Source organism: Streptomyces sp. NPDC046870 (genome assembly GCF_040704595.1).
Classification (GTDB): domain Bacteria; phylum Actinomycetota; class Actinomycetes; order Streptomycetales; family Streptomycetaceae; genus Streptomyces; species Streptomyces argyrophylli.
Genome location: NZ_JBEYXM010000005.1, coordinates 1 through 57,671, shown reverse-complemented (window position 1 = coordinate 57,671; position 57,671 = coordinate 1). Strand labels below are relative to the sequence as shown.

The window sequence follows — 57,671 nt, the reverse complement described above, 5'->3', positions numbered from 1 at the left end:
CACCGTGTGCACTCTGACCTCGGCGAACTGGGCCCCGTAGGCGTTGCGGCTGACGTCCTTCATCGCGCTCACCTCCTCGGTCGTGTCGACCTCCACCGTGACCCCGAGCTGCGCCCCTGCCTGCAGCCGCTGCCTCAGGGCGCGGCCGGCCTTGTCGACTGCCCACCCCCAGGAGGCGGTGCCCAACGACGCACCGGCGAAAGCGGCCGCACTGTAGGAGGCGCGGCCGAGTTCCAGGCGCACACGCTCGATCGGGACGTCCAGGGCGTCTGCGGCGATCTGCGTGAGAACCGTCCTCGATCCGGTGCCGATGTCGACGGCGCCGATGGCGACGGTGAAAGTCCCGTCCGTCTCCGCTGTGGCCACGGCGCGACTGGGCACGGTGAAGACGGGATAGCGCGATGCCGCCACGCCGGTGCCCACGAGCCATCGGTCTTCCCGGCGGATGCCCGGTCGCCTGTCCCGGCTCGCCCAGCCGAAGCGGTCCGCGCCCGTGGTGAGGCAGGCGACGAGGTTGCGGCTGCTGAACGGCTTGCCGTCTGAGGGATCGACCGCAGGCTCGTTGCGGATGCGCAGCTGGATGGGATCCACGTCGAGCTGATAGGCGAGCTCATCCATGGCGCACTCGAGGGCGAACATGCCCGGCGTTTCTCCGGGCCCGCGCATCCAGCCGGGCGAAGGCACGTCCAGGCGCACGGCCGTGGCGGTGGTGCGTGCGTGTTCGGCCGCGTACATCATCCGCGCCGAGCTGGCTGTCTGGTCGACGTAGTCGGACAGCGCGGACGTCATGTGCTCGGCTTCGTGCACAATGGCGTGGAGTGTGCCGTCGTGGTCGGCACCGAGCCGCACTCGCTGGATAGTAGGTGACCGGTAGGTCGCGTGCATGCTCATCAGTGCCCGGTTCCAGGCGACCTTCACGGGCCGGTCGACCAGCTTTGCCGCCAGCGCTGCCAGTACCGCAGGCGGACGCGGTGACGCCTTGGCGCCGAACCCGCCGCCGACGTAGTCGCTGACCACCTCGACGTCATCCGGGCTCATCCCGAACAAGGCCGCAAAGGCCTGGCTGGTGTTGGAGGGGCCCTGCTCGGAGCTGTAGAGCGTCAGTCGCCCCTCTGCCCAGCCGGCGATGGTGGCGTGGGGCTCAAGGGGATGCGGATGCTGCGCGGGCGTGGTGTAGGCGATGTCCAGTACGATCTCGGCCGTGTGGAGCGCACTGTCCGCGTCACCTCGGACCACGTTGCCGGGGCCGAGGTCGCCGACCATGTCGGGCACGTAGGCGCGGGGGTCGCGTGGGCGCAGCTCCACATCGTGCGGCTGCTCGTCGTAGTGCACCACGACGCTCTCCGCGCCTTGGCGGGCGGCCTCCAGCGAGGTGGCGATGACTGCGGCCACGATCTGCCCCCGATAGGCGACCTTGTCCGACTGCAGGACGTACAACTCGCCCACGGCCGCCTGCTGCACGGGCCCCAGATCGATGGGGGAGTTCAGCCGGGCGGCGTTGCCCGCGTGCAGGACTGCCACCACGCCGGGGACGCTCGTGGTCACACGTGTGTCCAGGCCGGTGACCCGGCCCTTGATGATGGTCGAGATGACCGGCCAGGCATACAGAACGCCGTCGATGTGGTGCTCGTAGGCGTAGGTGGCTGCTCCGGTGACCTTGGCCCGGGCATCCTGACGTTCGTAGGGGGAGCCGACCGCGCTCATCGCGTCTTCCTCTCCTGCGCGCTGCGGATGAGGTCTTCCAGCAAGGCGGCCGTCACATCGGCGACGAGGTCGACCTTGAAGGCGTTGTGCGGCAGCGGGGTGGCGTGCTGCAGTTCGGCCCGCATGGCCCGCTCGAACAGCTGCGGGGACGGCTTGTGGCCGAGCAGCTCGGCCTCGGCGATGGAGGCGCGCCACGGACGGGGCGCGACGCCGCCCCACGCGATGCGGGCCTGGGCGATGCGTCCGTCGTCCCGCAGGACGACCGCTGCGGCGGCGCTGACCACGGCGAAGGCGTACGACCAGCGGTCGCGGACCTTGTGGTAGCGGGAAACCGCGCCGACGGGCAGAGCGGGCAGTTCGATGTCGGTGATGAGGTCGCCGTGCCGCAAGACGTTGTCTTGGTCGGGGGTCTTGCCCGGCGGGACGTAGAAGTCCTGCAAACCCACGGTTCGCTTTCCGGCGACACCCCGGATGTGCACGATGGCGTCACAGATGGACAGGGCGACAGCCATGTCGGATGGCTGGGTGGCGATGCAGGAGGAGGACACGCCGAGGATGCCGAGGTCGCGGTGGGCGCCGGTCCTGGCTGGGCAGCCGGACCCGGGTGCCCGCTTGTTGCAGGGCTTGGTGATGTCCTGGAAGTAGGCGCAGCGGGTCTTCTGGAGAAGGTTGCCTGCCATGGTGGCGCTGTTGCGCAGCTGCCCGGAAGCGCCGGCGAGGATGGCCTCCGACAGCACAGGGAAGTTCTTGCGGATGTCCGGATCGCCGGCGACGACGGCGTTGGTCGCGGTGGCGCCGATGACGGCACCTCCGTCCGCCCGGTGGGTGAGATGGTCCAGCGGCAGGTGGGTGATGTCGACCAACGCGCGGGGCCGGCGAACTTGCAGCTTCATCAGGTCGACGAGGTTGGTGCCGCCGGCGAGGTAGAGCGTGTCCGGGTCGGCGCTGACTGCCTGGACGGCGTCATCGAGGCTCGTAGCCCGCTGGTAGGCGAAGGTCTTCATCGGGTCTTCCTTGCTGCTGCTACCTGGGAGATGGCGGCGACGATCCCGTGGTGGGCGCCGCAGCGGCACAGATTCCCGCTCATGCGTTCACGGATCTCCTCCGGCGTGAGCGCAGACGCCGACTCGACTCCTGCCGCCACGTCGGCGGTGGCGTGGCTGGGCCAACCGGCATCGGCCTCGGCGAGCAGTCCGAGCGCGGAACAGATCTGCCCCGGCGTGCAGTAGCCGCACTGCATGGCGTCGTTGACCACGAAGGCTTCCTGCAGTGGATGCAGGTCCTCACCTTCCGTCAGGTCGGCGACTCCTTCGATGGTCGTGACACGTGCCCCGGCCGCGGCGACGGCGAGCTTCAGACAGCTGTTGATGCGCTGGCCGTCCATCAGCACCGTGCACGCGCCGCACTGTCCGTGATCGCAGCCCTTCTTGGTACCGGTGAGGCCGAGGTGCTCGCGCAGCAGGTCGAGCAGAGTCACACGGTGGTCGACCGTGACCGATTTCTCGGCACCGTTGATGATCAGAGTGACTTCGCTTTGGAGTGGTTTGCTCACTGGATTCTCATTCTCTGCCGGATTCTGTTGCTGCTGGCTGTACGTCTGGACCAGGGATGCTGAGGAGACTGCGCAGCCGGGTGGCGGTGAGGAGGACGGCGACGACCGCAGGAAGCGCGAAGATGGTGTAGTCGGCGGGCAGGCCGAGGCTGTCGACGACCAGACCTCCGACGAACGAGCCCGTCGCCAGCGACAGCTGGCTGGTGGTCACGAACAACGCCAGTCCGCCCTCGGCCGTGTTGCCGCGCATCATGTACGTCTGCAGGGAGATAGGGATGGCTCCGTAGGCCACACCCCACAGGCACAGGGCGACGACGGCTGCGGTCTGGGAATGCCACTGCCCGAGGGTGATCACTGAGAGAGCGAGGAGGGCCGCTGCTGTGCCCAGGGTGACAGGGATGCCGCGGTCCAAGATCGCCCCGGCTACGAAATTGCCGACGAAGCCTGCGATGCCGTAAAGCAGAAGGAGCACACCGACCGTCGAGGCGGAGAAGTCAGCCTGGTCCGTCAGGAACGACGAGACGAAGGTGTAAGCGCCGAAGTGCCCGAAGAACAGCAGTGCGGACAGAACGAGACCCATCCGCACGCGAGGACGGTGCAGGAGCCCGAAGACATCCCCGGCGCGCAGCGCGCTGGCTGCGGGCATGGTCGGCAGGGTGCGCAGTTGCACCAACAGGACGGCGACACTCAACACGCCCGCAGTAGCCATCGCTGATCGCCAGCCCCAGTACTGAGCCATGATGTTGCCGACAGGGAGACTCACCACGGTGCCGGCCGATATACCGGCCATCACCAGGGAGGTGGCCCGGGTGACCTTCTGCGGCGGCACCAGGCGAGGTCCCACGCCCACACCCATGGTCCAGAACGCGCCGATCGCGCCCCCCAGCACCAGTCGTGCCGCGGTCAGGATGGCGAAATTCGGGGCGACGGCGGCGAGGGCATCGGACAGTGCGACGACTCCCGTAAGGCCCCACAGGACCATGCGACGGTCCAGCTGCCCGAACAGCAAGGTGAGGGCCGGCGCCGCGACGGCGGCGAGGAGTCCGGGCAGCACGACCGTCAGGCCCGCACGTCCGGCCGACACGCCGAACTGGTCGACGACATCCGGTAGCACGGCGATCATGACGAACTGCGACATGATCAGGGCGAATGACGCAGCAGCGACCGCGGCGACCGCCGCCCAGCCGCCGCGCCCGCGGTCCGCCGATGCGGACCCGGCCGCATCAGGCACTCCATGGCATGCCGGCAGCGTGCCTCGGGCGTGCCGCACGCCGACTCCGGCCGCACCCCTTGCGGGCGGGCCGGCAGCGTCCTGCGTGGGTTTGTGTGGGGACACTGTTGAGCCTCTCCATCAACCGGCTGCGCCGGGCGATCTCAACGGATGTTGGCGGGCTGCGGCGTGGGCCGTTTCATCCCGACGCCAGCCCTCCAAGGGCGCGTAGCGACCCTGGCTGCGGCCACTAGATCGTTCCTGAATGGCGAGTGATCGCCCATCGATACCGGTGGGCCGGCCGGCGAAGCCGGTGGTCACCGCGTCTGTCGGTGTACTTCTCGCTCCGATCAGTACTCGGATTCCGGGACGATGTGAACGGCGGCTTCCTCGGCGGAAGCGCCGGCACCGTCCAAGCCCTCGTCGAAAGCCAGCAGATCCGAGTCTGTGACCTCGTGCGTCCCCTCGTCGGGTGCGAGCAGGCGCCCGGCCCGCTCGTCGCCAGCCTCGTCGTCTATCGGTTCTCCGTCGGTGTCCCAGGCATCGCCGATGCCATCGCCCCTCTCGGCCTCGACGTCGGGCACCTCCTCCGCCAAGCGCTCGTCCAGGGTTTCCCCTCGATGCTGCTCCGATGCGGTGACACCGCTGTGTTCGACGCCCCAGGGCCGCTCCGGGGGTGAATACCCCTCGTCCAATGCCTGTTCACCGCCCCGGTAGTCCAGGGTGTCCAGGGCGTCCAGGACGCCGATGTCGTCCTGCACATCCGACCCGTCCGGCTGGTAGACGTCATCGCCCATGGATTCGTCGATCACGGTGGCTCCTAGGTTTGGAGGAGCGCCGACCCGCGGAAGTCACGGACCTGCGCGGAGGAGGCGTGCTCCTCGCGTGACGCGCCATGCGCTTCACACGAGGAGCACCGCCAGGCCGGCCAGCTTGCGCGCGGCCATGTCCTCGTGCGCCCGGGCGGCGTCGGTGAACGCGTAACGCGAGACGTCGAGGTCGCTGAAGACGCCGTCCCGGATCGCCTGGAACAGCTGGGCCGACGCCTTGCCGGCAGTCGAGGCGTTGACGTACTGAGGAACGCCGCCGCTGACGACCTTCACGCCCCGGCGAGACAGGTCGACGGCATCGAAGTTCGCCTGGCCCGAAGCTGCGCCGATGGCAGCGATCGTCCCTCCGGCGCGGACGGCTGCCGCGGAAAGCTCCGCGGTCGCGCGTCCTACGAAGTCGAACACCACATCGACGCCCTCCGGCGCTACGGCCCGGATGTCGTCGAGCGCGTCCGGGGCTTGCGCGAAGACGGCATGGTCGGCGCCCGCCCGCACCTTCTCGAGTTTGTCCTTCGACCCGGCGACGCCGATGACCGTCGCACCCGAAGCCCGCGCCCAGCGCGAAAGGATGGAGCCGACGTTCCCGGACGCCCCCTGCACGAGTATCACGTCGCCAGGGGTGAGTTTGTGGAGGGCGCGTATGCCCATCCAGGCGGTCAGGCCTTTGGCAAGGAAGCCGGCAGCCTGCTCACTGCTGATGTCCTGCGGCAGGGGGATCAGGAAAGCCGCATCGATCAGCCTCTCGGTGGCATAGGCGCCGGCGGAAGCGAAGTAACCCACCCGGTCGCCGACGTCGAATCCCGTCGTGCCCGAGCCGACTGCTTCCACTACACCTGCTGCCTCGGATCCCGGCACCAGGGGCAGCTGACTGTCAACGCTGCCGTCGCGCAGCATGCTGTCGAAGAAGTTGACCCCGATGGCCTCTTGCCTGATCTTCACCTGCCCGTGCTCAGGTTCACCGATCTCAGCGGCTTCGAGCCGCAGCACGTCGGGTCCCCCGTGCTCGTGTATGCGGATGACCGATGCCACAGTTGACACTCTCCCTGGACAGCAACGGTCGGCGTGAGACCGACCGCCGCGGATGTGAACTGGCTTTGGGACGGGCGGGACAGAGCGGCATCACCTGCCATGGCACGCTGGCGCCGCCCCGCCCTCGAAAAGATCAGCCGCGCAGGCGCTCGGCGATGTCGGCGAGGTGGCGGCCCTGGTACCGGGCCGCTTCCAGCGTCGCCTGGTCCGGTCCCTCACCGCCGCTGCTGGGCCAGCTGGTGCCGTAGGGGTTGCCGCCCGCGGCGAACAGCAGCGGGTCGGTGTAGCCCGGCGGCACGATAATCGAGCCCCAGTGGTAGAAGACGTTGTTCAGGGCGAGCAGGGTTGATTCCTGGCCGCCGTGGCGGTTCATGGCCGAAGTGAAGCTCGTGGCCGGCTTGTTGTGGAACACACCGGCCTGCCACAGGCCGCCGGTCGAGTCGATGAACTGCTTCAACTGCGACGCGACGAGCCCGAACCGCGTGGGCGTACCGAAGGCATAGGCCGTCGCCCATTCGAGGTCCTCCAGCGTCGCCTCGGGCACTTGGTGCTTGGTCGCGTCCGCGTGCGCCCGCCAGGCAGGGTTGGCGTCGATCGCGCTGTCGGGCGCCAACTCCGGTACACGGCGCAGGCGCACGTCCGCATTGCGGCCGGCTGCCCCCTCTGCGACCGCCTGGGCCAGTTGATGCACGTTACCGGTCGCGCTGTAGTAGATCACGGCAACACGGACACCCATTGCGGACTCCCAGTGTGAGTAGATGAGGCTGCGCAACCGTCCGTCTCCCGAGGTCGTCGCCGTCTCGGCGTCGACCCAGTGCGGTCGCCAGCGGCGGTGACCTCAAGACTGCCGCGACGATGTGCCCGATGCCCCTCAGTAATGGGCACGAAGCCCACGGATCAGGACCACCTCTGTGCGGCCCGCGGCCGACGTGCGACAGTGGGGCACCATCGCGTTCCTGGTCCGCTCCTGCCGCCCTCCAGGAGCCGCCGAGTGACGGGAGCTTCCGCGCCCGGCCAGGACAAAGACCCGTACCACTGACGGATGTTGGGCCTGTGCATCGCCGGCCTTGTGGCGGCGCAAGCGCGCGCGATCACCTGCCTTCGGAGGCCGGGGCCCTAGAAGGCTTTGTTCACGCCTCGATGCGACGGGTCGGCAAAGTGAGCAGCGAGCAGCGCTCCAGGCCAGCTTGCAGCCGGAGCCTTGCGCGGGCGTCTGACGGCTTGCGCCACGACGGCATCACCGAGCACGATCTCGATGTCGGCGCGTGGGAATTGCTCAAGCGCGGCTCGTAGATCTTCTGGAACCACGCCCGTACTGCTGCCGAAGTCGGCCATCACTCCGAGGCGGACGAAACGCGTCAGTGGTCCCATCCTCTCCGCGATACCCGGAGACGTATGAAGAGCGATGGCTTCCCAAACCTGCCGTCGCAGATCGGGGTCGACGTCGCGCTTGGCGAGGAAGCCTGCAGCCGCATCAGCGCCTTCGACTTCAAAGCGCTGAGGGCCGTCATACACGCTGGAGGTGCCGGCGTCGTGAAAGAGGCAAGCGACGGCAAGGGCCTCCCGCTCCTGCGCGGCGAGCGCAGACTGACGGCCGACTGCGCTGTCCGCGATCAGCCATACCCGGATGCTGTGTGCGAGGATCGCCGGGTGCAACAGTTCCCGCACATGCTCGTACGCGGCCATGCCGAGAGAGCCGCCGAAAGATACGTCCATACAGTGCCAACCTCGATAGTGCAGCTGCTGCCCGAGGTGTGCAACGGCTGCGCGGTCTGCTTGCCCGCGACGCCCACCACAGCGCAGACACCTGAGACGAGCGTGCCCTGTCGATCGGTGTGTGGGCGTCGGTGCGCCTGTGCCGAAACCGGCATGTTCACCCTGGTCCTCGACACCGGCACACACGTGCCGAGCCGGCGCGCCGGTCTGCCGCATACGACCTCGTCGCCGGCAGCGGCACGCTGCCGGTCCACTCAGTGGCTGATGGCCGCAGTAGCGTAGTCCCACAGCCGGTCCGCGGCTGCCGGATCGATGGCATGCGCGGCGACACCGCTGGATTCGCCCTGATCACCGGCGACGACCTCGGCCTCCTGATTGTTCTCGAAGTAGCGGCCGGTCACGCCGGCCACGAGCGGAGAGGCAGCCAACAGCACCGATCCCGCGGCTCCCTGCGGGGGAGTCTTGTAGTACGGCAGTGGCTTGACGTTGCCGTCATCGTCCATCACGCCGAATGAGCGCATGGTGTCGTCGTCGAGGTGCCGCTGCAGATTGGTCAGCACATAGCCGGGACTGACCGCGTTGGCCGTGATGCCGTCGGCCAACCATCGGCGCGCGCCCACCGTGAGCAGGACGTCGGCAGTCTTGGACTGCCCGTAGGCGGCCCAGGGGTCGTACGGGCGGTGCTCGAACTGCGGGTCGTCGAAGTCGAAGGGGAAGGCGCGGTGCGCTCCCGAGCTCACCATCACGATCCGTGCTGCGCCGGACGCCCGCATCGACGGCAGGAGAGTGGTGGCGAGCGCAAAGTGCCCCAGGTAATTGGTGGCCAGCTGCATCTCCCATCCTTCAGCGCTGGTGACCCGTTGCGGCAGTGCCATGATCCCCGCGTTGCCGATGAGAATGTCCAGGGGGCCTTGCCATTCCTTGGCGAAGTCGCGAACCGAGGACAGGTCGGACAGCTCCAGTGCCTGGGCGTGGACCCGTCCGGCACCGGGAATGCCGGCCAGCTCACGGATGAGAGATCCGGCCGTCTCGGGGCGGCGGGTGGCCACGGTGACCTCCGCGCCGGCGAGGGCGAGGGCACGGACGGTCTCGGCACCGATACCGGAGGCGCCTCCGGTGACTACCGCACGTCGGCCCGCCAGATCGATGCCGTCCAGCACCTCGAGAGCGGTGGCGCTGGGCGCAAGGGGAGTCGTCATCCGGGGTATCGCGTTCAAAGGGGACTCCTGGAAGAGCATGGGTCGGCCTGCTACACACACGAAGCTACGACCCGATCCTTTGGACGATCCATCGCTTCCGTCCACCAGAGATAAACGATCGTCCAAACTCGGCTGAGTTGAAGGCGACACTGTCGGCCGTGCCGCAGTCTCACGTACACAGGCAGCAGCAGATCCCACAAGCGAAGGCCGAAAGGGGCTGCTGCTCCTCCGCGGCCTGCTCAAGCCGCAGAGGACCGAGGCACTGTCGCACGCACACCGAGTCCCGGCGGACATCTCACCGTCCGCTCCGCGCCACCGAGGGCCGGGGACATGCGCGGGCGGCCGCTGGCCATGACAGTCAGCGGCGGCGTGCGCAGGGAGCGGGCTTGCGGCGCCAAGGACCGCCGCGTGAGCACACCTGTGCCCGCACCATCTCCCGGAGCGAGTCCGCCTGTCCGGTTGCAGCTGCAGCTGCCTGTAGGGCGCGAGCCCGGGGACGCCCTACCGGCATCGGCTCAGTGGTTGTCCTGGCGGCCGCCGGGGTGGGGCGGCCGCCGTGGGGGTGTCAGGCGGTGGTGCCGAGGGCTTCCTTGAGGCTGGCGACGGCCAGGAGGACGGCGTGCTTGGCGGCTTCGGTGTCGTGGAGGGCGTTGACCATCACGAAGTCGTGGACGATGCCGCCGAAGCGGGCGTTGGTCGCGGCGACGCCGGCCTGGCGCAGCCGGGCGGCGTAGGCTTCACCCTCGTCACGCAGGACGTCGGCCTCGGCCGTGATGATCAGCGCCGGCGGGAGGCCGGCGAGGTCCTCGAGGCTGGCGCGCAGCGGGGAGACGATGATCTGGCCGCGCTCCTCCTCGCTGAGGGTGTACTGGTCCCAGAACCACTTCATGCCCTCGCGGGAGAGAAAGTAGCCCTCGGCGAACTCCTCGTAGGAGGCGGTGTCGAAGGCGGCGTTGGTCACCGGGTAGAACAGCACCTGCTTGACGAAGCGCACGTCGCCGCGCTCCTTGGCCAGCAGGGTCAGCGCGGTGGCCATGTTGCCGCCGACGGAGTCACCGGAGACGGCGATCCTCGTGGCGTCGAGGTTCTTGTCCGCGCCGTTGCTGACCACCCACTGGGCCGCGGCGTAGCTCTGCTCGAGCGCGACGGGGTAGCCCACCTCGGGCGAGCGGTCGTACTCGGGGAAGACCACCGCGGCGTTCGCCCCGACGGCCAGGTCACGCACGAGGCGGTCGTGGGTGTGCGCGTTGCCGAAGACCCAGCCGGCGCCGTGGACGTAGAGGATGACGGGCAGGGTGGTGTCGGCCGAGCCCGCCGGACGCACGATGCGCACCTTGACGCTGCCGGTCGGGCCGCCCAGCACCTCCAGCCACTCCTCGTCGATCTCCGGCTTGAAGATCGGCGTGTCCTGCACCGTGTCGACCGTCTTGCGGCCGTCCTGCGGAGTCATCTGGTAGAGGAACGGCGGCTCCGAGGTCGCGTCCACGAACGCCTGGGCCGCAGGCTCCAGAGCGATGTGGCGAGGATTACCAGCCATGGATGGGCTCCCTGGTCGATGGAGGCTGTGAATGCACACCAGCTTGGTCTGCCATCCCAGCGCAAGCCCCTCGGATCAAGGCGGGAACTCCTCAGATCCGGACGGGATCCTCTTAGCCCTGCGTGGAGCGATGTGTCGCGGAAACCTCCGGCAGAAGTGGATGTTCTTCTGCCTCATTGATCGTTGCAGAATGGGACGAGCAAGCCGGGCGGCTGTCAGTCGTCGAGGCGTTGAAGGATCTGTGTGGACTCGCCGGTCTCGATCGGACCGGTGAGGACCTTGGTCATGTTGCTGCGCGATGCGGGGCGACGCCGTCCCGCCGGTCGCCGGCCATCCCACCCGCCGCCCCGCTCGCGGACCGGCCGGCCCACCCGCCCCCCGGCCTGCTGCCGGCCCCGCGCTGTCCGGGTGCGCGCGGCCGGCCGGCCCGCTCCGACGGCGTCGCCGCTGGGCGTCGGCTCGTGTGCTCCGTCGCCGTGTGCCTGCCTGCCCGCGCGGCGGCTGCTCGGTCCGTCGCCCCACCCGTGCACCACCCCCGCGTGTGAACCGCCGTCCCGTCCGGCCCCGTACCGGCAGGCCCCGTACCGGCGGGCCGCGGCCCCGCTGTCGTCGGCATTCAGCCCGTGCCGTGCAGGACGGCCTCCGCGAACAGCTTCTGCGGGTCCTCTTCGGGACGCTGCGCCTCGTCCGCCTCCCCACTGGCCGCGGGCGTGCCGCATCCGTTCGCCGGCGCCCGCAAGGCGGCCCGAGTGCTGCTGGGCGCGCGCCTCGCCCGCGGGTGTGCTGCCCGTGGCCGGCGATCAGCGGCATTTCGCTCACGTGGCCGGGAGAGGGGCGTGCGCAGGCCGGCAACGGTACCTAGGCTGGGGAGCGCAGGTCTGTGAACACGGCCTGGGACGAGTGACGAAGCAGGAAGACGCGCGACGCAGGGCCCGGTCCGCCGCAGCCAGGCCGCGACGGGCGGCGAGCGGCGCGGGTAGCCGCGCCGTCGAGGGTCGGGGATGGGCCAAGGGTGGTTCTGAACCATGAGCGATGTACATCAGCTCGAACGCAGCTCGGTGAACCTGGACGGCGACACCGTGCTCGCGGCGTGGGAACGGTTCGTGCAGGGCGAGGATCAGTGCCCGGATGTCCGGCCTCTGGTGGCGATCTCCTGGCATCGCTGCCGAGAGCAATACCGGGTCGATCCTCACCTCACGAAGGCTCCGGTGGCCGTCGCGGAGCCCGACCATACGCCGGAGCGCGATGTCGTACTCGCCGAGCTGGGATTCCGTGCTGCCTCCCTGGCACATGAGGTGGGCAGCCTCGGTGGCGTCGTCACTGTCACCGACGCCACCGGCCGGATCCTGGCCGAGTGGGGTGACCAAGCCACGCTCGCCAGAGCCGGCGGCCTCGATCTGGCGCCCTGGTTCTGCTGGTCCGAGTGCGCGGTCGGCACGAACGGCATGGGCACGGCGCTCGAGGCGCACGGTCCGGTGACGATCAGGGGTCCGGAGCACTGGTGCCAGGCGCTCCACGACTGGGTCGGCGCGGGCATCGCGGTGCGCGACGTGGTGACCAGAGAACCGATCGCGGTCCTGAACGTCTGCTGCTGGCGCAGCCCGCTTCCCGCTTCGGCGGAAAGCTGGCTGGCGAACGCGGCCACCATGACTCAGTGCCCCCTGAAGAGGCGCGCCCGGGACAGCGGTGCCGAGTTGGTCGCGGCCTACGCCCGGGCCAGAGCGCAGTCCAGTGCGGCACTCGTCGCGGTCGACACCGCGGGCAAGGTGGTGATCGCCGACGACATGGCAAGCGCGGTCCTGGGCGTTCCGGCATGCACCCCGGCGGTCGACCCCACGCTGCGATGGAACCCCGGGATGCCCGACTTGATCACTGCCGCTCGGTATGCCACCGGGCAGGCGATCAACAATCCTGACTGGGTCGGCTCGACACAGGTCTTCGCCCACCTCGCCGACGAACCGACGTCGATCAGCATCCGACCCGTCTTCTCATCCGGACGTCTGATCGGGAACCTGGTCTCCTTCGGTGTCACCGACGGGGCGCAGTTGCCCCAGGCGGAGCGGGTCGTGCACCTTCGGGCGCGGCCGCGCCGACTGGTCGCGATGCGGGACAACAGGATGGTGCTGCTACGGCTGCCGGAAGTCTCCTTCGCCGAATCGCACGGCAACGACGTGTGGCTCTCCACCGACCTGGGGCGACTGCGAGCCACCTCACTGAGTCTGGACAGACTCGAAGGTGATCTGGCGGGTGTCGGCTTCTTGCGGGTCCACCGCCGGTATGTGGTCAATCTCAGCCGCATCAGGGAGATGGAGCGCGGGCCCAAGGGCGAGCTGTCTTTGGTCATGGATGACCGGACGAACGCCATGGTGCCGGTTTCCCGGCGGCACGCGCCGGCCGTGCGTCGTGCGCTGGGCATCTGAGTGTTCCGGCCCGGCCTCTGTTCGGAAGGAAGAGTCCCGTGTCTGACAGTCCGGACGTCGTTGACGGCGAGACGAATGCTGGGGGCGCGGGCGGGCTCGGCCTCTCTGCCCCTGCCGGGCACCGCAGTCACGCGATGTGGGGCGCGAGCAACCGCGACTGGTGGCCGGACCGGCTCGACCTGGGGATTCTCCGGCGACAGCCCGCAACGGCCGACCCCATGGGCGAGGACTTCGACTATGCCGCGGAGTTCCGCACGCTCGACCTCGACGCCCTGGCGCGGGACCTCGACGAGGTGCTCACGACGTCGCAGGACTGGTGGCCGGCCGACTTCGGCCACTACGGACCGCTCGTGATCCGGATGGTGTGGCACAGCGCAGGTACGTACCGCATCCGCGACGGTCGTGGTGGCGCCGGCGCCGGCATGCAGCGATTCGCGCCGCTGAACAGCTGGCCGGACAATCGCAATCTCGACAAGGCGCGCCGGCTGCTCTGGCCGGTGAAGAAGAAGTACGGCCGCAAGATCTCCTGGGCCGACCTGATGATCTTCGCGGGCAACCGCGCCCTGGAGACGATGGGCCTCACGACCTTCGGCTTCGCCGGCGGCCGGGCGGACGTCTGGGCGCCCGACGAGGACGTCTACTGGGGTCCCGAGCACGCCTGGCTCGGCGACGAACGTCACGGCGGCGTCCGGGAGCTGGAGAGTCCTCTGGCCGCCGACCAGATGGGCCTCATCTACGTCAACCCGGAGGGCCCGAACACCGTCCCGGACCCGCTCACCGCGGCCCGGGACATCCGCGAGACGTTCCGGCGCATGGGGATGAACGACGAGGAGACCGTCGCGCTGATCGCGGGCGGTCACACGTTCGGCAAGACCCACGGCGCGGCCGACCCGGTCGCCTGCCTCGGCCCCGAACCCGAAGGCGCGCCCCTGGAGGAGCAGGGACTGGGCTGGAAGAGCAGCTATGGCACCGGCAAGGGCAGGGACGCCATCTCCAGCGGGCTCGAGGGTACGTGGACACCTACCCCGACGAGATGGGACAACAGCTTCTTCGAGACCCTGTTCGGCTACGAGTGGGACCTGGAGCTGAGCCCCGCCGGTCTGTGGCAGTGGATCCCGAGAGATGGCGGCGGGGCCGGCACCGTGCCGGACGCCCACGATCCGTCGACGACACACGCCCCGACGATCCTGACGACGGACCTCGCGCTCCGGTCGGACCCCGTCTACGAGTCGATCTCGCGACGATTCCTGGAGAACCCCGGCCGGCTCGCGGATGCGTTCGCCCGGGTCTGGTTCAAGCTGACGCACCTCGACATGGGCCCGATCCAGCGCTACCTCGGACCACTGGTTCCCCGGGAGACGCTGCTCTGGCAGGACCCGGTCCCGGCCGTGGACCACGTGCTCGTCGGGGATGCGGACATCGCCGCGCTCAAGGGCCGGGTCCTCGCCTCCGGGCTGTCCGTCTCCCAGCTGGTCTCGACCGCGTGGGCGTCGGCCTCGACGTTCCGCGTCAGCGACAAGCGGGGCGGGGCGAACGGCGCGCGCATCCGCCTCGAGCCGCAACGGGGCTGGGAGGTCAACGACCCCGAAACACTGGCACGAGTGCTGCGCACACTGGAGGAGATCCAGGAATCGTTCAACAGTTCCCGGACGGGGAACAAGAAGATCTCGCTGGCCGACCTCATCGTGCTCGGCGGAGCCGCCGCAGTCGAGCAGGCTGCCAGGACCGCCGGCCACGACGTCCAGGTCCCCTTCAGTCCGGGACGCACGGACGCGACGCGGGAGTGGACCGATGTGGAGTCCTTCGCCGCGCTCGAACCGACCGCGGACGGGTTCCGCAACTACCGTGGCAAGGACAACCGGCTGCCGTCGGAGCGCCTGCTGGTCGACCGTGCGAACCTGCTGGACCTGAGTGTGCCCGAGATGACCGTCCTCGTGGGTGGCCTGCGGGTGCTGGGCGCCAACCACCGGCAGTCGCCGCTGGGTGTCTTCACCTCGGCGCCCGGGTCGCTGACCAACGACTTCTTCGTGAATCTGCTCGACACGGGCACGGAATGGAGGCCGACGTCCGCGCATGCGGAAACCTTCGAGGGGCGCGACCGCGCCACCGGCGAGGTCAAGTGGACCGGTAGCCGTGTCGACCTCGTCTTCGGCTCGAACTCCGAGCTGCGTGCCGTCGCGGAGGTCTACGCGAGCGACGACGCGGGGGAGAAGTTCGTGAAGGACTTCGTCGCCGCATGGGCCAAGGTCATGAACCTCGATCGGTACGACCTCGTGTGACCGACGGGCCGCGGTGCGGCTCGGCTGGTCTCAACGGTGGCACATCGGTTACGAACGGCAGAAGGCCGCGGACGAACGGAGTGATTCGGCCTGAATCAGGACGTGCCTTGTCGGTGTGATCCGTCCGGCGTAGCGTGTTTCCTGAGTACAGGTTTCACATCCTTTCCGCTGTTATTCATTCAGCGTGGCGCGCTCTTCGAGTACCGATTACAGCCAGGCAGCACGCGACGCGAAGAAGGAAATACAGGGAATCGGATGAGGGGAGAGAAGCCCCGATGACGACGACCGCGCACGAGCGGGCCGACCTGCTGGACAAGCTCGGGTTGGCCACACAGAACAAAGCAGCGCTGGGCCAAGTGCTGGGAACCGGGAGCATCGGGCAGGCAACCGAGGAACCGGACGGCCGCATGAAGGCCACCATTCGCATCCACCCGGACGAGCTGACCTGGGATCCTTCTATTCTGGTCGTGCCCCACGGAGGCGATATCGAGTTGGAGCTCGTCAACGACGACAAGAACACGCACTGCGCACTTCTGCCGAGCAACGGCGACAGGAAGTTCATCTGGCTGGTGAACCATTCGCACGGGCATGCTCACCTCAACCTCGACGGTCCGGGCTACTACTGGTTCGGATCGCCCACGGGCAATGACGAAGGCCGGGGGCTGACCGGGTCCATAGTGGTCCTGGGAGACGCTCCGCCGGAGGCCCGCCTCGACCGTCCCGAACAGCCGCGGCCGTAGGCAGAAACAGGAGGCGGAGGAAATGACCGTCGACTACACCGACTACGTCGACGCGGGTGAGGCCGTCGACCAGGGAACCCTGAATTACAAGACCCCGGGCGGAGACGTCGCGCCGCCGGTGGTGGCCGGTGTCGACTACGAGCGCATACTCAACGCCCGCCAGGAACCCCAGAACTGGCTCACCTACTACGGCGCTTACAACGGGCAACGCTACAGCCCGCTGGACCAGATCAACACGGACACCGTCAAGCGCATGGTCCCCGCCTGGGTCTTCCAAGCCGGCACGACCGGACTGATCGCGGGCGCGTCGACCTACTCGTTCGAGGCCGCCCCCATCGTCGTCGACGGGGTCATGTTCCTCTCCGGCTGGGACGGCTGGGTCTGGGCCCTCGACGCCAAGACGGGTGTGGAGATCTGGCGGTACAAGCACGCGGTCCCCTTCGACGTGTCCCTGTGCTGCGGGAACGTCAACCGCGGGGTCGCCGTGGCCCAGGGGAAGGTCTTCTTCGTCACGGCGAACGCTCGTGTGCTCGCGCTCGACGCCACGACCGGCAAGCGGGTCTGGGACAAGACCTACGGGGACGTCCGGGCCGGGGAGAGTGCCACGCTCGCCCCTCTCGTCGTGAAGAACATGGTCATCGTCGGAAGTTCCGGTGGCGAGTTCGGCGTACGCGGCCACCTGGACGCGTTCGATCTCGAGACCGGCGAGCACCAGTGGCGCTGCTACACAGTGCCCAAGCCCGGGGAGCCCGGCTCGGAGACCTGGCCCGCCGACGGCGAGGCCTGGGCACGGGGCGGGGCGAACTGCTGGATCACCGGCACCTTCGACCCGGAGACGAACCTGCTGTACGTGGGCACCGGCAACCCGGCGCCCGACTTCGACGGGGAGGTCCGCGAGGGCGACAACCTCTTCACCGACAGCATCATCGCCGTGGACGTGGACAGCGGTCAGATCCGCTGGCACTACCAGTGCACCCCGCACGACGTGTGGGACTACGACAGCATCGGCGAGTGCATCCTGTTCGAGCAGGACGGACGCAAACTGCTCGGGCACTTCGACAAGAACGGCTACTTCTTCGTCCTGGACCGCACGGACGGCGCGAGGGTCGGGATCACTCCCTTCGTCGACCGCATCACATGGGGAGCGATCACGAGGGACGGCCAGGTGACGGCCAAGGTGTACCCGGACAAGGAGGGAGAACCGGTTCACTTCTACCCGGGCCCGGCCGGCGCCAAGGAATGGACCCATGCGTCCTACAGTCCGAAGACCGGACTCTTCTACGTCCCGGTCCAGGACACCGGTGCCACGGCCACTCGGCGGCGGCGGGAGTTCAAGGAGAGCATTCCGTACTGGGGTGCGGGCGTTCAGGTGGACATCGGGGACATGGCGGGGTCCATCAGCGCGTTCGACACCGCCGGCGAGGAGAAGTGGCGCTGGCGCAACGACCTCCCGATGTGCGCCTCGACGCTGGCCACCGGCGGTGACCTGGTGTTCGCCGGTGAGCCCTCCGGGGAGTTCAACGCACTCGACGCCCGCACCGGGGAGCTGCTGTGGCAGTTCCAGTGCGGAAGCGGCCACCACAGCAGCCCGACCACCTACATGGTCGACGGCAGGCAGTACGTGGCCGTGCCTGTCGGCTGGGGCGGATGGGCCGAGGGATTCCTCCCCGGCATGCTCGGCGCGGGGCACGGAAGCGCCCTGATCGTCTTCGCCCTTCCGGAACCGTCGTAGCGCGCGACCGGAGCCTGCCGTGATTCCGGCAGAGAGGAGGTGAATCCATGGAGTCTCAGCTCGCTGTGTGGGAGACGCCCGATTTCGACGAGGTCGCAGTCGCGGCCGAGGTGACCATGTACCTCGCTCGGTTGGAGGACTAGCGGATGTGGGGCGGCACCGGAGGTCCGGCGCCGCCCGACGGCTCGTTCGCCGGGTGCGGGGCGGACGATTCCCGTGTACATGCACCACACCGACCCGATCTTCCCGGACACCCGAACGGTGTTCCTCGGAGGAACGGCATGGAAGTGGCCGTGGACGGCCTTGAGGTCCAGGTGTAGAGCCGTGACGACGACAACCATCACGACCGGCGCCGACGGTTTCGTGGAGACGTTGCGGGCCCACTCGCGGCGATACCACGATCAGCACCCGTTCCACGTCCGGATGAACGCCGGCCGGCTGAGCCGTCGGCAGATCCGGGGCTGGGTGGCCAACCGCTTCTACTACCAGGAGAACATCCCCCGCAAGGACGCCGCGATCCTTTCCAACTGCCCCGACATGGAGGTGCGTCGCCGCTGGATCCGACGGATCGTCGAGCACGACGGCACTGCCGCGGGCGAGGGCGGCATCGAGGCCTGGCTGCGCCTCGCCGAGGCCGCCGGACTGACCCGTGAGGAGGTCCGGGACCACCGGCACCTGGTACCGGGGGTGCGGTTCGCCGTCGACGCCTACGTGAACTTCGCCCGGACCCGCCCGTGGGTGGAGGCCGTGGCATCCTCGCTCACCGAGCTGTTCGCGCCCGATCTGATGGCGGCGCGGCTCGCCGCTTTCGAGCGGTGGTATCCGTGGATCGCCCCCGAGGGCCTCGCCTACTTCCGCGCCCGCCTGGAGCAGGCCCCCCGCGACTGCGAGCACGCCCTGGAGGTGGTCACCGCGCATTGCCTCTCCGCCGAGTCCCAGGCGCGCGCCATAGACGCGCTGTCGTTCAAGTGCGATGTCCTGTGGAGCCTCATGGACGCCATCGACCAGGCCTACCCGGAGTGACCACCATGGACCCGACCCATACCGGAACGACCCACAGCAGCAGCACGACCCGGCCCGGGGCCGGGGTGTCCGGCTTGGACCGGCCCCGGTTGGCGGCGCATGTCCGGCTCAGCTTCTGCCGCACCAGGCAGCGCAAGGTTCTGCTGCACCCCGAGACGGTCGTGGTTCTGAACGGCAGCGGCGCGGCCATCCTGGAGCTGTGCGACGGGCGGCACACCGTGGCCGAGATCGTGGACGAACTGGGAACGCGCTATGAGGCCGTCCCCGAGGACGACGTCCGGCAGTTCCTGGCCCGGCTCGTCGCCCGGCGCTGGGTGGAGCTCACCGATGGATAGTCCCTTCGGGCTGCTCGCCGAGCTGACCTACCGCTGCCCGCTGGCCTGCCCCTACTGCTCCAACCCGTTGAATCTCGCCGACTACCAGGACGAGCTGACCACCGACGAGTGGCTGCGGGTGCTGACCGAAGCGGAGGACCTGGGAGTCTTGCAGTGCCATCTGTCCGGCGGGGAACCGCTGCTGCGGCGCGACCTGGTGGAACTCGTGACGCACGCCCATGCCCTGGGCCTCTACACCAACCTCATCACCAGCGCGCTCGGGTTCTCGCGTCCCAGGGCCGAGCAGTTGCGGGCCGCCGGTCTGGATCACGTACAGGTCAGCATCCAGGCTGACGAACCGACCGTGTCCGACCGGATCGCCGGGATCCCGTCCTTCCGGCGCAAGATCGAGGCGATGGGTGTGGTCAAGGAGCTGGGCTGGCCGCTCACCGTGAACGTGGTGCTGCACCGGCACAACATCGACCGCGTCGCCGACGTGCTCGCTCTGGCCGAGGAGGTGGGCGCGGACCGGGTGGAGCTGGCCAACACCCAGTACTACGGCTGGGCCTGGCGAAACCGTGCCGCGCTGCTGCCGAGCCGGGCCCAGCTCGAAGCGGCCGAGGCCGTCGTACGGGCCGCCGCCGAGCGGTTGCGGGACCATATGGACATCATCTATGTCATCCCGGACTACTACAGCCGCTATCCGAAGCCCTGCATGGGCGGTTGGGCCTCCCGGCAGCTGACCGTGACGCCGAACGGCGACGTCCTGCCCTGCCCAGCCGCCCAGTCCCTGCCGTTGCCGCGGGCCAGTGTGCGGGCGGACTCGTTGGGGCGGATCTGGGCCGAGGCCCCCGTGATGACCGCGTTCCGCGGGACCGACTGGATGCCGGAACCCTGCCGGAGCTGCCCCCGGCGGGAGGTGGACTTCGGCGGGTGCCGCTGCCAGGCGTTCCTGCTCACCGGCGACGCCGCCCGCACCGACCCGGTCTGTTACCTGTCGCCCGACCACGACCTGGTCGCCCGGGCGGTCGAGGCCGCCAACGCCGGCTCGCGGGACGACGACCTTCCGCTGGTCCCCCGCCCGCACCGACCGGGCCTGCCACCTGTCGCCCGGCAGCGACCTGGTAACCCGGGCGGTCGAGGCGCCCCATCCTGACTCACAGGTCTGTGATCTTCCGCTGCCCCTCGGCTCACAGGCGGACCTGCGAGCCGAGGAGGAGCGTGTCAGTCGCCGAACCACAAGGGCAGCGTCGCGGCGGCGATGATCAAGACGACCCCGCTCATCAGGTCCGAGCGGATCCGGATGAGACGCGCCGCGGCCCGCCCGAGCTGCAGCCCGACCAGCGACAACACTGCCGTCATACCGCCGAAGACGGCGGCCGAGAACCACGGTGAGAACCCGAGAACCCCCAGGCTCGCCCCGGCGAGCAAGTTGTCCAGGCTCAGCGTCAACGGGATGCCGAACAACGCCCACGGGTGGTCCAACTCGTCCGGCTCAGGGTTCCGGAGGGACGAGATGACGAGGTAGAGACCGTACGCACCGAGCGCGGTCGCGCCCACCACACCGGCGACGCCCCCGACGGTCTCCCCGATCCGGCGACCGACCAGTATCCCGACCAGGGGCATGATCGCGTCCCACAGCCCGAAGGTCAGCGCCACCTGCACCGCGCGCTTCAGACCGAACGGGACCGTGCCGAGCGCGATCGATACTCGGAGATTGTCGAGACTGAGCAAGAAACCCAGCCCAATTGTTTCCCAGATCATGGCGACGCGGCTGCCCGATGACGACCGGCGTCGACGAAAACGACTTTACCGGGACCAGCATTCCCCATAATCCTAAAGAATATCTCAGACGGTGCGCGAAATAAACCTGGAAAAGCCGAGGTCCGGATAATATTTCTCCATTGGTCACCCGACGGTGGGCGCTTGACGGACGGAGCTGAACTGGTCGACACCGAACTGAGCGCTCGGATACCGGCGGCGACCGACGGAATGTGTCCGGCGCCGGTGCGGCGAGCTCGGCGGCGGCGAGCCCGTTGAGCCCGGTGCACCTCGATGTCGGGTAGCGCGGTGTTGGGGAGCGTGGGCGGGTGCGGCTTCGATGACCTTGTCGTCGCGGCGGGCTGATGGGCCTGGCCCGGTGGATCAGGCGCTTTCGGTTTCGACGGCGGGCTGGTGCGCGGAACGGTAGGGGCGGGTGCCGTCGCGGAGCTGGCGGGCCTGGGTGACGGCCTCATCGAGTGTCACGGTGATGAGCAGGACGGTGTCCAGACCCAGGATGCCCAGCCGCCACCGCAGGTGCTCGTCCGGCACGGCTACGAGCAAGGCGCCCCCGGCCTCCTGCAGACGCTGCCAGAAAGCCAGCAGGACCGTGATGCCGCTGGAGTCGAGGGTGGTGACCGATGAGCTGTCCAGGACGAGGTAGCGGCAGTCGCCGGCCAGCAGGCGCTCACCCGCGGCGCGGACGTCGGCACTGGTGCAGAAATCGACGTCTTGTGGAAGTGCGGCGACCACCAGGTCGTCGCTGCGGTCGATCAGATGCAGCACAGCCTTTCCCCTTCTTCCATCTCGCACCCCGACTGTCTCGGACCACGCGGCTACCCACCAGGCTAGCCAGCGCAGTGGCTCTGTCCGGGCCGCCGTCGGTCCGGCTCCCACAGACCCTCGCACCTCCCGGCCATACCTGGAGAGCGTCTGCTCGATGCGAGGGCCGGGTGTCGGTAGTACGCCCCGGGGCCGGTGCTGCTCGACCTGCGGATCACCGGCGACACGGCCGAGGTCGCGGGCGGCGGCCGGAGACGGCGCCGCACGGGTCGTCGGCCAACTGGATCAGCCAGGCCGGGGGAGCCGACCGCATCTCGACAGCGCGCCGGGCGAAACGCACTGCGTCCGCACCCGGGAGCGGCTGCTCACCACCCGCTTGCTGCTCCCTGGCTGCCGTGTCCTTCAGCCGCCGGACCACGGCCGATCGACGCGGTAGAGGTAATGGGTCCGGTCATCGACCGGGTTGTCCGGCTCCAGGTCTCCGACGCCGACCCGGCGCAGCCCTGCTCGCTCAAGCGCCCGCCACGAAGGCCGATTGGCTGCCACCACCGGGACGAGAATGCACGGGGTGGCCGGGTGCTCGGCCCAGGTTCGCACGATCACCGAGCGGAGCATCGCCGTCCCGATGCCCTTTCCGGTCTGGCGCGGATCGCCGATCAGGTAGTCGATGGTCATCGCGCCGCCAGGCACGTGGACGATGGCCGCCAGCGCGGCCGAATAGTCGGGGTAGTCGCACAGGCGTGAACGTTGTACGAGACCGACCGGACGTCCTTCGAGGGATGCGAGGAGGTCCTCCGAGGGCTCCTCACCTCGGGCGGCGGGGCCGAAGTCGCGCGCCACCGCTTCCACGGTGGTCTCGTGGTTCCACCAACGCTTCACATGGGGCTGCTGGAGCCACCTCCGCAACAACGGGAAGTCCTGCTCCTCGATCCGACGCCACGTGATCTCCATGAGGCCCCTCCCGGAATGTCCACGACTCCTCGCAGGCTAAGTGCTGCGCGATCGTTGAGCGGGTGCGGTACGCAGGCTGAGCGGTGTGCAGCGACCACCTGACGCCATGAGCGGGCCTCGGCGGGCGCGGGAGCTGAGCACTTCGTACATTGAAGGAGGGATCGACTGGTTGGAACGCGTGTGACACCGCAGATCGACTACGTGGCGCTGTTCGCCGCCCTTCCGAGCCCGTGTCTGGCGCTCGGCACGGACCTGGTGATCATTGATGCCAACCCGGCGTTCTGCGAGGTGACCGGACGGGGCCGGCCCGAGCTGCTCGGGCAGTACTTCTTCGACGCCTTCCCGGCCAACCCCGCCGATCCGGAGGCCGACGGGGTGGCGACGCTGAAAGCTTCCCTGCACAGGGTTCTGTCCAGCGGCCAGACCGATCACATGGCGTTGCAGAAGTACGACATCCCGGTCGCCGGCAGCCCGGGCGTGTTCAAGGAGCGCTGGTGGTCCGCGATCAACGTGCCCGTCCTGGAGGCGGACGGGCAGGTCGCCTGGATCATCCACCGGGTCGAGGACATGACCGACGTCGTCCGCGCCCGCCGCGCGGCCTACCTGCCGTCGCTCAGCCCTGGCCGGGAGGCCGCCATGGAAGCCGAGCTGTACGCCCGGGCGCGGCAGTTGCAGCAGTTGAACGAGGAACTGCGGCAGGCCCACGCCCGTGAACGACGGATCGCCGTCGCCCTGCAGGAGGCCATGCTGCACGTCCCGGACCTGGCCAGGCACCCGGACGTCACGGTGCGCTACCTGCCCGCGGTGGGAGCGCTGAACGTGTGCGGCGACTGGTACGACACGGTCGACCTGCCCGGGGACCGCTTCGCCGTCGCGGTCGGTGACGTGGTCGGCCACGGGCTGATGGCCGCCGCTGTCATGGGCATGCTCCGCAGCGCGCTGAGCGCCGCCACCCGCGCCGTCCACGGCCCCGCCCAGGCCCTTGAGGTCCTCGGGCTGTACGCCCGCTCGGTCGAAGGAGCCCTGGCCGCCACCGCTGTCCAAGTCCTCGTCGACTGCCACAGCCACCTGCTCATCTACAGCAGCGCAGGCCACCCCCCGCCCGTCCTGCTGCACCGTGACGGCACCTGCGACCTGCTCGACCAGGCCACCGACCCACCGCTGGGCGCCCGCCCCGAACACGTCCCCCGCCCCCAGGCCAACGCGACGTACCGCCCCGGCGACACCCTCATCCTCTACACCGACGGCTTGATCGAACGCCGCGACGAGGACATCGACACCGGCCTGACCCGCCTGATCTCCACCCTCGCCACCTGCACCGACTTCAGCCCGGAACACCTCGCCGACGCCCTCCTCGCCCGCCTCCACCTCACCGGCGGGGCAGGCGACGACATCGCCCTGGTCGTCGTCCGCCTGAACGGCATGACCCGGCCGTGCTGACCGGGGCGCCGCCTTGAATCCTCCCCGCCGGCGGGGCGGCGACGGCGCTCTCGGGCGGGGGCCGCCCGTTTCTCGCCAGGCTCGGGCCGACGGCCGAACGGCCCGACCCGGCCAGGGCCCCAAGCTCCGGGTACGCCGGGCCCCCTTCCTGCGGGCGCGGCTCTGGTCGGGGCCGACGAGCGAGTCGACTCGGTCATACCGCCGGTGAGCGAGGGGCTCACCATCACCGGCGCCGCTGACGCGCACCCCGCCGGCGCCATGGCGGGCGAACGGCAGCGGCCTCAACGCCCCGGCCGGCGTGGCTGCCGGCCGGGGCCGAACCCATGAAGCGTGCGGTCGTGAAAGGGTGGTCGCGTACGCCAGTCCGCGGATGGCGCACCTGTTGCTCAGCTGCTGACCACCGAGCGGTACACGTGGCCCCGACCCGGCACCGCCGGGCCTCCCGTACACCTCGCCTCGTTCGTATGACCTGCTTCCAGACGACACGAGTGCAAGCCAAGGAGACGGATCCGTGAACGAATGGACCCATTTCTCCGTGACCGCCGAGACCAGGCGGCTGTGGAGGATCACATTCGACAGCCCACCGATCAACCTGGTGTCCCCGGAGATGATCAAGGAGCTTCCGAGGCTTGTCGACCAGATGGAGGCTGCTTCGGAGCTGCGGGTGGCCGTGTTCGAGTCGGCGAACCCCGACTACTTCCTGAACCACTACGACACCACCCGGGTAGCCGAGACTCCCAAGGAACCGGGCGCAAGCGGATACCCGCTGCTGATCGATGCCGGCACCCGCCTGTCACGCCTGCCCGTCGTCTCGATCGCCAAGGTCCGGGGCCGGGTCAGAGGCGTGGGCAGCGAGATGATCCAGGCGATGGACATGCGTTTCGCCAGTGAACGCGCGCTGTTCTGCCAGCCCGAGACGGCCAACGGCAACCTGCCAGGCGGAGGCGGCCTCGAACATCTGCCGCTGCTGCTCGGCCGTGCCCGGGCATTGGAGGTGGCCCTGTCCAGCGACGACTACCCGGGCGAGCTGGCGGAGCGGTACGGCTGGGTCAACCGCACCGTCCGCGACGACGAACTCGATATGCTCGTCGACACGCTCGCCCGCCGAATCGCCTCCTTCGACAAAGAATCGATCGCCGCGGTGAAGCAGCAAATCAACCGGTACACGCTGCCGTCAGCAGAGGATCTGCAGTCCTCCTACGACCTGTACACGCACTCCTTCGGCTGGCCAGGGTCCAAGCGCAGGCTTCCGGCCGCGCTCGCCGCAGGACGCAACCAGCCGGGCGACTACGAGATGCGCCTGGGCTACCACCTCGGCCACCAGCCAGAGGAAGACACACGGTGAGACCCTGTCCCCGGACCGGCCCGGCAGCGCCCGGGAGCTCGGCGGCTGACAAGTGGCTCCGCCTCGGCGCAGGGCGATCTGATCCTCAGCGTGCTCCCGGGCCTGGTGTTCCTCCGTGTGCCTGCCCTGATCGTGCTCGCCTCTACGGTCAAGCTCGCCCACCACGCGTGACCCCGCCGAGACGACTCGAAGAGCGCCCTCACGGGGGTTCCAGCCCTTCCTCCGCCTGCTGTCGCGCACGGGTCACACCACCCGGGCCTGGCTGATCGAGGCGGCGAACCGCTCCACAACCGGGATCGCTCGACCAAGCCCTCCGCCGGCAAGCGCCCGCAGCAACGGTGAGCCGATCACCACCCCGGCGACATCGCACCGCCCAGCCAGCAGATGCGGCCAGCTCAGGGGTGGAGATGCCGATGCCGGTGAGTACCGGTGTCGTCGGCGCCATGCGCCGAGTTGCTCCGACAAACGAGGCCGGATCGTTGAGAGGTCGACTCGGAGACATGGTCGGCAACGACACCGTCGGTGCTCCTCGTGTCCGAGCGTCGAGGTGGCGAGGCGGAACAGGGCATCACCTAGCACGCATCGGACCCGGGTGACGCCCAGCACACCCGCACACCGGATCCGCAGCCCGGCCGCCACCTGCTCTGCCTGCCGTGGGCCTCCGGCAGCCCGCCACCGATGCCCCCAGCACCCCAGCCTGAACCGTGAGCCGACCCTGGCGGTCCTGCCGGGGGGGGGGCAGTTCGCTGGCTATGACTGCTTCCCGCCGGGACCGGGCAACAGGCGACCCCCGCGTCCGCGCACCCTGCCCAGCTGACTCTTCACCCACACGGCAGGCTGACGCCGCCTCGACTCACCCTCCCCGCTCCTGCTGAGGCTCCTTGAAGACGGCCATCACCGCTCGTCGTCACCACTTGGTTGTGAGCTCAACCAGGGGAACGTGTCCACCTGACAGGAATCTGACCTTCTGTCAGTGGCATATCGGGGCAGTGTCGGTCGGATGTCGGTGGCTTGTCGGCGAGGGCTGGCACCTTTCCAGGGACGGCCGGCCGGAGCTCACCGGGTGGCCTGATCCAGAAGGAGCCATCATGCACACCCCAGTCACCATTGTTGGCGCCGGACTCGGCGGACTCACACTGGCCCGCGTCCTGCACGTTCACGGAATCCCGGTCACGGTCTACGAGGCGGAGTCCTCTCCCTTGGCGCGCGGGCAGGGCGGGTTGCTCGACATCCACGACTACAACGGGCAGCTCGCCCTCAAGGCGGCCGGGCTGATGGAGGAGTTCCACGCCATCGTTCTGGAGGGCCGCCAGGCGCTGCGAGTCCTCGATCCGGACGGGACGGTGCTGCTCGACCAGGCCGACGACGGCACGGGCGGGCGCCCCGAGGTGCAGCGCGGTGACCTGCGGCAGGTCCTGCTCGACTCGCTCCCGGCAGGCACCGTGCGGTGGGGGCACAAGGTCAGCCGCACCCGTGCCCTCGGCGGAGGGCGCCACGAGGTGACGTTCGCCAACGGCGGCACCGCCGTCACCAGCCTGCTGGTCGGCGCGGACGGCGCGTGGTCACGGGTCCGGCCGCTGCTGTCCACCGCCACACCCGAGTACATCGGCAAATCGGTCGTCGAGACCTACCTGTTCGACGCCGGCACACGGCACCCGGCCGCCGCGAAAGCGGTCGGCGGCGGGATGCTGATCGCTCCCTCACCGGGCAGGGAAATCTTCGCTCACCGGGAAAAGGACGATACTCTGCACGCCTACGTGGGCCTGTCCGAGCCGCAGGATTGGTTCGCCGCCATCGATTTCGCCGATGCCGCCAAGGCCATCGCGCGGATCGTGCGGGAATTCGACGGCTGGGCGCCGGAGCTCACCGCACTGATCACCGACAGCGACGTCGCACCGGTCTGGCGCCCCCTCTACGCTCTGCCGACCGGGCACCGGTGGGACCGGGTGCCCGGGGCTACCTTGCTCGGCGACGCCGCCCACCTCGCGGCTCCCAACGGCGAGGGCGCCAACCTGGCCATGCTCGACGGCGCCGAGCTCGGGGAAGCCCTCGCCGCGCATCCCGACGACATTGAAACGGCGCTCACCGAGTACGAGCAGACCATGTTCCGCCGCAACGCCGAGACCGTCACCGACGAGATGCCCGGGATCGACTCCGCCGACAACACAGCCCACGGCCTGATCAACATGTTCACCGAGAAGGGCCAGCAGTCAAGCACAAACTGATGCGGCGCTTGGTGCCAGCGCCTCCGTGGTGGCCACTGGGCGGCATGGAACAGCTGTGCCAGGGCCTGCGGGTGGCGGGTGGAGACGTATCGACCGCCCATGCGACCACTCTCTCACCGCCGCGCCGGCCGCTCGACCAAGCGCCGGGCAGTGGAGTCCCGTTGGGTCCATCAGCTCTATGGGCGCGTGAGCGTGATCCGGTCGGGATGCATCGAGGACTGGTTGCCGATGGTGGCGGTGCGGCCGTCGGTCTGCTCGCGGGCCGCCGTGGCGAGGATCCGGTCGGCCAGTGCGATGTGGCACAGTCGCCGGTCGACATCAGCGCGCGTCGTTGCCGGCAGCGAGGGTCGCTTAGGTGAGCTCGCTTCGCTTGCGGGCCAGTGCGAGCGTGTCCAGCAGGCACAGGGCGGCTACGACCGCGGCGAAGGGTCCACGAGGAGGAGGCGACACCGCAGGAACAGGCCGTTGATCAGGTTCCGCTGGCGGGCAGCGTGTATGACGAGGTCCTGCGCACTCAGAAGTCGGTGGTGGCACCGGAGGACGGACGACGGGGGCAGCGGGTGCTCGCCCCGGTCACCAACCGCGGCGACGCCATCGGGGTGCTGGAGCTCTACCTCACCCACGTCACCCAGGACGTGCTGGAGCAGGTGGAAGAGGCCGCGCACGCGCTGGCGTACGTCGTCGTCACCAACCGCCGCTTCACAGACCTATTCCACTGGGGCAACCGCACCGCCTCGGTCAGCCTGGCAGCGGGGATCCAACGCCAGCTCTTGCCCTCGGCCCCCACCTGCCAGGCCCCCCGAGTTCGCCCTCGCCGGCGCCTTGGTCCCGGCCTCCGACATCGCCGGCGACACCTACGACTGCAGCCTCGACGAGGACACCCTGCACCTGTCCATCACCGACGCCATGGGTCACGACGTCGACGCCTCCCTCCTGGCCACCCTGGCGGTCAATGCCTCCCGTGGCGCCGGCACCGACCTCGCCGAGCAGGCCCGTCGGCGCCTCGACCCACCAAGCCCTCCTTGACCATGGCCGCCGCGCCTTCCCGACCGGCCAGATGCTGCGCATCGCCCTGGACGGCACCAGCGCCCAGCTCGTCAACGCCGGCCACCTTTGGCCATCACGGTTGTGCGACGGCACCGTCGAGGAGATCAAGCTGCGCGTGGATCTTCCCTTCGGCGTCTCCTGGCAGGGTGCCGACCGGGTGGAGGACCTCGACCTGCGCCCCGGCGACCGCCTCGTATGTGCCACCGACGGCATGCAGGATCGCCAAGCGAAAATCGTCGACCTGCCCCGCTCCTTCGTGACACCGCCGCCGAGCACGTCCGCGAGGCCATGCGCGCTATGGTCACCGCGGTCACCGAAGCGTGCGACGGCCACGTGGAAGATGACGCCACCGTCCTGTGCCTGGACTGGTACGGCCCCCACTCCGAAAGACGCACCGCGAAGGCCGGTGCGTGACCTGGCCATGCCATGGCCGGTGGGCGGGGCGAGGGCGTGTCCGAGACGAGAATGAAATGGTCACACCCGCTGAGCAACAGTGGCGAGAGCTGTAACCGTACCGACGATCGGCTTGTCGGTTCCGCGGTCTCCGTGTGGGTACCTCGCCGGCGGGTAGCCGGTGAGCGTGACCGCATCCGCCATCGCCGTCCTCGACATCGACGGGACACTTGTCGACTCCAACTACCACCACGCCCTCGCCTGGTACCGGGCACTGCGCTCGGTGGGCGAGATCTATCCGGTGTGGCGGCTGCACCGGCTGATCGGGATGGGCGGGGACCAGGTGGTCACCGCTGTCGGTGGCGAGGAACTGGAGCGTCGGGTGGGCGACCGGGCCAGGGAGCAGCAGGGCAGGGAGGTCGACAAGCTGCTGGAGGAGATGGCGCCGTTGCCCGGTGCTCGCGACCTCCTCGTGGGCGTCAAAGAGCGCGGTCACCGGCTGGTGCTGGCCAGCTCTGCTCAGCAGCGTCACGTAGAGGTCTTCTTGGACATGCTGGACGCCCGTGACATCGTCGACGACTGGACCACCAGCGCCGATGTGGAGGTCTCCAAGCCGGCGCCGGATCTGCTGCAGGTGGCGCTGAAGAAGCTGGGAGCGCCGCCCGACGCGTCGAGTGTGATGGTCGGCGACTCGGTGTGGGACGTTGAGGCGGCCAAGAGAGCGGGGATGCCGGCGATCGTCGTCCGTTCCGGCGGCTTCGGGGACGACGAGCTGCGGAAGGCCGGCGCCATCGCCCTCTACGACACCCCCGGCGACCTCGCGAAGGCACTGGACGACACCCCACTCGCCTGACGCCCCCACCGTCGCCGGACCCGCCCGATTGCGGTGCCCGATACCGGCCGCGCGGTGAAAAGCATCTACCGTCCCACCCCAAGGGAGTACCGCCACCCATGACCGCCAATGAGGCAGACCACGCCACCGAGGCGAAGAGCACCCGCCCCGAGGCTCCAGCCGAGGCCGCGAGCGACGCGCCCACCGGCAGCCCCTTCCGGCCGCACCCCACCCTCCCTGAGGGGATGGGCGATCTCGACCGCCGCGCGATCGACACCGTGCGCGTGCTGGCGATGGATGCCGTACAGAAGACCGGCAACGGCCACCCCGGCACCGCGATGAGCATGGCCCCCACCGCCTACCTGCTGTTCCAGAAGTGGCTGCGCCACGACCCGGGCGATCCGAACTGGGTCGGCCGTGACCGCTTCGTGCTCTCGATGGGGCACTCGAGCCTCACCTTGTACATCCAGCTCTTCCTCTCCGGCTACGGCCTGGACCTGGCCGACCTTCAGGCGCTGCGCACCTGGGGCTCCGCGACCCCGGGCCATCCCGAGGTCAACCACACACCGGGGGTGGAGACGACGACCGGCCCGCTCGGCCAGGGCGTCGGCAACGCCGTCGGCATGGCGATGGCCGCCCGCCGCGAGCGCGGTCTGCTGGACCCCGACGCCCCCGAGGGCGAGAGCGTCTTCGACCACACGATCTGGGCGTTCGCCTCCGACGGCGACCTGGAGGAGGGCGTCAGCGGCGAGGCGTCATCGCTGGCCGGCACTCAGGAGCTGGGCAATCTGGTCCTGGTCTACGACGCCAACCGGATCTCGATCGAGGACGACACCGACGTCGCGTTCACCGAGGACGTCGGCAAGCGGTACGAGGCTTACGGCTGGCACGTGCAGCACGTCGACGACGGCGAGGACCTGGCCGCGGTCGACCGCGCGCTGGCCGCTGCCCGGGCCGAGACCGGCCGCCCGTCGCTGATCGTGCTGCACACGATCATCGGCTGGCCCGCGCCGAACAAGCAGAACACCGGCGCCGCCCACGGATCCGCGCTGGGCGAGGACGAGGTCCGGGCGACCAAGGAGATCCTCGGCTTCGACCCCGACAAGACCTTCGAGGTCGACCCGGAGGTGCTCGAGCACGCCCGCCGGGTCGCCGAGCGCGGCGCGCAGGCGCACGCGACGTGGCAGCAGCGCTTCGACGCGTGGCGGGCCGGCAACCCCGACGGTGCCGCGCTGCTTGAGCGGCTGTCCACCCGTCGGCTGCCGCAGGGTTGGGCGGACGACCTGCCGGTCTGGGACGCCGACCCGAAGGGCGTGGCGACCCGGAAGGCTTCCGGCGAGGTCCTCGCCGCCCTGTACCCGGTCCTGCCGGAGCTGTGGGGTGGTTCGGCCGACCTGGCGGAGAGCAACAACACCGCGGTCAAGGGGGAGGCTTCGTTCCTGCCCGAGAACCGGCAGACCAAGATGTGGTCGGGTGGCCCGTACGGGCGCACGCTGCACTTCGGCGTCCGCGAGCACGCCATGGGCGCGATCATGAACGGCATCGCGCTGCACGGCGGGACCCGCGTGTACGGCGGCACGTTCCTCACCTTCTCCGACTACATGCGCGGTGCGGTGCGGCTGGCCGCGCTCATGCAGCTCCCGGTCACCTACGTGTGGACGCACGACTCCATCGGGCTGGGCGAGGACGGCCCCACCCACCAGCCCATCGAGCACTACGCGGCGCTGCGGGCCATCCCCGGCCTGGACTTCGTCCGCCCGGCCGACGCCAACGAGACCGCGGTGGCCTGGCGCACCATCCTCGAACACAACGACCGCCCGGCCGGACTCGCCCTGTCCCGGCAGAACCTGCCCGTCTTCGACCGCACACAGTTCGCATCGGCGGAGGGCGTCGCCCGGGGCGGCTACGTGCTGGCCGAAGCCTCCAGCGGCAGCCCTGAGGTCATTCTGATCGGCACTGGAAGCGAGGTGCAGATCGCCGTCGCCGCCCGGGAGACGCTGGAGGCCGACGGCATCCCCACGAGGGTCGTGTCACTGCCGTGCTGGGAGTGGTTCGCGGCCCAGGACCGGGCCTACCGCGAGCAGGTGCTGCCGCCTGCGGTGCGCGCCCGGGTCAGCGTCGAGGCTGGCGTGCCCATGGGCTGGCGGGAGTTCGTCGGCGACGCCGGCCGCATCGTCGGCCTCAACCACTATGGCGCCAGCGCGGCCTACACCGTGCTGTACGAGCAGTTCGGGCTCACCGCGGACGCGGTCGTCGCCGCGGCCCGGGAGAGCCTTGCCGCCGTCGCGGCACCGCCGCTAGGCCCCACCGGCCCGGACAGCGCAGGCGTCCTGCACGAGCCCACCGGCGATCGCTGACCCGCCTGCCCCGCCCACGGCGGGGCGGGGCAGGCGCGGCGGACAGCGCCGACGGGTCGCCGCCGGGCGTCAAGCGTGCGCCGCACCGGTCGGACTCCGCAGCAGGTCGCTGAAGCGGCGCTCCCCGAAGCCTGCCCCGGTACCCTCCGCCGGTGCCGTCCGGTGCGGTCGGCGATCGTGGGCGTCGGGATGTTCGACGAGGGCGCGACCCACGACAGACCGGTGGCGGCCGGGAGCCGTGGCCCGCCGCGACGCCGTGACGGCGGTGGCTGAGGCGTGTGTGCGCTCCGCGGCGGACGCGCTGCTGAGCCCGCCTGGCGCCGATCGTCGTGCACCGGCCCTCCCTCCCGGGCGGCCGGAGAGTCACCGTGCACCGCCACGGCCATGACAAGGTCCTGGTGGTGTTCTTCGAAAGCGTCGGTGTGACTGACCCTGATGCGCTCCTGGACGATCCCGGTGGGTTCAGTGGCGCGGTGGTCCCGCGCACGAGTTCAGCGCCCTGCGTACCTGCTTCTGCCCCCGGTGTGTCACTCAGCCAGGTCAGGACTCGAACGAAGCCGTGTCGGACGACGTCGATTCGTTCATTAGAGTGAGCCGCATGGACATGCGGAGGATCGTCGCGGTGCTGGCCGAGGAAGCCGAGCAACAGATCCATGACCAGGTGTGGCAGCTGACTCCGAGCGAGCGTGCTCTCGCTCACGAGACTGAGGCCGGCCTGCGCAAAGTTGTCGGGCCGCCGGATGTCCAGGAGGCGTTGCGGCAGATCGACCGGCTCGAACACCTGCGGGAAACGCTCGCCGTCCTGGCGATCTCCCTGGCTCGCACTCACGGCCGCATGGCCTGGTTCCTCTCCGGTGCCATCAACGCGCTCGAACCGGTTCTGCGCTGGCGTGCCCTGCCTGCTGATCGTGGTGGCACCTTTGGCACAGTCCTTGCGAGTCCTGAGGAATACACGGAGGCGGAGGAGGCCGTCCGCCGAATCCAGGACAGCCTTGCGCGGATCGCTGCCGGGTAAGTCGGCCCGTGCTCAGGGCTGCGGTTCCGGCGGGGGGGCAAGGCCAAGCTGACGGCCCTGCCCTTGAGAACGACCAGTACCACTGGGCTTCTATGGATGCCAGCTGTCCGCTTCGGCGGGTGATTGGCCTGCGCAGCAGGGTGATCGCGGCGCTTATGAGCGATCGAACGTCACCTACTCACACCGGGCGCCCGTACACCTCGGCGGAGATCGAACGACGGCTGGCCGTAGTGACTCCGAAGCGATGAACATCTGCTGTCGGTTGTCGTGAGCAGGGCCAGGTGCGCGCGGTGCGGTTCATCGGGCGCACCGGTTCGCGCGCCGACGATGCCGTGCGACCGCACCGCATCAGAGTGGAGCCCACTGAGCCTTCGCCTCTGTCAGAGTCGTCGGCTCTGGGTCGGCTCGGCGAAGTCGTGGGTGATCAGGTCTCCCGGTTGGCACCGCAAGACCTCGCAGATCCTCGACAGGGTCGAGAAGCGGATGGCCCTGGCCCGCCCGTTCTTCAGTACGGACAGGTTCACGACGGTGATACCCACCTGCGCGGACAGTTCGGTGAGTGTCATGCCGCGTTCGGCGAGAAGGTGGTCGAGGTGAATCCGGATCGCGTGAGGCTCCTCTTCGGGCATCAGATGGTCCCTTCGAGGTCCTCTCGCATGCGGACGCCTTCGCGCATGATCTTCCCCATGATCACCGCGGCGAGGCCGGCAAGGACGAGTACGAGCGGCCCGGAGACCGTCGGCCCGGAACCCACGATCGGCGCCATGCTCCCGACAAGCCAGGACCGCGACCAGCCGACGATGAGGCCGGCCAGCGGCGTGCCCGCGGTAACGAACCAGCCGAGGACGGAAAGCCGGTGTGCCACCACCTCGGTGAACGGCCCCTGCTGCAGGACCGCCTTGAGTAGCCGGGAGAAGAGCACCAGCGCGAGCGCACCGAACAACAGCCAGGGCAGTTCACCCCCGAGGTCGGCGGCGCGCTGACCCGTCGAGGGACTGCCCTGACACAGGCGCGTGGCACTGCTGGACACCTTCACGCCCGTGCCCACCGGCAGTGGACCCGCCAGTGAGGCGTTGTGCCAGAAGTCCGTCCGCACGCAGACCGCCCCGTCATCGAGCATTTGCGTGACCCCTGTGCCGATGAAAGCGACCCCGCAGAGCAAGGCCAGCAGAAAGGTCGCCGAGGCCAGGGTCCTCGTGAGTCGCGTGTTCATTACATCCCTACCTATCGACTTTCGATAGGCCCAAGATAGAAGAACATATCGATATTCGACAAGCTCGTGGTCGCCGACGAGACCGGCCAGCGGGCTGGAAGGTCGGCTGATCACTGCCTCTCGCCAGACGAGACGGCCTGGGCGGGACCGTGCACGCCTTCCGGCGGTGATCGCGGATCTACCCGGCGACGGGCCGCGAGGGGTACGTGCCGGTGGCGTTCGTGTGCACCGGGGAGACCGAAGCTCAGCGCGCCAGCCGGATCCAATGCCTGGAGCGGCCGGCTGTACCGGGTCGTCGTGATGGTGTGTCGTGATGAGCATGGGCGGATCCTCGTTCACCGGCGGTCGGAGCAGTTGTCGCGTTTCCCCCGGTTCTACGAGGCCGTAGTCGGTGGCGCCGTGGATGTCGGTGAGTCCTGTGAACAGGCGGCCGCGCGGGAGCTGGCGGAAGAACTGGGCGTTCGTGTGCTGTCGCGCTTGCTGTTGACGTTCCTCGACCGCGGTGGTTTGAGCCCTCACTGGCTCGGCCTGCACCAGGCCCTGGTGCAGGCGCCGTGGTCGTTGGTCCCGTTGAGGTCGCCTGGTATGGCTGGCTGACCGAGCCGGGACTGCGGTCGGCCCTGCTGGAGTTGTGCTTCACACCCGACAGCCATGAAGTCTTCAGCCGGTATCTCGCGTTCCGGACCGCGCGGTCCTGACCTTGCCCGCTTCTGGGCCTGGGGTGTCTGCTTGCAGCCAAGCACGGAACACGTCGACGGCGATGCGTGCTCGGCGCTTCAATGGCCAGGTCCGGGGGACATTGACGACAATCATCGCGATTGTCGGCACCCGTTGGAGCGCACCACCAGGAGGAGCCAGTGTCATACCCTCAACCGCTCACCCCCGAGGAGAAACTCGCCGATGCGAAGAAGCAGCTGAGCCTCCCGCGTATCGTCGTGATCTGCGGTTCCACCCGTTTCATGACCGAGATGGCCGAGGCCGATCTGCAGGAGACCGTAGCCGGAAAGATTGTCGTCAAGCCGGGTTGCGACATGAAGTCGCCGCACGAACTTTGGTCCGGTCCTGTCGAGGCCGAGGCGCTGAAGACTCGACTCGACGATCTGCACCGAGCGAAGATCCGGCTCGCTGATGAGGTGCTCGTAGTCGGTGACTACATCGGAGACAGCACCCGAGCCGAGATCGCCTACGCCCGGTCGCTGGGCAAACCCGTGCGGTTCACGCACCCCGAGGTCGACCCCAACCCCGACCCCTGACCGCCCACCCCCACACCCTTCACGCCGGCGTGGGGTGTTCCGCTGGCCTACGTCCTTCACTTCCCGGGGACCGCGTTCTCCCCGCCGGCGCGGGGGTGTTGCCTCGCCGACCGAGGCGAGGACGGTCAGAACGGCGTTGTGCCCGCCGTCGCGTCCTGCCTGTCGGCCGTCGTGCCGTCGCCCGGGGCCCCGCCTGAACTGTCGGCCGCTGGCTTCCGCGCTCGCCCCCGTCCGCCGCCGCCCGTCGGCTGTCGGCCGCGGGCCGTCGGGTCATCGGCTACCGGTCCGGGCGCCCGCCGGTTCCTGTCGCCACCGTCCGCCCGTACCCGCCGCCACCTTCATGCCGCCGAGCCCATGCGCCCGTTGCTGCCGCCCCGGCGTTCTCGGTCCTCGGCTGTGCCGTGCCGCTGCTCGCCCTGCGCCCCGGACCAGCGAGCTGCCGGCAAGCCGGCCGCACCGCTGCGGCCGCGCGTCGGCCTCCCGATCGACCCAGCGCCCGGCCGCGCCGGTGCCGTGCCTCCCGCCCTGGCCGTCCGCCCGCGTGGGCGCGCCGCGTCTTCCCGCCCCGTTCCTCGCCGTCGCCTGCGCACCAGCCCGGGCCGCAACGTGGTCTCACGGCTTTCCCGAACGGGGTCGCTGCCGCCTTTGCGTCACCGTAGGTGCCGGACCGGGGCGGGCCGGGAGTCTCTACCGGACTGGTGCCGGGAGCGTGTCGACTATCCGAGGTCGAACCGTCGAAGGCGCGGGGTCGCCGGTGGGACTCCGTCGAGGCCCCCGAACACGCACACAGGACTGGGGCAGCCGGTATGTTCGGTCAGGTGCCGGTTGATCGGCACAACTCGGCTCAGAATGACAGGGGTTGGTTGTGAGGGGGCCTGTTACGCCGGTCGTCGAGCTCCGGCGTTATCGGTCTTTACTCGCGCGCTTGGAGTCGTTGCTGTCTCTGCTCCGGGATGCTGGGGCGGCGGTGTTCCGCATTCTGGAGACTCGGGCGGCACACGACCTGCAGCATCCGCTCCATGATGAGCATCGTCTGAACCGTTGGTATCGGCGGCTGCTCACGGTCCTTCCCGTGTCGCTGGTCGGGCTTGTATGTCTTTGGAAGCTTGACCGTGACGCTTCGTCCTGGCGGGACGAGACCGTGAGTTATGCGGTCGGAAGGCGCTCTCTTGGCGAGTTGTGGCATTTGGTGCACAACATCGATGCTGTCCATGGCTTGTACTACTTTCTGGCGCACCTCGTGCTTGCGGTGTGGGACGACGGTGTTCTGACGCTGCGAGCGGTGTCGGTGCTCGGCACGTTGACTGCTGTTCTGGGGGTCCACGCCATCGGTAGCAGGCTCGGTGATCCGGTGACCGGGTTTATGGCCGGGGCAGCGTTCCTGTGTGTCCCGCAGGTGCAGTTCTACACGCAAGAGGCCCGCTCGTATGCTTTGGTGAGTGCGGCGGTCGTGTGGGCGACGTGGTTCTTCGTGCGCGCGCTGCAGGACGAGCGACGACGCTGGTGGGTCGGGTATGCAGCGTTGCTCCTGCTGGCCGGTTGGCTGCATGTCTTCGCCTTGCTGGTCGTTCTCGCGCATGCCGTGACGCTCTGGCGCAGTGGCCGGGTGCGCCGCCTCGGGTGGCGCTGGGGGCTGGTGATCACCTGTGTCGGTTGTGCCGTGGCTCCGCTGGCCGTGGTCAGCGCTGGTCAGGCGTCCGCGCAGCTGGACTGGCTCGGCCGTCCGAGTCTGCAGGACTGGCTGGGATTCGTGGTTCCCGCCGCCGTGGCAACCGCCCTGGGAGTCTCGTTCCGGCGGCAGGCCCAAGGGGCGCCCCGGGCAGTGACGCTTCCCGCGATCGGTGTGCCTCTTCTGACCGTTCCGGCCGGGTTCCTGCTGACCGTGTCCCTTGTCCACCCGTGGTATGTCGACCGCTATGTCCTGTACGGCATGTCCGGGCTGGCGCTCCTGGTCGGCCAGGCCGTACGGCACTGGCAGTGGATCGTGCGAGCACAGGCGGATCCGGCGCACAGGCGGCGTCGGCTGTACGCCACAGCAGCCGCGGCCTTCGCCCTCATCTCCTCACTCGGCCCCTGGTACTGGCATCTACGCTCCCCGGTCAGTCGCACCGACACCGTGGAGAGCTACTGGGGGCTCACCGTCACCGTTCCAGGAGAACCCGAACCGGTCCTCTTCCAGCCCGCACGCCGCCGCGCGTGGGTGCTTGCCCGGCCCGCCGTCTTCGGGCCGCTCGACGACATCGCGCTGCGTCAGACGCCGGCGGCCTCAGGCACGTTGTACGGCGTCGAGGCGTCCCCTGATGTCATCCGCCGGCGCATGCTCAGGCATCGTGAGATCAACGTCCTGCGCGACCGCCCCGGCCAGCCCTTGGACCAGACCCCTGCAGAGATCACCAAGCGGGAAGTCCTACGCCGACACTACCGGCTCTGCTGGGTGATACCGGTGAACGGCGGCGAGTCGGCGATCTTCATCCGCCGTGACGCCGCAGCGACGGACCCTTTGTGCGCGCCCGCGCGCGACATCTACGACTGATCCACTCAGCATCAGTTCTACTCCCGTGCGCTGCGCCCGGTCCGGGCGAGGCCGCGGGATCCCGCCCGACCGACGACACCACGATACGGACCCTGCTGGTCGGCCGGCTCGGCCGCGACGTCGCACGCTCCGCGCCGGCTCCGGGCTTGGGGCCGACCGTGCGGAGGGCATGGCCATGTCCTCCACGCACCCACGTAAGCGGCCGCAGCGGCGCGAGGAGATCCGCCGTGGTACCGACGCCCTCGAAGCCGCCACCCGCACTCGCGGCGGCAGCCTTCACGGGGCGGTCTTCCACAGCGACAACGCAGCGCAGTACGCCTCGAAGGAGTTCGCGAAGGTGTGCCGCCGGCTCGCAGTGACCCGCTCGCGCGGCGCGGTCGGCACCAGCGCGGAGGTTTGGCTGCCGGGCCGATGTCAACCACAAGCGCGTCGTGCGGGTGATGCGCCGCATCGGCGTCCAGGGCGTGCATCTGCGCATGAAGGTCCGGGTGGCGTGTTGTGTGGTGTGTGCCGCGGCCTGCTGCGGGTGTGTGCCCAGGCCGTTCTCACGACTGCGGCACCGAGGGCATCGACGAGTTGGTACGTGGCCTGCGCGGGGAGAGTCTCCGCTGTCAGCGGGCGGAGTCTGTCCGGTGGACCGCGGTCCAGGCGTCCGCGTGCGGGCGGAGGTCCTCGCGCGCTGGCGCGCTGACTCGCCGCCCGGTGGGTCCGGTCAGCAGGACGCGGCGTCCGGGTCGTCCGGGTCGTCGTCCCGCGTGTCCGGTTCCCCCGCGGCCGTAGGCGCGGAGTCGGGGCGTGTGGCCGCGCCGCCGGACCAGCGGAGGCTGACGTCCAGGTGGGCGCCGGTCTTGGTGCCGGCGATGATCGCGCCGAGCCTGGCGTCGAGCACGACACCGAAGGTGACCTCCACCTCCTCGGGGCGGTGGGCGAGGGAGCGGAACTCGCCGATGACCTCGGCGGCGGCGGAAGTGATGGGCCGGAGCGCCTGGCGCAGGGTCCGCTCCGCGGTCTCCAGCCGACTCCCGAGGCCCACGGCCCCGGTGCCGGCCGTGCGCGCGGGCGGGGCGACCAGCACGACGGTTCCGTCGGACAGGGTGAACTGGACTGCGTCCGGCATGGGTTTCCTCCGCGAGTCGGTCTGAGGCGGTCAGGCTCGGTAGTGGGACGGGGCAGGTGCAGGTGCAGGCGCAGGGCCCAGACCAGCACCAGGGTCAGGTGGGTACGGGGCACAAGGAGGTACGGGGACACAGGCGGGTACGGGGACAGGACGGCGAGGGGCAAAGGGAGCGTCACGGGGAGGCGCACAGGCGGTCCGTGGGTACGGGGGACCGGCCGGCATCACCCAGTTTGCTCTGCAACCGGTCCAGCTTGGTCAGGAGCGTCGAGGGGTCCGGTCCGTCCTGTGTGGCGTAGGTGAGGACGGCCCGGTAGAAGGCGGCGGACACGTCGGGCGTCATCGCGTCGGCCGCGCCGAAGCACAGGGTGTGACCGGAGCCCGGCCGCAACAGGTCGGCGATCCGCTGCTGCACGCCGCCGTTGCGGTAGCGCGTCACCCGGATGTTGGCGGAGAAGGCGTAGCCTGCCGGCTGGTCCACCCAGGCCTGCTGGGCCGCGCTGCCCGCGAGATAGGCGGCGAGGGCGTCGGCGCCGGGGTTGCCGTCGGTGAACTTGCCGACGAAGTCCGCCGAGACCTCCAGCCGGCGTGTCCCGGAGGACGGCAGGAAGTCGTACTGCCCCTGCTGCACCTGCGCGGGACGAAAGCCCATCGCGGACAGCGCCCCGTGGGCGAGCGAGCATTGGGGTGGCTGCTTCATCATGCCGGCGGCGGCCGCGCTGAACACCCGCGTGGAGGCGTGCTCGGCGCTCGCACCCACCAGGTCGCGCCAGTCCCGCCAGGCCCCTGACACGTCCTTCCAGGACCGCCGACCCGACAGCCACTGCTCGTAGGTGCCCACGCCCTTCCCGGCGAGCACCAGATCGGCGATCCAGTCGGCGCCCGGCCAGCCCGAGGTCGGCCCCGACTCCAGCCCCAGGCACCAGGCACCGGAGTGCCGCCTGGAGAAGGACGCGAGGCCGGCCGGGCCGGAGGGCCTGCCGACCACCGACGGCCTGAACCACACCAGGCTCTTGACGTCCACCTTCACCGGCAGCGCGTACACCTTGTCGCCCACCTTCGTCAGGCCCTGGAACGGCTGCAGGAAGGTCTCCGCGCTCCTTCGCAGCGGCTTCAGCCCCTTGTCACGGTCCGCGTAGGTGTAGATGGCGCCGACGCTCGGCAGTATGGCCAGGTCTGGTGGCGCGCCGGCGCCCACGGCGGCGTCGAGCTGCTGGGTCAGCGCGCGGGTGACCTGGACGTTCACCCGGATGCCGGTGTTCTTCTCGAAGGTCCTGACCACGGAGTGGAAGGCCGCGAACTCGTCGCCGGACCAGGGCACCATGATCGTGACGCTGTCGTCGTGGCGGCCGCCGTCACACCCGGCCACGGCCAGGAGCAGCGAGAGGACCAGGGCGCCCCGGGTGCGGCGGAACAGCAGCCTTCTCATGACCGTCCTCGTGATCGCTCGGCCGCTCTCACGACCGCGGGAACCTGTACTCGGCGAGGCGGGGACGGTAGCCCAGCCAGGCCATGACACCGGCCGCCGTCAGCAGGATGAGCGCGCACGCCGTGGTCGCCGGTGCCGCGAACGGTGTGTGCACGGTCGGGCGGTCCGCCGCGTACCGGCACAGCGCGCTGGTCGTGACGCCGACGGCCGCGGTGGCCGGCAGCGCGAGCAGCAGATGCGGGCTGACGTACTGCCGGAAGTGGCGCGCCACGACGTCGGCCGTGGCCAGCACGCAGACGAGCATCACGGCCGTCGGCCCGAGGAGCAGGGACCAGACGTGGGCGGGGTCCAGCCACTGGGAGTTCTGCCGGCGGGCGAGTGCCTGCCGCTGCTGGTGTTCGAGATCGGCGAGCGATGTCAGCAGACCGCCCGTGTAGGGGATGGGCAGGCCGCTCGCGCGGTCCACCTCCTGCGGGGCGGTCAGCGCCTGGCGTGCGGCCTCCAGACCGGCCGGGCCGCTGCGGTCGTAGTCGCGGACCGCGGTGTCGGCCAGTTGCACACACGTGGTCAGCTGGCCCTGGACGAACTGGATCCGTATCAGGCCCTGCCGGCCGGCGGCGTTGCCCTCGGTCGCCGAGGTGACCAGGGAGTTCACGCGGGCGGTGGAGTTGGCGAACTGCGTGCCCGTGCCGATGAGGGGGACCTGCCCGTTGCCGGCGGCGTTCCGCAGCGCCGTGTCGGCCAGTGCTGCCTCACGGCTGGCGTCGTGGAGGTCGCTCACGGCCGCCTCGGTGTGCCGGGCGGCGTTGATCTGGCGGCCGGCCTGGGCCGACACCAGCAGGTACAGCAGGGCGGTGGTGAGCACCATCGCGAGCACGCCCGCCCGCAGCCAGCGCAGCACGGTGGTGGGGTGGGTCGCGCGAAGGCGTGCGTACCGGCCCGCCACCACGCCCCGTAAGGAACGGCGAGGCCCGTGTTTCCCCGCTCCGGTCGCGTCACCCGGCCCGCCCGCGCCATCGCCGGCGCCGGTACCTGCCGCGGTCCGGGCCCGAGTCCCGGTTGCTGTCCCCGTCCGGGCCCCCGCCCCCGCTTCGGCGCCGCTCACGAGGCGTCCAGCGGTGCGTCGTCCACGGGCAGGTCACCGAAGCGGTGGCCGCACTCCTCGCAGAACTTGGCGGTGCCCGTCGACGCCGTCGTACCGCAGCGCGGGCACGAGGGGGGCAGCACGCCACCCCCGGGCGGTGTCTGCGGCTCCACCGCGTCGAGCGGCGGGGCGGCGGTCCTGGTCGACTCCAGCCCGAGCCGCTGCATCTGCCCGCGGGAGGCGTCGCGGCGGACCCGCAGCAACCCGTCGGGACCGGTCACGGCGACCGAGCGCAGCAGCCGCAGCCGCACGGCGTCGCGGAGTTCCTCGGCCAGGCCCACCGCGATGCGCAGCTCCCGGTCCGCCCGGTCAAGGTCCCCGCGCTGCCGGGCGTCGGCGCAGGCCCGCATCGCCATGCCGAGTTCGCGCTCGTTCTCCACCCGCGTCAGGTCGGGGGAGCGGGGGATCCCGAGCCCGGGCGAGGCCCGCCGCCGCACCACCATGGAACGCGTCTCGCAGCACGGCCTGCGCGTCCCGTCGGGATCCTCGCAGTACAGCGTGATGCGGGCGGCCCGCAGATTCTCCTCCACGGTCAGCGTCTCGGGGGCGAACCGCAGCGACACCTGGTACTGGCGGGCCTCCTGCGGCGACCAGGAGCCGAGCGGGACGTGGATCTCGCCGTCGCGGTGCTGGCGGGCCGTCAGTTCCGCCTCGACGGGCCGTGTGCAGCGCACGAAGTCCAGCCGGAACCGCTCGTTGAGGCGCAGCCCCAGATACACCCGGGCCACGGCGATGCGCTGAGCCCGCAGCATGAGCCGGGTGAAGTCCTCGGTGAGGTCGGAGATCCGGACGACGGCCTCGGCGCCGCCGTGCAGCGCCTCGGTGATCCGCAGCAGCTCCGTGTAGTTCCAGTCCTCGCCGAGCCCGCGGGCGTCGCACACGAACCGGTCGGTGCAGGCATCCAGCACGGCGCCGAGCTGCTCCGGCGTCTCGTGCTCGTCCCTGCCGTCGGTGAAGAGCACCGCGTGACGCACCGTGCCCGGGGAGGACACGGTGGCGAACAGCCGGTCGGCGCAGGTCAGCCACTGTCCGATGGCCGTCCCGCCCTCGGCGATCTGCACGGCGACCCGCGCCTTGGCCGCCTGTCTCACGGCGGCGTCGACCCGGGCGAGGCCGCCACCGGGCGGGAAGACCACCTCGGCCTTGTGATGGCCGGCGACGATCCCCAGGTACGCGCCGTCGTGCAGGGTGTCGATGGCCGCGCACACCGCGCGCTTGGCCTCGTCCAGCTTGCCCCGGCCGGCCATGGACAGCGACCGGTCCATGATCAGGACCTCGGCCGTCGGCGCCTGCGGACCCGCACGGTCCGCGGCCTCGGCCCTGACGGTGACGAGGGCGTCCGCACGTGTCTCGTCATGGGCGAGGTCCACGGGCGCGTCCAACTCGACCGCGAAACCCAGACCCAAGGGCGACCTGTCCCCCACCGGCACCACCCTGACCGCGTCGCTGCGTGTCCGTGTGCAAAGCATCAGGAGTCTAACGTGTTGAAGGAGCGTCCGGAACGGGTGGCACGTCCCGCTCCGCGCCGTCCCATCCGCGGCCAACGCAGCGGCGGGCGCAGCCGGTTGGCCAGGTCGACCAGTGCGACGTAGTCGCGCTCGGTGGGGGCATGCGCGGCCAGAGCGCGCACCGCCTCCGACAGCTCCAGCCGGTCGCCGCCGTTGAGGAACCGCGCGTACTCGATCTCGGCCCGCAGCGCGGCGGCAGCGGCCTCGTCCACGTCGAGTCCGGCCACCGCCTCTCGGGCCAGCGCCAGGTCGTCCGCCGACGGAGCGGCGGCGCGCGGCGCGAGCACGGTGACGAGCAGCCGTACGGCCGCGATGCGCGCCTCCCGCTCGTGGCGGAACTCCTGGGCCAGCCGCTCGGCCGTGGCCACCGCCGACGCGCGCCGCCCGGCCAGCAGATGCATCCGGGCCAGGCCGAACCCGGCCGCGCCGAGCACGGGCGTGGTCGCGAACACCGTGCCGTAGTGGGACCGGGCGGTCTCCAGGTCCTCGGGCCCGCCGCGCAACTCGGCGCACAGGCCGAGCGCGAGCTGGGGGACCAGTTCCCCCGGCAGGGTCCTTCGTACGTTGGTGAAGTGGCCGGTTGCTCCCGCCGCGTCCCCGCCCGCGAGCGCTATCAGCCCCGCGTACCAGGAGTGCAGCCAGTGCCAGCCGGGCAGGCCCGCGCGTGCGAACGCCCGTGCGGCCGCGTCGAGGTCACGCCGGCGCAGCGCGAGCCTGCTCGCCGCCAGCGCGCTGCCGGCGGCGTCGGACACCGGGTCGTCGGGGTCGGACAGGGGCACGGGCAGCGCACCCGCGATGTCGAGGGCGTGCGGGGCACCGAAGGCCGCCTCCATCGACAGCCGCGCGTCCTCGCCCGCCGTCGCCCTGACCCAGTGGGCGAGCGGGCGCGCCGCACCGAGTCCCCCGTGCAGGGGCTCCGTCATCGAACCGAACAGCGCGCTGGGGCGCGACACCTGAAGGCCCGTAGGGGAGGCGGCCACGATCTGCCGGATCACCCCGCTCAGCTGCTCCCCGAACTGCCGCGCCGAGACAAAGCGCCGCCGGGGCACGTCGACGTCCGTGGCCCGGTCCAGCAGCAGCATCAGCGAGTCCACGCCGGGCGCCGCACGGTCGACGCCGTGCGCGCGGCACACCTCCCTGAGCGTCATGCCGAGCCCGTACAAGTCGAAGCCGGGGGTGGGCCGCACGTGCTCCGTCTCGCCCTCCGGAGGCGCGTAGGCCCTGGTGTAGGCCACGACCGGCCCGGTGTCCTTGTCCCGGGACCTCACCGCGCCGAAGTCGATCAGCCGCACCCGGTCCAGCGGCCCGCCCGCCCCCTCCTCCCGGTGGCGGATGATGTTCAGCGGCTTGACGTCACAGTGCAGCAGGCCCCTGGCGTGCAGGTAGTCCAGCGCCTGCAGGACGCGGATGCCGTGCCCGAGCAGGGTCTCGAGGCGGTCGCCGTCCCGCGCGGACAGCGGCTCACCCGGCACGTACTCGAGCACCAGGTGCGGCCCCTCCGGCTCGTAGCCCAGGATGCGGACGATGCTGTCGTGCCGCAGCCCGACCAGTACGTCCCGCTCGTGCTCCGCGGTGGCGGCCACCGACCGGTTCAGCGCCTTGAGCACGACGGGCGTCTCCAGATTACGGTCGTGCGCAAGGTAGGCCGCTCCGTAGGCGCCCGAGCCGAGGACGCGCTCGACCGCGTAACGGCCCGCTATGGTCAGGCCGCGCGGCTGGGCGAAGTCGTAGCGGGTGCCGCAGTGGGCGCAGTAGCCGGCGATCCGGCCGGGCTCGCCGTCCCGGCCGCGTCCGACCGGCCGGCCGCAGGCGGGGCTGGGGCAGTAGCGGTGCTCCTCGGCCACGGGGCCCGCGCCCGGGAACGGCCTGCCGGGCAGGTCGGGGACCGGGCCGGGCGCGATCAGTTCCAGGCCGTACCACGGATCGGGCCGCACCGGCGCCACGCCCACGCTCGCCCCGGAAGCCCTCACCCCGGCCACGGCGCTCCGGGTCCCCGCCCTGGCCGTCGCGCGTGTGATGCCCGCCCCCGCTGCGGCGCTCGTGCCGCCCCCGCCCCCAGCGGCCCCGGGTCCCGCACCGGCCGCCTTCTTCTCCTCCGCCCCCAGGCTCCCGGAGGCGGAGGAGCCGCCTGCGGCGCGGGCCGGCCCGGGGCCGTCGTCGCCGAGACCCGCAGCGCCTGCGCGGTCCGGCGGCAGCGGCTCCCGGTCGCACTCCGTGCAGAAGCCGCTCTCGTCGATCTCGCCCCGGCCGCAGCCGGCTCGATTGCACCTGGTCACGCCGTCAGCCTCCCTCGATCCGGCGGTCGACCTCGTCGGCATAGCGTCTGACCAGCACCCCGGCAGCGGTCAGGTCGATCGGTACGGTCCCCAGTGCCCGGGCCGCGGGGGCGTGCAGCTCGGCGAGCCGACGGTCCTCCTCGCCGAAGAACCGGGCGGCGCGCACCCGATGCAGCTCCAGGCTCGTGACGAGGTCCTCGTAGGTGCGGATCATCCGCCGCAGGACCCGCTCGTGGTGCCCGGCCGCATCGTGCGCCCGGAACGCCTCGTCGTGCAAGGCGGCGAGTTCGGGGCTCGGATCCGTCGTGCGGGCGACGGCCAGCCGGACCCGCAGGCGCGGCGCCGCGGCGTGCGGCAGCCGGGGAGCGCCGAAGAAGCGCGTGCCCCACTCCTCGTCCAGCCGCGCCGCCGCCTCCTCCGCGGCGGCCAGCCGCGCGACGGCCGCCTGCGTCTGCGCGGAGGTCACCTGCCGGGGTACGGCCCCCCCGAGCGGGTCGGGATCAAGCGAGACGTCGTAGGGGAGGTCGGCCGGCGGACGGTCCACGAAGCCCAGCACCAGACGCATCCCGCGCGACCGCGCCCGCAGCGCCAGCGGCCCCAGCAGCTCCCGTACGAGCGCGGCCGGGTCCGCGGCCCGGTCCACACCGCCCACCACCACACAGGCCGCAGGCCGCCGGCGCAACAGCCGGCGCACCACCTCCCGGGCGGAACCACCACCGAGCCCGAACCGGCCGGACAGGTAGTCGCACACCTCCGCCACCGACCGCCCGCGCGCGTCGTAGGCGGCGTCGATCGAGCCGAGCCCGAGGACCGTGCCCCCCGGCGCCTTGGTCAGTTCCTCGTCGGAGGCGGCCGCCCGGGCCGCGGGGTCGGCCGTGCGCACCAGGCGCACCAGCCAGGAGGAGCCCACTCCGGTCGTGCCGCCGGTGCCCACGACCACGGTGCCCGCCCAGCCGCCGTGCAGCAGCCGGGTGAGTTCCTGGGTCAGGGCGAGCCGCAGCGGGTGGCCGAGCACGTCGCCGGGCAGCTCACTGCCGTACGGGCCCAGCTCGTCGGCGCGGTCGCCGCCGGTGAACTCCGCGATCCGCGGGAGATACGACAACACCGTCTCCGTGGGCAGCATCCAGGCCGCACGGGCGTCGCCGTTGACATAGTCGGCCACCACTATCCCGATGACGTGGTTGTTGAACTCGCCGTCTCGTGCCACCACCCCCGCGCCCGAGTAGCCTCTCTCGATCCAGGGATCCCCGGCCCGCAGGCGCCTGAGCAGACCCCACTCGCCCTCCCGGCCGCCCGCGCCCGCCAGCTCCGCGTCCGTCCAGATCCCGTACGGCTCGGCCTCCGGAAAGCCGTACACGCCCACCCTGACGCCCGAGATGGGCACCTTCCACAAAGTGGTCCTGGTGCCGCACGGCGCGGGCTCGTCCAGTTCCAGCAGGGCCACGTCACCGCGGCGGGTGCCGTCCTGGTGCACCCACGAGCCGGGCACGACGTGCGCGGTCGCCGTCCACTCGGGCCGGCACGCCACGCTGGTGATCCGCACCCCGGCCGCGGGGCCGCCGGGAGCCGCTCCGGCGTAGCGGACGACGTGCGCGCAGGTCAGGACGTGGCGGTCGTCGAGCAGCACCCCGGCTCCGCACGGCGTCCCCCGCTCGTCGTCCAGCCTCACCCGCCACGGATCATCCCTGTGGTGATGCGCCTCCATCGTCCCACGGTATGACAACTACCCGCCGTTGTACCCGAGTTGTCGCCCGGCGGCATATCCGCGGCCTTCCTTCGCGAACACCGCACGACGAAACACGCGGTGCTCCTCGCCGCCGGGGCCGTCGGGTGCGCGGGCGCCAGCCCCGGCTGAAGCCGCCCCGGTCGGCTGGACGACCGCCGCCCGCACACGCCCCGGCAACGCCCGCTCCCCGCGCCGCCGACCCGCCCGCCAACCGGCCAGGCCGGACAAGGGGAGGAGCTGCCCGCTGGCAGCCTGCTGAAGACCCACCCGGCGGTGCGTTCTCCGCCTGCTCGCCGACGTCCTGGCCGCCCGCGGCGGCAACGAGGCGGCCGCTGCGGTGACCGGCGTGCACCTGCCGCTCCTGCACCGCCGGGCCACCGCCTCTACCGCCGCCCACCCCGAGCCCGCATCGGTGTCCCGCGGTCGCCCTTGGAGGGGGTTGGGCTGGTCACTTGTTCGTGTGGGTGGGTTGTGGGCTGCCCTGTTTTTTGGGGTGGGGTTAGCCGGGCCGGGGGCTGGTTTTCGGGGTGTGTGGGTGATGTGACCCACGAGAGGCAGGTCACGTTCTAGGTGGGGTCGTAGTGCCGGCAGTGGCCTGACGTCCAGGAATATCGCGAAATGACCGAATTACGGCGTTTTCTACGTTCGTGGGTAGTAGGTCACAGTGTTGCTTCCGGTTCTCGTGGTCGCTAACCATGGCTGTCGTCGCCGCAAGCAGTGGGTCGGGCCGGGCGGGATCGCCGGGGCCGTCCTTGTTCGCCGCGCTGTGCGGGGCCTCGCCCCGACGCCCGACAGGCCGCGACCGGATCATCCGGCCGGCGCCTCAAAGACGTCCTGTAGGAGACCCCCCTATGACCGCGATCACCGCTGCGTCCCGCCTTGCCCGTCTGCGTAACCTGGCCGTCACCGGCCTGGTCACCACCGGCGCCGCGGCCGCGGCCCTGACGCTGACGCCGGCCACCGCCCACGCCGCCCAGGCCCCCACGGCCGCTTCCGCGATCGCCTCCCGGACGGCCGGGCCTGCCGGTGCCAAGGGCGGCGCGAACAACCTCGACGGCTGGATCAAGCAGTCCCTGGCCATCATGAAGGCCAAGGGCATCCCGGGCACCTACGAGGGCCTGCACCGCAACATCATGCGCGAGTCCAGCGGTAACCCCAACGCGCAGAACAACTACGACGTCAACGCCAAGAACGGCATCCCCTCCAAGGGCCTGCTCCAGGTCATCGACCCCACGTTCAAGGCATTCCACGTCGCGGGCACCGCCAACAGCTCCACCGACCCGGTCGCCAACATCACCGCCGCCGCCAACTACGCCGCCCACCGCTACGGCTCCATCGACAACGTCAATTCCGCGTACTGAGCCACCCGGCGCTCAACACCCCTTCCGGAGTCGAGTTCCGCGTACGGCATCCCCACCAGCTCCCCGCCTTCGGGTGTGCCCGAGTCGCCGGGAGCCTCGTAGCCGGCCGTCACGCCGAAGGCGGCCTGGGCCCTGGGCCGGGACGAGGGTAACGGTTACTGTCACGGTCACCGCCCGGCTCTGCGGCGCCCGGGGTTCCCGCAGTCACGGTCGCATGCGCCGAAGCGGGCACCCACGGCAAGCCCGGCGAGCATGGGCAGGTCACCACCGCTGCGGACCGCACCGCTGACGTCGCGGTCGCATGCGCCGAAGCGGGCACCCACGGCAAGCCCGGCGAGCATGGGCAGGTCACCACCGCTGCGGACGGCACCGCTGACGTCGCGGTCGCATGCGCCGAAGCGGGCACCCACGGCGAGCATGGGCAGGTCACCACCGCTGCGGACGGCACCGCTGACGGGGAGTTCACCGCCGACCCCAGGGGCACGGCCACCGTCCGTGCCACCGCCGCGGACGGTGGCCGGCTCCGTTCCGAAGATTCTTGACCCCCGCGACGGCGAGGCGGCCGCACGGGCCCGGGCAAGCGTCACAACTCGCCTGACCCGTGCGGCCCTTGTGGTGTCACGGGCAGATCGCACCCCCAAGGCCTACGACCGTGCCGGCCCTACCACCGCTTGGGCGACGATGACCCTTTCCCCGTGGAAAGTGACCGCAGGGCCTTCGTGGAGCTCGTAGCCGAGGGCTGTCGCTTCGCTCACACGACGGCAGAACGCGGCGTCGTCCGGGCCGGTCAGGACTCGGTGGAGAGGCAATCCATCGGGTGGTGTACTCATGAAGAGGAACATCTCATGCGCACCCGTCCACCGAGCCAGGCGACCAGCATTCCCGAGGCCAATCGCTCCCAAGGCCGCCGAACGCGCGGCTGCCCCTCCGCGCAGCCCCGATGCCCTCCTCCTGGCCGTGCACCTGCTCCTCCGCCCCGATCGGCCCCTTGTACGACGCCGATGTCCGCCGGCACGCCCGCGCGCTGCGGGAGGCCACCGCAGCGCTGCCTGATGCCGAGCGTCCCGCCGAGACGGAACGACTGCGCCGGGCCCGGATCGAAGTCGGCGAGGTGGACCTCGCCCAGGTGACGGCGACCCACTGACCGGCCGGGCCCGGGCGGCACCGGGCCGGGGCGGGGAATGAACGGGGGCAGGACTGAAGACGTGCTTCGGCCCGGCCCTGCGATCCGACGCCGCGTCCCCACAGCCTCGACTCCACAGCCATGAGCGCCCTGACCGCGCCGCACCGGCTCAGCGCGCACGGCTCCGCCGTGGACCGTCATGACCGACCGGGAAATGAGCGACCCGCCCCGACCATCCCGCTCATGGCTGTACGACCTGCTGCGGGCAAGCCGCGCACGCCCCCCGCCGCTCACCGGCGCCCACGCCACTGGGTGATCGACCGGCCAAGGTCCTGCGGGGCCCGCATCCTTCGGTATGCCTCAGCCCGGCGGGAGCGTGGGAGACCGCCAGGAACGAGCGCACGATGCCGAAGAAGCAGTCGACCGCCGCACACAAGGCCCGTCAGCGGCAGGCGGCCACCGGCGAGAAGTACACCACCGCCCTGCGAGCCCGGACACCCGGACCGGTCCGGCACCGGCCGTTCAGCGCCCGGGGTGCGGGGTGGGCGCCCATCATCGAGCGAGCCGGACGCAAGCTCATCGAGGTCTGGCCCAACTGCCCGGGGCCTCAGGGGGAAGAGAAGTTCGGTGACCTCTGCTGGAAGTACGTTCCGGCCGGTGCCCCCGGGGACGTGGGGCGGGTGATCAGTGCGGCTGTCAAGGAAGCCTCGGGCACGTGCCAGGCCTGCCCTTCGCCCGGCCGGAAGCGCGGGGTGGGGGACTGGGACGGCCACTACGGCTGGGTGATGCCGTGGGTGAAAACCTGCTGTGACGCCTGCCATCACGTCCCTGAGCACCTGCGAAGTGACTCGGCGTACCTGGACCTGGGCGAGCAGTACGAACAGCCCGCGCCCGGCACGGACGGCTGCTGCGTGACGATCGAGGACGTGGCCCCGGCGGTGCGCGCGCAGTTCGACCAGGGCGGGGTGCCGGCGCTGCCGGCGAAGCCGGAGGAACTGCGGGAGCCGATGTGGTCGCACGGTTCCGCATCACGACGTCTTCAGCGGCCACGCGGTGGTGCTGGCGGTGGAGCAGGCGTGCACGCCGGTGTTGCTGGGGGAGAGGCAGGCAGGCGTCAGGTGGGAACCGTTGGTGTCCACGGCAGAACAGCGGCGGCAGGTCGTGCGGGCCATGGGCGGGCTGCCGGAAGTACTCAATGCGATGGTCGCGGAAAAAAGCACCGGGACTGATCCCCGCACCCCAGAAACCACCAGCCGCACATGTGCGAGAAGGAGGATCACATCCTGACACCGTGTCACCCCCCGGCCGTCCGGCCCGCCCGCCGGTGCTGCTCGCGCCGTGTGCCGCGAGGTCGTGTCGTGCGCCTAAGCTCCCCGTCGGGCCGCCGCCCGCGCCCGGGCGCCCGCCCTGACGCCTCCACTGCCCAGCTGCCCGCGCCGCCGAGGTGAAGGCCGGCTGCACCACTGTCGTGGCCGGTTGCGGGGCGGTCGGTCTGTGCGACGTCCGTGGCCGCGAAGGAAGGGGCGCCGACCGGATCACCGCCATGACCCGGTGCGAGTCCCGGCAGGAGCCGCCGGCCGAGTTCGGCGCGACCGACATCGTCGGCGAGGAGGGCATCGCCCGGATCAACCGCACTCGCCCCGCCCTGCCGGCAGCGTCGGCGTCCCGCACGAGGTGGCCGTCGACGGGCAGGAACCGTTCTTCTCTCAGGCCGCCCCTGCCCGGCGGCCCCGAACCCGTCCGCGGCTTCCTGCCCGGCCTGACCGACCACGTCCTGACCGACCGCGTCCTGCCCGGCCGGATCCAACCGGGCAGCGTCTCCCCCCTCACCCCGCCCGCGGGCCAGGTCGCCGAGGGCTGCCGGGCGATGGACGAGCGCCGCGCGGTCAAAGCCCCCCTGCAACTGCGACCGCACGGCCGCCGGGGGCTACTGCCCGACCGGGTCGAGGTAGGTGCCCGGGTGGGTGGCACCGTCCTGCTTCAGGACCTCGCCGCCGAACGGCCACTTCACAGTGAAGTGCTTCGTCTCGTTCGGCGCGGTGACCAGGAACTTCGCAGGGACGAACTTCTCCTTCTGCGGCGTGGACCTGGCAACGGGGAGCAGGTTGATGCTGAAGTCCGTCGTGTCCCCCCGCCCCAGGGTGATCTTCGTGGGCCCCTTGGAGGAGCGCACCAGGGACCACGTGCCATCGGTCCTCTGGGCGCCGACCATGTCGACACCGGCGAAGCCGGACAGGGTGCAGGCCCGATTGCTCTTGTTCGTGAACCAGATGAACGCCTGCGTCTGCCTCCCGGCCCGCCCCATCTCCGGCTTCGCGTCGTCCCCGGTGGCGAAACCGGCCTTCAGATCGGCGCCGTGGCAACGCGTCGGCGCGGCCTTGGTGATGGCGGCCGAAGCCGGGACGGCAACGACGGCGGTGCCGGCGGCGACGATCACCGCAAGGGCCACGATGGCCATTTTGCTCGCCATGACGTGTCCGGTTCCCCTCGCATACGCCTCGGTGCGCGAGGTCAGCGCGCACCCCCGCACCTGGAGACGCTCGATCTCCGACGAAGCTTCGCTGCACCGGGCAACCCTTTCCCGCCACGAACGCCGAGGGCAGGAACTCCTAGGCGCACGGGAATGTTCACCGGGCAGGTGTGGTTGAACAAGGCGTGATGGTGAAGGGAACTGTGTCCCCGGGCCTCATCTAACGCATGCGAGGACGATCGTCCGGCTGAAGCCTCGCATTGCCCTTCCGCCGCGTAGGCGACCACCCTTCACGATCACACCCCCTCGCGGGGTCGCCCTGGCCAGCACACCGGCCAGGGCGCTCTCGTCTCAGTCGCCTCCGCCACCAGCCTTCTCCGGCCGTCCCCCGGCCCCGCGCGCCACGGCCGCTTCTACCCACATTCCTCAGCTCTAGGCCCTCGCCAGGCCGTCCACGCCGTCGCCCTTACCGCCACACGGCCGCCTCGCGCCATGCCGTGGCGGCCTACCGCCCCCCGGGCCCGCACCCGCCTTGCTGTCCCACCGGCGCCCCCGCCCGCCCTGCTGCCCGTGCCCGCCGTCCTCCCGCTCCCGCTGCGCCCGGCCGTCCTGCGCCCGGGCCCCTCACTCTCAGATCGACCGGTGGGCAGCCGACTGAAGGAATGGCCCAGCACGAAGTCCTCTTCGGAGGCGGGGATGGCCACCTCCGGCCGTCCAACCCCGGCTGGACGGCGCTCGCCGGACGCCTGTAGGCGACCGTCCTGTACGCGGACGGCAACATCGACACAGGCCGCGTGATTCTGCAATGGCAGGCCCGATGCGAGGGGTTCGTTGATCTCTTGACTGGACTCACGGGCCATGTACTGGGAAGTAGGGCGACCTGTGTGCAGAACTTCGTGAATCCCGTGAACAGCCGATCGCAGCAGGTAGATGCAGGTACTGACCGCTCCTCACCTAGCGCCAGCACCCCACAAGTTGTGGTCCCTAGGGCCTGAGCTGTTAGTGCCCGCATCTATGCTTGGAGGACGTTCCTTTGTGGCGTCTGCCCAGTGCTTCACCACCTGGTGAAGGCCCGGCAGCCCTGCCGGGCTACCCCGGACGCCACGGAGGTCCACATGGAAGGCAAGACACCCGTCGAGGACGGCGACGAGCAGGGAACCGCGGAGCGGCGCCAGGGACGGCGCAGGCTCATCCGGCAGCTCCTGATCGACTGGTCGCCGGTGCTCGCGGGAGTCGCCAACCTCGTGATGCAGCACCTCTCCTGACCAGGAGCGGTGGGCGGGTCGTAGCGGCTGGGGCAGCAGTGAGCCCGGTCGGATGACAGACGACCGGGCTCACTGGCTGTATCGCGGATGGAGGGCCCTGGACCTGGGGTGGAGCCCGGGAACGGGGCCCTCTGCGTCAAGTTTTACGCGTCATTCCGCGCTTCGATCGTACGGGAAACAGCGTCCCGGTCTACAACCTGGGCTGTTAGACGGTTGTCTAGATGGCAGGTTCTGGCGACCGTCTGGCGCTCGGCTGCAGACCCCGCGACGGCGGTGGGGCGTCCACGCCACCGTCGGCTTACCTCGGGCGAATCTCAAACTCCAGTCCGTCTGCGGCAGGGTAGGCCGTCGTGATCAGAGCGAGCGCGGCGGCGCGCGGTGTGGCGTGGTCCGTGGTCTCCGTCGTCGCGGTTCCCGGGGCGGGGGTTCGTGGGCGTGGTCACGGCTGTGTGGGGTGCCACGGGTTGCGGGCGTTGGCTGCCCGCCGTCCCGTCGGTGTCTGGTTGGGGTTACCAGCGCATGCCGAGTTGGTCCAGCTGGGCGTGTCGTTCGAGGGTGAGTTTGTCGGCCCGGCGGCGGGTGTTGTCCAGCCACGTGCCGAGCTTGATATCGACCTCCACGCCGTCGACGTCTACGCGTTCGATGTGCTTCCGCCCCGGGCGCAGGTGTCCCTCGCGGGCGTGGAACTGCCGGGCCGCGCGCAGGTTGAGCACCCACTTGCCCTCTGCGGTGAGTTTCCCGGGCCGGGCTGCGGGGCCGGCGGGCTCCAGCCCGAGGGTGCTTCCGAGGAGCCACTGCTGTGCGGAGGACAGCTTGTCCCACCCTTGCCGCTGAGCGACGGCCCATGCCCCGAGGTCCTCGCCCTGCACCACGACTTCACCCGCCCGCTCCGGCAGTACGCCCCCGGCCCGGACGTGGATGCGGGCGAGGGTGAAGCAACGCTGCCAGGCCACGTCCCAGCCGAGCGGGCACCATCCCGGGTCGATGGCCTCCAACGCCGCCAGGCGGCTCTCCGACAGCTCCCCAGCGCCCACGGGCACGGTTTGACCGGTGGCACGCCGTTCGGCGTTCTCCCACGCTCTGCGGGCCGCCGCACGCTGGTTCTTGGCCCATATGCCGATCGGGTAGCCGCCGTCGCCGACCGCGTTGACGGGGGGCAGGAAGTGTCCGTGTGCGGCGGCCCAGGCTCGTGCGACGGTGAGGCCTTCCTCCCAGGCGATGTCGTGGTGGGACCAGACCATGCCCAGCGCGTCGAGTTGGGCGATGCGGGAGGCTTCCAGGGTCCCGGCGTTGTAGGAGCGCCGCTGATCGGCCACCCACCGCCCCAGCGGAAACCCGGCGGCCGCGCCGGCCGACCCGCCCCGGCTCTCTCCCTCGCCCCCACTCTCGGTCTCGTTCCCGCCCAGCACGTAGTCGTAGGGCACCCGCAGTTGCCCGCCGCTGTTCTCGCTCCGCCACCGGGTGGCCGCCGCGATCCCGCGTCGCCAGTACGTGTTCTCCGGGTCGATCACCCGCAGGCGCACGAACTGCGCCACCATCGCGGGGTCGCGCGGGCTGCTGAAGCGGAGCAGGCCCGCTGCTGCCTGGCTCACCCACACCTCATCCCCCGCGTGGTGCTTTGCACGGCCGTCCCCAACACCCTCACCCCGGTCCCGGTCCCGGCCCCCGCCCCGGTCCCAGTCCTGGCCCCGACCCGGGACCTGGTCCCAGCCCTGGCCTGGGTCCGGGCCCCAGTCCTGGTCCCGGTCCCGGTCCCGGCCTTGGTCCTGATCATTGTCGTGTTCATCGTCCGGGTCTTGGTCCTCGCCGCGATCGGCGGTCAACACGGCCTCGGACAGCTGTACTTGAGTGCCCTCGTCGCCGGTCCGGCGTCCGCTGCGCTGTCGTGGATCGGCAAGAGCTTCGATCGTGTCCGCGTCGTGTGCCCGGAGCGCCCCGAGCACCTTCGCGAGGGTGCCGTAGGCATCCGACGTCAATAGGTCATCGGCGTCCTCATCCGGGCTGAGGAATACCGGCACCACCAAAGACGCCAGTTTCCCCTCTCCCGGATTCATTCGCAGGGCACGCCCGACCATCTGTACGATGTCGACCATGGACCCCCGGGCATCGCAGAAAGCGACCGCATCACACCGCGCCGTATCCACGCCTTCCCCCAGCACTTTCACAGAGCTGAGAACACGCACCGCCGCAGGAATATCCGACCGGGCACCACCGATGAAATCAGACGCGAACTCATCCAGCACCTCACGCCGATACCCCGGGGCATGCTCGCCATAGAGCCACTCCGCCCAGACCCGCTCCACCGCAGGGAACGCTTCCGGGTCGTCCTCGGCGAGCCGGGCCGCCACCAACGGAACGCCCCGGGCCATGGCCTCCGCCTCCGACACCCGGCTGTGGAAGGTCAGGATCCTGCGCAGCCGCTCCCGCGCCGCAGCCGTCAGCAGCCCGGTCTGCAGGGCCGCGAGCCGCGCCCCGCGCACCCGATCCGACCCTCCCGTCTCCTCGGCGAGCGCGGCGTACAGGTAGGGGTCCCGGATGTCCACGCACAGCACCTGATACGGCGCCACGATGCCCCGCCGGATCGCCTCCGACAGCTTCAGCTCGTACGCCACCGGCCCGAACACCGGCGAGTCCCTGTCCATCGACGCCACCAACCGGGGCTGCTCCCCATCGGCCTCCCACACACGCGGCGTCGCGGTCATATAGAGCCGCCGCACCGCAGGCATCCGCTCCTGGTCGTGCACCGCCGCCCACGGCTTCGCACCGTCCCCGCTGGTACGGTGCGCCTCGTCCACGACCATCAGGTCCCACACCGGCAGTCCCGCCTCGTGTGCCCGCTGGAGGATGCCCAGACCCACCGCCGCATACGTCGCGAACACCGTCACCTGCTCCAGGTCCCGTACCCACGCCACCAGTTCACCCGGGTCGGTCGTGCACGGGATGCCGTCGGACTCCTCCGCCCGCAGGGAGCACACCCCGACCATGGCGCCCCGCCGACCGCCCCGGCGCCAGGCGCCGGCCATCTGCGTCAGCAGGTCCAGCGTCGGCACCAGCACCAGCACCCGCCCCGCGGAAAACCGCCGCGCCGATTCCACGGCAATGAGTGTCTTGCCCGATCCGGTAGCGGCGATCACCTGCGTCCGCAGCCCCTCCGGGGGAATGCGTCCCCCGAGCGGGGTCTGAAGGTGACTCAGAACGGCGTCCACGGCTTCCGCCTGATGCGGGCGCAGTTCGATGGGAGGCATTCAGGGACCACTTTCTGTGTCGGTTTGCAGAGGCGAGTGGAGGATCTCCCCCAGCAGGTGACCTGACGGCCCGCCGTGTTCTCTGCATCGAATGACAGGGGAGAGCAGGGGAGGGGTAGTGTGTGCTGAGCCCAGACTCTATCCCGAACCTTAAGGTGACGCACAGAGGTTGAGTGAGGTCCGTCAGGTCGGCTGGTTCTGGTTTGATGCCAGGTGTCGGGGTAGGTAGTTTCCCGGTTGTCGGGCCCTGGCTCGAACAAAAAATTGACGCTCCGTCAGTTTAGCGACCACGAACCGATCCCGCCCACGGCCTCTTGCAGACGCCGCGTCAGGCGGGCGCGGAGCGCACGCCGTTCGCCCGGAGACGGGGCGCGGAGCGGCCCGGCACCGGGCGGGAATCCGGCGGAGCCGGATTCCCCTCGACCGCGTTAGCGGTCGAGTCCCGGAACGGAGTTCCGGGATAATTCCGCGCTTGCGCGGAATCCGCCGCGTAGCCCATGACCACCTCCCCCAAGAGATCACCGATATTACGGGCCCGGCGGCGGCGGGCCCACGGAAAGTTTCGATCGGGCCGCCG

The 57,671-nt window shown here is 70.3% G+C and carries 46 protein-coding genes and 4 pseudogenes (1 of these 50 running past the window's edge); 25 read left to right on the top strand and 25 right to left on the bottom strand.

Features of this window, described 5'->3' with window-relative positions:
* From AB0946_RS13695 to AB0946_RS13650, 10 genes are all read right to left on the bottom strand, one after another.
* Positions 1-1,704: the 5' portion of a xanthine dehydrogenase family protein molybdopterin-binding subunit gene (locus AB0946_RS13695; RefSeq protein WP_366760755.1), read on the bottom strand. It extends 414 nt beyond the left edge of the window; only the first 1,704 of its 2,118 coding nucleotides appear in the window; its start codon is at positions 1,702-1,704; the stop codon falls past the left edge of the window.
* The gene (locus tag AB0946_RS13690) at positions 1,701-2,708 is read right to left on the bottom strand and encodes a xanthine dehydrogenase family protein subunit M (protein ID WP_366760754.1); all 1,008 of its coding nucleotides are present in this window, start codon (positions 2,706-2,708) and stop codon (positions 1,701-1,703) included. The genes AB0946_RS13695 and AB0946_RS13690 overlap by 4 nt, the downstream gene beginning before the upstream one ends.
* Complete coding sequence (locus AB0946_RS13685) at positions 2,705-3,256, bottom strand: 2Fe-2S iron-sulfur cluster-binding protein (protein ID WP_366760753.1); 552 nt, start codon at positions 3,254-3,256, stop codon at positions 2,705-2,707. Before AB0946_RS13685 ends, AB0946_RS13690 begins: the two co-directional genes overlap by 4 nt.
* A gap of 7 nt (positions 3,257-3,263) precedes the next feature.
* Positions 3,264-4,487, bottom strand: a complete 1,224-nt coding sequence (locus AB0946_RS13680; protein ID WP_366760752.1) for an MFS transporter — start codon at positions 4,485-4,487, stop codon at positions 3,264-3,266.
* A gap of 329 nt (positions 4,488-4,816) precedes the next feature.
* Positions 4,817-5,263 carry a DUF5709 domain-containing protein gene (locus AB0946_RS13675; RefSeq protein WP_366761086.1) on the bottom strand — a complete coding sequence of 149 codons (447 nt, stop codon included), beginning with the start codon at positions 5,261-5,263 and terminating at the stop codon, positions 4,817-4,819.
* A 105-nt stretch (positions 5,264-5,368) separates the two neighbouring features.
* On the bottom strand, positions 5,369-6,325 hold the full coding sequence (locus tag AB0946_RS13670) for a zinc-binding dehydrogenase (protein WP_366760751.1): 957 nt from the start codon (positions 6,323-6,325) through the stop codon (positions 5,369-5,371).
* Between the two features lie 133 nt (positions 6,326-6,458).
* Positions 6,459-7,061, bottom strand: a complete 603-nt coding sequence (gene wrbA / locus AB0946_RS13665) for an NAD(P)H:quinone oxidoreductase (RefSeq protein ID WP_366760750.1) — start codon at positions 7,059-7,061, stop codon at positions 6,459-6,461.
* 380 nt (positions 7,062-7,441) lie between these two features.
* Positions 7,442-8,041 (bottom strand): HD domain-containing protein, encoded by a 600-nt coding sequence (locus AB0946_RS13660; RefSeq protein WP_366760749.1) that lies wholly within the window; start codon positions 8,039-8,041, stop codon positions 7,442-7,444.
* A gap of 254 nt (positions 8,042-8,295) precedes the next feature.
* The gene (locus tag AB0946_RS13655) at positions 8,296-9,240 is read right to left on the bottom strand and encodes an SDR family NAD(P)-dependent oxidoreductase (RefSeq protein WP_366761085.1); all 945 of its coding nucleotides are present in this window, start codon (positions 9,238-9,240) and stop codon (positions 8,296-8,298) included.
* A 565-nt stretch (positions 9,241-9,805) separates the two neighbouring features.
* Positions 9,806-10,777 carry an alpha/beta hydrolase gene (locus AB0946_RS13650; protein ID WP_366760748.1) on the bottom strand — a complete coding sequence of 324 codons (972 nt, stop codon included), beginning with the start codon at positions 10,775-10,777 and terminating at the stop codon, positions 9,806-9,808.
* A 1,025-nt stretch (positions 10,778-11,802) separates the two neighbouring features.
* Between AB0946_RS13650 and AB0946_RS13645 the strand changes: the two genes are divergently transcribed.
* From AB0946_RS13645 to pqqE, 8 genes are all read left to right on the top strand, one after another.
* Positions 11,803-13,197 carry a LytTR family transcriptional regulator DNA-binding domain-containing protein gene (locus tag AB0946_RS13645; protein ID WP_366760747.1) on the top strand — a complete coding sequence of 465 codons (1,395 nt, stop codon included), beginning with the start codon at positions 11,803-11,805 and terminating at the stop codon, positions 13,195-13,197.
* Between the two features lie 38 nt (positions 13,198-13,235).
* Positions 13,236-15,476 carry a catalase/peroxidase HPI gene (gene katG / locus AB0946_RS13640; RefSeq protein WP_366760746.1) on the top strand — a complete coding sequence of 747 codons (2,241 nt, stop codon included), beginning with the start codon at positions 13,236-13,238 and terminating at the stop codon, positions 15,474-15,476.
* Between the two features lie 275 nt (positions 15,477-15,751).
* Positions 15,752-16,216: an MSMEG_3727 family PQQ-associated protein gene (locus AB0946_RS13635; RefSeq protein WP_366760745.1), complete on the top strand. Its 465-nt coding sequence runs from the start codon at positions 15,752-15,754 to the stop codon at positions 16,214-16,216.
* 22 nt (positions 16,217-16,238) lie between these two features.
* Complete coding sequence (locus AB0946_RS13630; protein ID WP_366760744.1) at positions 16,239-17,948, top strand: PQQ-dependent dehydrogenase, methanol/ethanol family; 1,710 nt, start codon at positions 16,239-16,241, stop codon at positions 17,946-17,948.
* Between the two features lie 47 nt (positions 17,949-17,995).
* Entirely contained in the window at positions 17,996-18,091 is a 96-nt protein-coding gene (pqqA, locus tag AB0946_RS13625; RefSeq protein WP_225813461.1) for a pyrroloquinoline quinone precursor peptide PqqA, read from the top strand.
* 181 nt (positions 18,092-18,272) lie between these two features.
* Positions 18,273-18,971 (top strand): pyrroloquinoline-quinone synthase PqqC, encoded by a 699-nt coding sequence (gene pqqC, locus AB0946_RS13620; RefSeq protein ID WP_366760743.1) that lies wholly within the window; start codon positions 18,273-18,275, stop codon positions 18,969-18,971.
* Positions 18,972-18,976: 5 nt separating this feature from the next.
* Positions 18,977-19,306, top strand: a complete 330-nt coding sequence (gene pqqD / locus AB0946_RS13615; protein ID WP_366760742.1) for a pyrroloquinoline quinone biosynthesis peptide chaperone PqqD — start codon at positions 18,977-18,979, stop codon at positions 19,304-19,306.
* Positions 19,299-20,441: a pyrroloquinoline quinone biosynthesis protein PqqE gene (gene pqqE, locus AB0946_RS13610; protein ID WP_366760741.1), complete on the top strand. Its 1,143-nt coding sequence runs from the start codon at positions 19,299-19,301 to the stop codon at positions 20,439-20,441. Before pqqD ends, pqqE begins: the two co-directional genes overlap by 8 nt.
* Positions 20,442-20,509: 68 nt before the next feature.
* Here the strand turns inward: pqqE and AB0946_RS13605 are convergent, their stop codons facing one another.
* From AB0946_RS13605 to AB0946_RS13595, 3 genes are all read right to left on the bottom strand, one after another.
* Entirely contained in the window at positions 20,510-21,019 is a 510-nt protein-coding gene (locus AB0946_RS13605; RefSeq protein ID WP_366760740.1) for a manganese efflux pump, read from the bottom strand.
* 411 nt (positions 21,020-21,430) lie between these two features.
* On the bottom strand, positions 21,431-21,832 hold the full coding sequence (locus AB0946_RS13600; protein WP_366760739.1) for an STAS domain-containing protein: 402 nt from the start codon (positions 21,830-21,832) through the stop codon (positions 21,431-21,433).
* 399 nt (positions 21,833-22,231) lie between these two features.
* Complete coding sequence (locus AB0946_RS13595) at positions 22,232-22,780, bottom strand: GNAT family N-acetyltransferase (RefSeq protein ID WP_366760738.1); 549 nt, start codon at positions 22,778-22,780, stop codon at positions 22,232-22,234.
* Positions 22,781-22,960: 180 nt separating this feature from the next.
* On the opposite strand from AB0946_RS13595, the gene AB0946_RS13590 reads away from it, so the two are divergent.
* The 8 genes and pseudogenes from AB0946_RS13590 (at position 22,961) to AB0946_RS13555 (ending at position 33,434) form a co-directional block, all read left to right on the top strand.
* Positions 22,961-24,220: a SpoIIE family protein phosphatase gene (locus tag AB0946_RS13590; protein ID WP_366760737.1), complete on the top strand. Its 1,260-nt coding sequence runs from the start codon at positions 22,961-22,963 to the stop codon at positions 24,218-24,220.
* 511 nt (positions 24,221-24,731) lie between these two features.
* Positions 24,732-25,565 carry an enoyl-CoA hydratase/isomerase family protein gene (locus AB0946_RS13585; protein ID WP_366760735.1) on the top strand — a complete coding sequence of 278 codons (834 nt, stop codon included), beginning with the start codon at positions 24,732-24,734 and terminating at the stop codon, positions 25,563-25,565.
* 1,088 nt (positions 25,566-26,653) lie between these two features.
* Positions 26,654-27,790, top strand: coding sequence for an NAD(P)/FAD-dependent oxidoreductase (locus AB0946_RS13580; protein ID WP_366760734.1), 1,137 nt, complete (start codon positions 26,654-26,656; stop codon positions 27,788-27,790).
* A gap of 467 nt (positions 27,791-28,257) precedes the next feature.
* Positions 28,258-29,251: pseudogene (locus AB0946_RS13575) on the top strand (PP2C family protein-serine/threonine phosphatase); the annotation flags it as partial.
* A 166-nt stretch (positions 29,252-29,417) separates the two neighbouring features.
* Positions 29,418-30,083 carry an HAD family hydrolase gene (locus tag AB0946_RS13570; RefSeq protein ID WP_366760733.1) on the top strand — a complete coding sequence of 222 codons (666 nt, stop codon included), beginning with the start codon at positions 29,418-29,420 and terminating at the stop codon, positions 30,081-30,083.
* 224 nt (positions 30,084-30,307) lie between these two features.
* Complete coding sequence (gene tkt / locus AB0946_RS13565; protein ID WP_366761084.1) at positions 30,308-32,419, top strand: transketolase; 2,112 nt, start codon at positions 30,308-30,310, stop codon at positions 32,417-32,419.
* Positions 32,420-32,733: 314 nt separating this feature from the next.
* Positions 32,734-32,918 (top strand): annotated as a pseudogene (locus AB0946_RS13560) (hypothetical protein); the annotation flags it as partial.
* Positions 32,919-32,978: 60 nt separating this feature from the next.
* The gene (locus tag AB0946_RS13555; protein ID WP_366761083.1) at positions 32,979-33,434 is read left to right on the top strand and encodes a hypothetical protein; all 456 of its coding nucleotides are present in this window, start codon (positions 32,979-32,981) and stop codon (positions 33,432-33,434) included.
* Between the two features lie 380 nt (positions 33,435-33,814).
* Here the strand turns inward: AB0946_RS13555 and AB0946_RS13550 are convergent, their stop codons facing one another.
* Complete coding sequence (locus AB0946_RS13550) at positions 33,815-34,063, bottom strand: helix-turn-helix transcriptional regulator (RefSeq protein WP_366760732.1); 249 nt, start codon at positions 34,061-34,063, stop codon at positions 33,815-33,817.
* On the bottom strand, positions 34,063-34,647 hold the full coding sequence (locus AB0946_RS13545) for a DUF2975 domain-containing protein (protein WP_366760730.1): 585 nt from the start codon (positions 34,645-34,647) through the stop codon (positions 34,063-34,065). The genes AB0946_RS13550 and AB0946_RS13545 overlap by 1 nt, the downstream gene beginning before the upstream one ends.
* A 300-nt stretch (positions 34,648-34,947) precedes the next feature.
* Here AB0946_RS13545 and AB0946_RS13540 point away from each other — a divergent pair, with 300 nt between their 5' ends.
* The 4 genes and pseudogenes from AB0946_RS13540 to AB0946_RS13525 form a co-directional block, all read left to right on the top strand.
* Entirely contained in the window at positions 34,948-35,244 is a 297-nt protein-coding gene (locus AB0946_RS13540) for an NUDIX domain-containing protein (RefSeq protein ID WP_366761082.1), read from the top strand.
* Between the two features lie 260 nt (positions 35,245-35,504).
* On the top strand, positions 35,505-35,900 hold the full coding sequence (locus AB0946_RS13535; RefSeq protein WP_366760729.1) for a hypothetical protein: 396 nt from the start codon (positions 35,505-35,507) through the stop codon (positions 35,898-35,900).
* A 925-nt stretch (positions 35,901-36,825) separates the two neighbouring features.
* Complete coding sequence (locus AB0946_RS13530) at positions 36,826-38,433, top strand: glycosyltransferase family 39 protein (protein ID WP_366760728.1); 1,608 nt, start codon at positions 36,826-36,828, stop codon at positions 38,431-38,433.
* A 232-nt stretch (positions 38,434-38,665) separates the two neighbouring features.
* Positions 38,666-38,827 (top strand): annotated as a pseudogene (locus AB0946_RS13525) (IS3 family transposase); the annotation flags it as partial.
* A gap of 318 nt (positions 38,828-39,145) precedes the next feature.
* Here the strand turns inward: AB0946_RS13525 and AB0946_RS13520 are convergent.
* The 6 genes from AB0946_RS13520 to AB0946_RS13495 all read right to left on the bottom strand — a co-directional run bounded on the left by AB0946_RS13520 (position 39,146) and on the right by AB0946_RS13495 (position 47,609).
* Entirely contained in the window at positions 39,146-39,550 is a 405-nt protein-coding gene (locus AB0946_RS13520; protein ID WP_366760727.1) for a CU044_2847 family protein, read from the bottom strand.
* A 172-nt stretch (positions 39,551-39,722) separates the two neighbouring features.
* Positions 39,723-40,976, bottom strand: coding sequence for a hypothetical protein (locus tag AB0946_RS13515; RefSeq protein WP_366760726.1), 1,254 nt, complete (start codon positions 40,974-40,976; stop codon positions 39,723-39,725).
* A 28-nt stretch (positions 40,977-41,004) separates the two neighbouring features.
* Positions 41,005-41,925, bottom strand: a complete 921-nt coding sequence (locus AB0946_RS13510; protein ID WP_366760725.1) for a hypothetical protein — start codon at positions 41,923-41,925, stop codon at positions 41,005-41,007.
* Between the two features lie 152 nt (positions 41,926-42,077).
* A complete protein-coding gene (locus tag AB0946_RS13505) occupies positions 42,078-43,544 on the bottom strand; it encodes a VWA domain-containing protein (RefSeq protein WP_366760724.1) in 1,467 nt (488 codons plus the stop codon).
* Between the two features lie 44 nt (positions 43,545-43,588).
* Positions 43,589-45,904, bottom strand: coding sequence for a tetratricopeptide repeat protein (locus AB0946_RS13500; RefSeq protein ID WP_366760723.1), 2,316 nt, complete (start codon positions 45,902-45,904; stop codon positions 43,589-43,591).
* Between the two features lie 4 nt (positions 45,905-45,908).
* The gene (locus AB0946_RS13495; protein WP_366760722.1) at positions 45,909-47,609 is read right to left on the bottom strand and encodes a serine protease; all 1,701 of its coding nucleotides are present in this window, start codon (positions 47,607-47,609) and stop codon (positions 45,909-45,911) included.
* Positions 47,610-48,325: 716 nt separating this feature from the next.
* On the opposite strand from AB0946_RS13495, the gene AB0946_RS13490 reads away from it, so the two are divergent.
* Positions 48,326-48,991, top strand: coding sequence for a transglycosylase SLT domain-containing protein (locus tag AB0946_RS13490; protein ID WP_366760720.1), 666 nt, complete (start codon positions 48,326-48,328; stop codon positions 48,989-48,991).
* Between the two features lie 167 nt (positions 48,992-49,158).
* On the opposite strand, the gene AB0946_RS13485 is transcribed toward AB0946_RS13490, so the two are convergent.
* Both AB0946_RS13485 and AB0946_RS13480 read right to left on the bottom strand, forming a co-directional pair.
* Positions 49,159-49,410 carry a hypothetical protein gene (locus tag AB0946_RS13485; RefSeq protein ID WP_366760719.1) on the bottom strand — a complete coding sequence of 84 codons (252 nt, stop codon included), beginning with the start codon at positions 49,408-49,410 and terminating at the stop codon, positions 49,159-49,161.
* Between the two features lie 225 nt (positions 49,411-49,635).
* Positions 49,636-49,821: a DUF1737 domain-containing protein gene (locus tag AB0946_RS13480; protein WP_366761081.1), complete on the bottom strand. Its 186-nt coding sequence runs from the start codon at positions 49,819-49,821 to the stop codon at positions 49,636-49,638.
* A gap of 158 nt (positions 49,822-49,979) precedes the next feature.
* Here AB0946_RS13480 and AB0946_RS13475 point away from each other — a divergent pair, with 158 nt between their 5' ends.
* The 3 genes and pseudogenes from AB0946_RS13475 to AB0946_RS13465 all read left to right on the top strand — a co-directional run.
* The gene (locus AB0946_RS13475) at positions 49,980-50,135 is read left to right on the top strand and encodes a hypothetical protein (RefSeq protein ID WP_366760718.1); all 156 of its coding nucleotides are present in this window, start codon (positions 49,980-49,982) and stop codon (positions 50,133-50,135) included.
* Positions 50,136-50,518: 383 nt separating this feature from the next.
* Positions 50,519-51,343, top strand: coding sequence for a hypothetical protein (locus AB0946_RS13470; protein WP_366760717.1), 825 nt, complete (start codon positions 50,519-50,521; stop codon positions 51,341-51,343).
* 197 nt (positions 51,344-51,540) lie between these two features.
* Positions 51,541-52,005 (top strand): annotated as a pseudogene (locus tag AB0946_RS13465) (IMP dehydrogenase); the annotation flags it as partial.
* Between the two features lie 36 nt (positions 52,006-52,041).
* On the opposite strand, the gene AB0946_RS13460 reads toward AB0946_RS13465, so the two are convergent.
* Positions 52,042-52,584 (bottom strand): DUF4232 domain-containing protein, encoded by a 543-nt coding sequence (locus AB0946_RS13460; RefSeq protein WP_366760716.1) that lies wholly within the window; start codon positions 52,582-52,584, stop codon positions 52,042-52,044.
* A gap of 1,115 nt (positions 52,585-53,699) precedes the next feature.
* Here AB0946_RS13460 and AB0946_RS13455 point away from each other — a divergent pair.
* Positions 53,700-53,849, top strand: a complete 150-nt coding sequence (locus AB0946_RS13455; protein ID WP_366760715.1) for a hypothetical protein — start codon at positions 53,700-53,702, stop codon at positions 53,847-53,849.
* Between the two features lie 509 nt (positions 53,850-54,358).
* Here AB0946_RS13455 and AB0946_RS13450 read toward each other — a convergent pair.
* Positions 54,359-57,094 (bottom strand): Helicase associated domain protein, encoded by a 2,736-nt coding sequence (locus AB0946_RS13450; protein WP_366760714.1) that lies wholly within the window; start codon positions 57,092-57,094, stop codon positions 54,359-54,361.
* Positions 57,095-57,671: the final 577 nt, after the last annotated feature.

What these genes read in the sequence shown, in the direction of transcription:
- AB0946_RS13690 (WP_366760754.1), bottom strand. Translation starts at nt 2,708, where the DNA reads ATGAAGACCTTCGCCTACCAGCGGGCTACGAGCCTCGATGACGCCGTC.
- tkt (WP_366761084.1), top strand. Translation starts at nt 30,308, where the DNA reads ATGGGCGATCTCGACCGCCGCGCGATCGACACCGTGCGCGTGCTGGCG.
- AB0946_RS13540 (WP_366761082.1), top strand. Translation starts at nt 34,948, where the DNA reads ATGGTGTGTCGTGATGAGCATGGGCGGATCCTCGTTCACCGGCGGTCG.
- AB0946_RS13645 (WP_366760747.1), top strand. Translation starts at nt 11,803, where the DNA reads ATGAGCGATGTACATCAGCTCGAACGCAGCTCGGTGAACCTGGACGGC.
- AB0946_RS13595 (WP_366760738.1), bottom strand. Translation starts at nt 22,780, where the DNA reads ATGGAGATCACGTGGCGTCGGATCGAGGAGCAGGACTTCCCGTTGTTG.
- wrbA (WP_366760750.1), bottom strand. Translation starts at nt 7,061, where the DNA reads ATGGGTGTCCGTGTTGCCGTGATCTACTACAGCGCGACCGGTAACGTG.
- AB0946_RS13455 (WP_366760715.1), top strand. Translation starts at nt 53,700, where the DNA reads ATGGAAGGCAAGACACCCGTCGAGGACGGCGACGAGCAGGGAACCGCG.
- AB0946_RS13520 (WP_366760727.1), bottom strand. Translation starts at nt 39,550, where the DNA reads ATGCCGGACGCAGTCCAGTTCACCCTGTCCGACGGAACCGTCGTGCTG.
- pqqD (WP_366760742.1), top strand. Translation starts at nt 18,977, where the DNA reads ATGGACCCGACCCATACCGGAACGACCCACAGCAGCAGCACGACCCGG.
- AB0946_RS13650 (WP_366760748.1), bottom strand. Translation starts at nt 10,777, where the DNA reads ATGGCTGGTAATCCTCGCCACATCGCTCTGGAGCCTGCGGCCCAGGCG.
- pqqA (WP_225813461.1), top strand. Translation starts at nt 17,996, where the DNA reads ATGGAGTCTCAGCTCGCTGTGTGGGAGACGCCCGATTTCGACGAGGTC.
- AB0946_RS13460 (WP_366760716.1), bottom strand. Translation starts at nt 52,584, where the DNA reads ATGGCGAGCAAAATGGCCATCGTGGCCCTTGCGGTGATCGTCGCCGCC.
- AB0946_RS13515 (WP_366760726.1), bottom strand. Translation starts at nt 40,976, where the DNA reads ATGAGAAGGCTGCTGTTCCGCCGCACCCGGGGCGCCCTGGTCCTCTCG.
- pqqE (WP_366760741.1), top strand. Translation starts at nt 19,299, where the DNA reads ATGGATAGTCCCTTCGGGCTGCTCGCCGAGCTGACCTACCGCTGCCCG.
- AB0946_RS13485 (WP_366760719.1), bottom strand. Translation starts at nt 49,410, where the DNA reads ATGCTCGCCGTGGGTGCCCGCTTCGGCGCATGCGACCGCGACGTCAGC.
- AB0946_RS13450 (WP_366760714.1), bottom strand. Translation starts at nt 57,094, where the DNA reads ATGCCTCCCATCGAACTGCGCCCGCATCAGGCGGAAGCCGTGGACGCC.
- AB0946_RS13470 (WP_366760717.1), top strand. Translation starts at nt 50,519, where the DNA reads ATGCCGAAGAAGCAGTCGACCGCCGCACACAAGGCCCGTCAGCGGCAG.
- AB0946_RS13550 (WP_366760732.1), bottom strand. Translation starts at nt 34,063, where the DNA reads ATGCCCGAAGAGGAGCCTCACGCGATCCGGATTCACCTCGACCACCTT.
- AB0946_RS13655 (WP_366761085.1), bottom strand. Translation starts at nt 9,240, where the DNA reads ATGACGACTCCCCTTGCGCCCAGCGCCACCGCTCTCGAGGTGCTGGAC.
- AB0946_RS13635 (WP_366760745.1), top strand. Translation starts at nt 15,752, where the DNA reads ATGACGACGACCGCGCACGAGCGGGCCGACCTGCTGGACAAGCTCGGG.
- AB0946_RS13480 (WP_366761081.1), bottom strand. Translation starts at nt 49,821, where the DNA reads ATGAGTACACCACCCGATGGATTGCCTCTCCACCGAGTCCTGACCGGC.
- AB0946_RS13545 (WP_366760730.1), bottom strand. Translation starts at nt 34,647, where the DNA reads ATGAACACGCGACTCACGAGGACCCTGGCCTCGGCGACCTTTCTGCTG.
- AB0946_RS13630 (WP_366760744.1), top strand. Translation starts at nt 16,239, where the DNA reads ATGACCGTCGACTACACCGACTACGTCGACGCGGGTGAGGCCGTCGAC.
- AB0946_RS13660 (WP_366760749.1), bottom strand. Translation starts at nt 8,041, where the DNA reads ATGGACGTATCTTTCGGCGGCTCTCTCGGCATGGCCGCGTACGAGCAT.
- AB0946_RS13490 (WP_366760720.1), top strand. Translation starts at nt 48,326, where the DNA reads ATGGCTGTCGTCGCCGCAAGCAGTGGGTCGGGCCGGGCGGGATCGCCG.
- AB0946_RS13675 (WP_366761086.1), bottom strand. Translation starts at nt 5,263, where the DNA reads ATGGGCGATGACGTCTACCAGCCGGACGGGTCGGATGTGCAGGACGAC.
- AB0946_RS13580 (WP_366760734.1), top strand. Translation starts at nt 26,654, where the DNA reads ATGCACACCCCAGTCACCATTGTTGGCGCCGGACTCGGCGGACTCACA.
- AB0946_RS13495 (WP_366760722.1), bottom strand. Translation starts at nt 47,609, where the DNA reads ATGGAGGCGCATCACCACAGGGATGATCCGTGGCGGGTGAGGCTGGAC.